Consider the following 57,671-nt stretch of genomic DNA (forward strand, 5'->3'; position numbering starts at 1 on the left):
ACATACAACGTTTGACGCGCCTTGGCGGATAGAGGTACGAACACAGTCCATCGCGGTATCACCACCACCGAGTACCACTACGCGTTGCTTTGCCATGTCGATAAATGGTTTGTCGTGCTCCAAGCCCATGACCTTGTACGTATTTGAAATCAAGAATGGCAGAGCATCGTAAACGCCCGGCGCACCCTCATTTTCTAGTCCCGCTCGCATGTACTTGTAAGTACCAACACCCAAAAAGACAGCATCGTACTCATTAAGCAGCTCTTGCATTTGTACATCTTTGCCTACTTCCACATTCATCTGGAACTCAACGCCCATCTCGGTGAAGACGCGACGACGATTTTCCATCACGCCTTTTTCAAGCTTGAATGAAGGGATACCGAAGGTCAGTAGACCTCCAATTTCAGGATAGCGGTCAAATACGACAGGTTTCACGCCATTGCGGACTAGGATATCAGCGGCAGCCAAGCCTGCTGGTCCTGCACCAATGATGGCAACCCTTTTATCGGTCCACTCCACCTTGGACATGTCAGGCTTCCAGCCCATTTCGAAGGCTTTGTCGGTAATGTATTTTTCAACGTTACCTATGGTGACAGCGCCAAAGTCCTCATTGAGAGTACAAGAGCCCTCACACAGACGATCTTGCGGACACACTCGACCACAAACTTCAGGTAGGCTGTTGGTTTGGTGCGACAGTTCAACGGCTTCAAGGATACGACCTTCATTGGCTAACTTTAGCCATTGCGGGATGTAGTTGTGGACAGGGCACTTCCATTCACAATATGGGTTACCACAATCCAAGCAGCGATCCGCCTGCGCAGTCGCTTGTTGTTTGGTAAATGGTTCATATATTTCAACGAACTCGATCTTACGAACTTTGATAGGCTTCTTCGCAGGATCTACGCGTTGAACATCGATAAATTGATAAACGTTCTGACTCATGATTCAAACATCCTCCATGATTACTGGGCTTGAACGCGCAGTTCTGCGGCACTGCGACTCTGGTGACCAAGTAGCGTGCGTAAGTCCGCCGCTTGTGGTTTCACCAAGTAGAACTTTGGAATCCATTCATCAAAGTTCGCCAAGATATCTTCTGCGTGGCTAGAGCCGGTTTCTTCAAGATGTTCGGCAATCAGACCACGTAAGTGCTCTTGATGGATGTAGAGATCCGACAGAGAAATCGCTTCAACCGATTCGTTGTTCACGCGACCTTGGAAGTCTTGGTTCTCATCTAATACGTAAGCAAAACCGCCAGTCATGCCTGCGCCAAAGTTCACGCCTGTCGCGCCAAGAATGGCAACAATACCGCCGGTCATGTACTCACAAGCGTTATCGCCAGCGCCTTCAATGACGGCAATCGTACCTGAGTTACGTACGCCGAAACGCTCACCTGCTTTACCTGCCGCAAACAGTTTACCGCCGGTTGCGCCGTACAGGCAGGTGTTACCAATGATGGTCGCCTCATTACACTTAAATGCAGTGCCAAGGTGAGGTTTGATCACCACCTTACCGCCAGCCATGCCTTTACCTACGTAGTCGTTGGCATCCCCAGTCAGGTAAAGCTCTACGCCACCTGCGTTCCAAACGCCAAATGACTGACCAGCAGTGCCATCCAAGTGCAGTTTGATTGGCGTTGCCGCCATGCCTTGGTTGCCGTAACGCTGAGCGATTTCACCAGATAGGCGAGCACCCACAGAACGGTCGGTGTTGATCACGTTGTAGAAGAAGCTGGCAGATTGACGTTTCTCAACCGCTTGCAGCGCGTCTTCAATGATCTTGTTGTTTAGCTCTGCTTTATCAAATGGTGTATTTGGCTGTGTCCAGTAAAGAGGGTGTCCTTCTGGAGAGACTGGCGCCTCAAGGATATTTGACAGATCTAGCTTAGTTTGTTTCGCTGTCAGACCTTCAACGGTTTCCAACAAATCCGTGCGACCAATCAAGTCAGTCAGTTTTTCAACACCAAGTTCAGCGAGCAATCCGCGCACTTCGTCCGCCAGACCGATGAAGTAGTTCATCACCATTTCCGGCAGGCCTTTGAAGTACTCTTTACGTAGTGTCTCGTCTTGAGTTGCAACCCCTGTGGCACAGTTGTTGAGGTGACAAATACGTAGGAACTTACAACCCATTGCTACCATTGGCGCAGTACCAAAACCGAAGCTTTCTGCACCGAGAATCGCCGCTTTCACCACGTCTAGACCAGTTTTTAGACCACCATCTACTTGTAGTCGGATCTTGTGGCGCAGACCATTAGCAACCAGTGCTTGTTGTGTCTCTGCTAATCCTAACTCCCAAGGGCTACCTGCGTATTTCACTGAAGTTAAAGGGCTTGCTGCGGTACCGCCGTCGTAACCCGAAATGGTAATGAGATCTGCGTAAGCTTTCGCTACACCTGTTGCGATGGTGCCGACGCCTGGTTCAGATACTAATTTCACTGAAACTAGCGCATTTGGATTGACCTGCTTTAGGTCGAAGATCAGCTGGGCCAAATCTTCAATCGAATAAATATCGTGGTGCGGAGGAGGGGAGATCAGAGTTACCCCCTGTACCGAATAACGCAGTTTTGCGATTTCTGCGGTGACTTTGTGTCCCGGTAACTGGCCACCTTCACCCGGCTTCGCACCTTGTGCCACCTTGATTTGCAGTACGTCTGCATTGGTGAGGTAGTGAGGCGTGACACCAAATCGTCCCGATGCGATTTGCTTGATGCGTGAGTTACGCTCTGTGCCGAAGCGGCGTGGATCTTCACCACCTTCACCCGAGTTTGAGTGGCCGCCGAGACGGTTCATCGCCATCGCTAGTGCTTCGTGTGCTTCGGGGCTGAGTGCGCCAATGGACATCGCTGCAGAATCAAAGCGTTTGAAGAGTTCTGTATTAGGCTCAATTTGCTCTAAAGGTAGCGGTGAATCTGATTTCTTCAGTGACATAAGGTCACGAAGCATAGCAACAGGGCGTTGGTTCACCTGCTTAGCAAAGCTCTGGTAATCGTTGCTTTCTCCCGATTTCACAGCTGTTTGCAGTGTGCTTACTACGTCAGGGTTGTAGGCATGATATTCACCATCATGGACATATTTTAATAGTCCACCATGGTCGATGGCTTTGCGCTTCGCCCACGCTTTGCGAGACAGGTTATACAAGTCTTGTTGGAAGTCTTCGAAGCTTGCCCCTTCAATACGAGTCGTCACGCCTTTAAAACACAAATCGACTAATTCTTGGCTTAAACCAACCGCTTCAAATAGTTGTGAACAACGGTACGATGCAATGGTGGAAATCCCCATCTTCGACATGATCTTGTACAGACCTTTATTGATGCCGTATTGGTAGTTTTGCATCACATCGCGATAGTCTTTATCAAGCGCACCATCGTCAATCAGTTTACCCAACGCCTCATAGGCTAGATATGGATAAACGGCCGTTGCACCAAAGCCAAGCAAGACAGCAAATTGATGCGGGTCGCGCGCTGTGGCAGTTTCAACCACAATATTGGCGTCACAACGCAAATTTGCATCAATCAAGCGAGTTTGTATCGCACCGACGGCCATAGCCGCAGGGATAGGCAGTTTGCCTTTGACTAAAGCTCGATCGGAAAGCACAACCAAAACGGTGCCTTCACGGACAACGTGTTCGGCTTGATCACACAATTCATTGATGGCTTGCTTTAGATCTTTCTGCTGTGGATCGTAGTTGATATCGAGAATGGTATTACGGTAATGATCGTCACCAAGCTCGAGTAATTGTTGCATGTCTGAATAAAGTAATACTGGCGAATCGAAGGTGACTCGGTATGCGTGGCCATCGGTTTCACAGAAGACGTTCATCTCCTGACCAATACTGGTTGCCAGTGACATCACGTGCTTTTCACGCAGTGGATCGATTGGCGGGTTAGTTACCTGAGCAAACTTCTGACGGAAATAATCCGTTACCAAACGCTCTTTGGAAGAAAGGACGGCCATCGGGGTGTCATCACCCATAGAGCCAACCGCTTCTTGGCCCATATCGCCGAGCACTCGAAGTACTTGATCGACTTCTTCATTGCTCATGGCGAATTGCTTTTGATAAGTCCTAAGTACGTCTTCATCAAAGCTGCGTTCACCGACTTGATCTTCAGGTAGCTGAGAAAATGGCGTCAGTTTGCGAACGTTATTATCCATCCATTCACGATAAGGATGGCGAGATTTCAGGTCATTATCGATTTCACTTGATTGCCACAACTTGCCTTTGCGTGTGTCGACAACTAATAGCTCACCCGGACCAACTCGGCCTTTTTCGGCGACTTCATCTGGTGCGTAATTCCAAATCCCCACTTCAGAAGCCAAGGTAATGAATTTGTCTTTAGTAATCACGTAGCGCGCAGGACGTAGACCGTTGCGGTCTAGGTTACATGCTGCGTAACGACCATCTGATAGTACGATCCCTGCAGGGCCATCCCATGGCTCCATATGCTTTGAGTTGAAATCATAAAAAGCACGCAGGTCTGGGTCCATGTCTGGGTGGTTTTGCCATGCTGGTGGCACAAGCATGCGCATTGCACGGAAGATATCCATCCCGCCAGAAAGGAACAGATCCAACATATTATCTAGGCTGGAAGAGTCTGAGCCTGTCTCGTTGACAAAAGGTGCGGCCGTTTGTAAATCGGGCAGCAGTGGGGAAGAGAACTTATAAGCTCGTGCTCTAGCCCATTGGCGATTCCCTTCGATGGTGTTGATCTCACCGTTATGTGCAAGATAGCGGAATGGCTGAGCCAGTGGCCAACGCGGTTGAGTATTGGTAGAAAAACGCTGGTGGAACAGGCAGATAGCGGATTCCATGCGTAGATCAGCAAGATCAAGGTAGAAGCGCGGTAAGTCCGCAGGCATGCACAAGCCTTTGTACACCAGAACTTGTGTCGACAAGCTACAGATGTAGAAATCTGGATCTTCAGTGATTTGTTTCTCGATACGACGGCGTGCAATGTAAAGGCGGCGTTCAATATCACGCTCGCGCCAGCCTGCCGGTGCAGAAATAAAGACTTGCTGAATATTCGGAAGTGAGTCGGCAGCAATTGGGCCGAGAACCTCTGAATTGGTTGGGACGTCGCGCCAACCTGCAATCGTTAAAGTTTCTTGGGCGAGTTCTTTGTTTACGATGTCTTTTGCTTGTTGAGCTTTAACAGGGTCTTGATTGAAAAAAATCATGCCCACGGCATATTGTTTGCCTAGATTAAAGCCGTTTTCTTCAGCGATCAGGCGTAAGTAGGAATCGGGTTTTTGTAGTAAAAGACCACAACCATCACCAGTTTTGCCGTCAGCGGCGATACCACCACGGTGGGTCATGCGGTCAAGTGCAGAAATTGCTGTTCGAACCAGCTTGTGACTTTGCTCCCCTTCCATGTGAGCGATTAAGCCAAATCCACAGTTGTCTTTCTCAAGACTTGGATCATAAAGAGCCATTGCAATTCTCCCTTTGCTTATCTGTCGTCCGACAGATATATCAACACTGCTCAAGTTGATAATGATGACTAACTATGCGTCACTTTTATGGTTTTATGTATATTTATTCAATAAAAATCGTCAATTATCTTAACAAAAAATGGTTGTTTTATTTTCATCGACTTCACAACCTATAGCTTATTGTAAAAAAGGTCAAGTTATTAGTGAATCATCACGTGAATATGCGATTTACCATTTAATTGGCTAAAATATTTCAATAAATTCAGCTAGATAGGAATTTGATTGTTACAAAAAAGTAACATTTGATTCTGTGAGGCATAAAAAAGACCAGCACAAAATGCTGGTCAAAATAAAAAGATTGGAAGGAACTGTTTTCTTTTCTTATCACCAGCCATCGATACTACTGATGGCTGGATTTATGACTTAAAAAGAGGAAGCGAGAGCACTCCCTTTAAGCTGAAAGCATTAATGAATCTGCTTTCGCTTCTAGGTTTGTGCCACCCATCAAATAATCATCGATGGCACGAGCTGATTCACGGCCTTCATTGATACAACGAACAACCAGAGATTGGCCTGTACGCATATCACCAGCAGCAAATACGCCTTCTTGGTTAGTAGCAAAACCTTGGGTTGCTACGTTACCGCGATCATCTAGTGCTATGTCCAGTTGAGCAAGAACACCAGTTGGTTCCGGATGCAGGAAGCCCATAGCAAGGAATGCCATATCACATGGGATCACACGCTCACTGCCTTCGGCCTCTTTAAAGTTTGGACGCTCGCCTGGCTTCGCTTCTTCCCAAACAATATCGGCAATACGCAGACCAGTCACTTCACCTTGCTCATTGCCGATGAACTCTTTGGTTAGGATATTCCAGTGACGATCAACGCCTTCTTCATGGGAAGTCGATGTACGCATGATCATTGGATACTGTGGCCACGGCATGTTTGCTGGGCGTTTTTCTGGCGGAATCGGCATGATCTCAACCTGAGTAATGCTTGCTGCACCGTGACGGTTTGATGTACCTACACAGTCAGAACCTGTATCACCACCACCGATGACAACCACATGTTTACCTTTTGCGTGAATTTCTTCCGTTTTTAGGTCCATGTTATTTGCACGACGGTTGTTTTGACCAAGGAACTGCATGGCAAAGTAAACACCATTTAGCTCGCGCCCAGGAACTGGAAGATCACGTGGAACGGTTGAGCCACCAGTAAGAAGCACAACATCGTATTCTTGACGAAGCTGTTGAGCGTTTACGTCGACACCGATATGTTGGTTTACTTTGAATTCAATACCCGCTTCTGCCATCAGGTTGATCTTACGATCAATGACATCCATGCCCAGCTTGAAATCAGGGATACCAAAACGTAGTAGGCCACCCACTTTCTCGTCTCGTTCGAATACCGTCACAGTATGACCAGCGCTGTTTAGCTGCTCAGCAGCCGCAAGGCCAGCAGGACCCGAACCAATGATCGCGACTGTTTTACCAGTGCGAGAACGCGGTATTTTTGGTTTGGCGTATCCTTCACGATACGCTGTTTCTACGATGGTTTTCTCGATATTACAGATAGTAATTGGGTCTTGGTTGATGCCAAGAACACAAGCACTTTCACATGGAGCAGGACAAACACGACCAGTAAATTCTGGGAAGTTATTGGTTGAGCTTAGAATGTTCCATGCTTCTTCCCAGCTATCACGATAAACCGCATCGTTAAACTCTGGAATGATGTTACCGATAGGGCAGCCGTTATGACAAAACGGCACACCACAGTCCATACAACGAGAAGCTTGAGTATTGATCTTGTCACCAAACTCCTCGTTCAGAACGAACTCTTTGTTGTTCTTGATGCGTTCAGCTGGATCGATCTTTTGTGGTAGTTCACGACCATGCTCTAAAAATCCAGTAGGCTTACCCATTATACGGCCTCCACTTGAGTTTCGTTTCCTTGAGACTGTGCTTCAGCTTTACGCTTTTGAAGAACCGCTTTGTAATCACGCGGCATTACCTTAACCATAGAGGCTAGGCTTGCTTCAAAGTTGTCTAGGAAAGACTGAGCGACTTCACTTCCTGTGAATTGAACATGCTTAGTTAGCATGTCGAGTAATAGATCTCTGTCTTCTTGCTCGATTGGATCTAGGTCTACTAGCTCTGGGTTCAGTTTTGACTCAAAGTCGTCTGATTTATCCCACACATAAGCCACGCCACCACTCATACCTGCGGCAAAGTTACGACCTGTTGAACCGAGGATGATGGCTGCACCGCCAGTCATGTATTCACAACCGTGGTCACCGACGCCTTCTACTACGACTTTCGCACCTGAGTTACGAACACAGAAACGTTCACCAGCCATACCGCGGATGAAAGACTCACCCGAAGTTGCACCGTAGAAACACACGTTACCAACCACGATGTTGTCTTCCGCGACAATGCTTGATTTCGCATCTGGGTAAAGTACTAACGTACCTCCAGATAAGCCTTTACCCCAGTAGTCGTTCGCGTCGCCTTCCACTTCGAACTTCACGCCCTTAGCGAGGAATGCACCGAATGACTGACCCGCAGAACCTTTGAACTTCACGTTCATTGGTTGAGGTAGACCGGCATCTTTGTACACTTTCGAGATTTCGTTCGACAGCATGGTACCTGCAGAGCGGTCTGTGTTGACGATAGGGAACTCGGCATTCACCGCTTCGCCTTTCTCGAGTGCAGGAATCGCTGCTTGAATTAGCTTGCGGTCTAGTACTTCTTCTAGGTTGTGGTTCTGCTGAGCTTGGTTGAATACACCATCAGCTTCACGTGGTTGCTCAACGTGAAGAACAGGAGACAGATCTAGGTTCTTGTATTTCCAGTGAGAAACGTCTTGGCGAATCTTCAGCTTCTGACCTTGACCGACCATCTCATCGATAGTGCGGAAGCCAAGTTCAGCCATGATTTCACGCAGACCTTGTGCCATGTATTGGAAGAAGGTTACGACGTCTTCAACGCGACCATCAAAGCGCTCGCGAAGTGTCTTGTTTTGAGTCGCGATACCAACAGGACAGGTATTCTTATGACACTTACGCATCATGATACAACCTTCAACCACCAAGGCTGCGGTTGCCACGCCCCATTCTTCTGCACCAAGTAGTGTTGCCACTGCAAGGTCACGAGGTGTCTTCATCTGACCATCTGCTTGAACCACGATACGGTTACGTAGGCCGTTCTTCAGTAGCGTTTGGTGCGTTTCTGCCAAACCAAGTTCCCAAGGAAGACCGGTATGACGGATTGAAGACATTGGTGAGGCACCAGTACCGCCGTCGAAACCTGCGATTAGTACAACGTCCGCTTTCGCTTTTGCTACACCAGAAGCGATCGTACCTACACCGGCTTCTGATACCAGCTTCACGTTTACACGGCCCGCACGGTTCGCGTTCTTCAAGTCGTAGATCAGCTGAGCCAAATCTTCGATTGAGTAGATATCGTGGTGTGGTGGTGGCGAGATAAGGCCAACGCCCGGAGTCGAGTGACGTGTTGCACCGATCCAGTCGTCTACTTTATCGCCTGGTAGCTGACCACCTTCACCTGGTTTCGCACCTTGAGCCATTTTGATTTGCAGCTCTTCAGCGTTAGTTAGGTAGTAAGAGGTTACGCCGAAACGACCAGAAGCCACCTGCTTGATTGCAGAGCGTTCCCAATCGCCGTTTTCTTTACGCTCGAAACGCATTGGGTCTTCACCACCTTCACCAGAGTTCGATTTCGCGCCAAGACGGTTCATCGCAACAGCCAGTGTGGAGTGTGCTTCGTAAGAAATAGAACCGAATGACATTGCACCCGTCGCGAAGCGTTTCACGATGCTTTCAATTGGCTCGACTTCGTCGATAGAGATAGAGCCTGCTGGATTCTTAATAAACTCAAGTTGGCTACGCAGGGTTACCGCGTTGTCACCTTGCTTATCTACTGCTGTCGCGTACTGCTTGAACTGATCGTAGTTCTTGTTGCGTGTAGACTCTTGCAGTAGAGAAATAGTCTCTGGGTTGAATAGGTGCTTCTCACCACGCTGTTTCCATTGGTAAACACCACCAACATCCAGCATTTGAATTGGGATTTCGCGTTGTGGGTAACCGATACGATGACGGATCAGCACTTCTTTGGCGATATCATCAAGGGTGAGACCTTGGATACGAGAAACTGTACCTGTGAAGTATTTGTCGACCACTGATTTGTGGATGCCCAACGCTTCGAAGATTTGTGCACCGTGGTACGACTGTAGCGTCGAGATACCCATCTTCGAGAAGATCTTCAGAAGACCGCCATTGATCGCTTTACGGTAGTTGTTGAACAGATCGCGCGGGTTCGCTTCTGGATCCAACTTCTTCGTACGTTGAAGCTCAATAATGGTTTCAATCACTAGGTATGGGTTAACCGCATTCGCACCGTAACCAAGTAGTGTTGCAAAGTGGTGCGTTTCACGCGCGTCACCGGTTTCAACCACGATGTCACACTTCGCACGTAGACCTTTACGGATCAAGTGGTGGTGCACTGCGCCAACTGCCAGCATTGCTGGGATCGCCGCGTGGTTTGAGTTCACTGCACGGTCAGTTAGTAGGATGATTGAGTAACCATCGATAACCGCGTCTTCTGCGTATTGGCAGATACGTTTTAGTGCACGCTCAAGCTTGCCTTGATCTTCATTGGCTTGGAACACGATATCCAGCGTCTTCGCTTGAAGGTGCTCGTTATCGATCGCACGCAGTTTTTCAAGCTCAGAGTTAGCCAGAACAGGTGATTCCAATTCTACTTTCTGACAGTGAAGTGGTGTTTCAGTCAGAAGGTTTTGGTCTTTACCCAAGTAAGTGTTCAGCGACATAACCATACGCTCACGGATCGGGTCGATCGGTGGGTTGGTTACCTGTGCAAACAGCTGCTTGAAGTAGTTTGAAAGATGTTGAGACTGATGAGATAGAACCGCAAGAGGCCAGTCGGCACCCATTGCTGATAATGGCTCTTTCGCGTCATTCGACATTGGAACGATGATTTCGTTCACTTCTTCAGTGCTCACACCGAAAGCTTGTTGACGGTGTAGCAAACGTTCTGGAGAAGGTTGGCTGAACTGGTTGCTCGCATCTGGCAGCTTCTTCAAGCTCAGTAGGTTTTCTTCTACCCACTTCTCGTAAGGCTGCGCCGTTGCGATGGTGTCTTTCACTTCTTCATCAGAGATGATGCGACCTTGCTCTAGGTCTGCAACGAAGATACGACCTGGTTGCAGACGACCGCGGAACTCTACGTTCTCTGGTTCAATATCCACAACACCAGATTCAGATGCCATCACTAGGAAGTTGTCTTTGGTCACTGTGTAGCGAGAAGGGCGCAAACCGTTACGGTCTAGTGTCGCACCAACTTGAACACCATCAGTAAAACATACTGAAGCAGGACCATCCCATGGTTCCATGATGTTCGCGTGGTACTGATAGAACGCGCGACGTTTAGGATCCATGTTTTTGTTTTCTTGCCATGCTTCCGGGATCATCATCATCAATGCGTGTGGCAGGCTGCGACCAGAAAGAACTAGGAGCTCAAGTGCCATGTCAAAGTTAGATGAATCCGAGCTGCCTTCCTGACAGATTGGAAGAAGCATGTCGATTTCAGCCTGAGTAAACAGGTCTGATTCTAGAATGGCTTCACGGGCTTTCATCCAGTTCAAGTTACCGCGAACTGTATTGATTTCACCGTTGTGGGCAATGTAACGGAAAGGCTGTGCAAGACGCCATTTCGGGAAGGTGTTGGTAGAGAAACGAGAGTGTACCAGTGCCAGTGCGGTCACCATGGTCGGGTTTTGCAGATCAAGGAAGTACTGAGGTACTTGCTCGGTTGTTAACTGACCTTTGTACACCAATGTCTTGTAAGACATTGAGTTAATGTAGAAGTCGTCACCAATGTTCGAAACGCTTTCTAGGCAAACACGTACAGTGTAGTTACGAAGTACGTACAGTTTGCGCTCTAGCTCTTCAGGTGTGATGCCAGGGCCACCAGAGATAAACACATGCTCAAACTGAGGCTCTGTACTTAGTGGGTCTGCACCGATCATTGAGTTGTCGGTTGGCAGTACTCGGTAGCCGATAACTTCAAGATCTAGACGCTGTGCGTTACGTTCTAGAATGTCACGGCATTGTTCGCGTTTGTATTCGTCTTTCGGGAAAAGAACGACACCAACACCATACTTTTCAAACGAAGGCAGTTTAATGCCTAGCTTAACGGCTTCTTCTAATAGGAATTCATGAGGTTTCTGTAGCAAGATACCTGCGCCATCACCGCTACATGGGTCACAGCCTTGACCACCACGGTGTTCCATGCGAGCCAGCATATCTAGTGCTTGAGTCACTACTTCATGAGATTTACGGTTTTTAAGGTGAGCAACAAAACCGATACCACAAGCGTCATGCTCCAGCTCCGGAGTGTACAGACCCTGTGAATTTTGCTCTCTATCTACCATAGATACATCCTTCCAGTTCAATGTCGACGCAAGAATCCCAGACAGATCTTGGCTGTCTTAGGTACGCTCTGTGCGTCTTGTCCTTTATATTTATGATTCGAAACCGACCTAGGTTGGTCAGTTTTGATTCCTTTCCGTATCTCGCAGGAAAAATTTTGCGAGAAAAACAATCCTTGGTGATATCCCTTTATTTATTATCACTATCTAGTGATTTATATCGGTGGGAGCGGGGTATCGCCGACAATTCCCGCAGTTGTCATTGTAATAAAAGTCACAAAAACAGCGGGGTTGTGTAAGTATCCTACAATTTTGTGACTTCGTAATGCAATGAAAAGTCGCTTTTGTGACCCAATTTTTTCGTTTAAATATGCACTTTTTGTTTAACAATTGCGCAACATGGCAGCTTTTAGGTTGGTTTTATGCAGTTTTATTGATTTCAAACCATTATGCTCTTGTTTGAATTGACTAGAATTATTTGTTTTTTCTTGCAGGGATGTAATTTATTTACATAGATCGTAGTGAGATTTATTACGGTTTACGATTGGTGAGAATCTATGCAGTTACATGAGTTGGTCAACACACTAGGTCAAGACCTTCAGCGTCGTTACGGCGAAAAAGTCCATAAGCTGACTTTACATGGTGGCTTTAGCTGCCCAAACCGCGACGGCACCATTGGTCGAGGTGGTTGCACGTTTTGTAATGTCGCGTCCTTTGCGGATGAAGAAGTCCAGATCAAAAGCATTCATGATCAATTGAAAGATCGTGCGGGAGAGATCCATCGTGCGAAAAAGTACCTTGCTTACTTCCAAGCCTATACCAGCACATACGCGGAAGTGCAGGTATTGAAAAATATGTATGAAGAAGCTCTCAAGGCCGCTGACATCGTGGGGTTGTGTGTAGGCACTCGTCCAGATTGTGTTCCTGATGCCGTATTGGATCTGTTGTCGGATTATGTCAATCAAGGTTATGAGATCTGGTTGGAATTGGGCCTTCAAACTGCCAAGAACGACACACTTAAGCGAATCAACCGAGGTCACGATTTTGAATGCTATGCTGATATCACCAAGCGCGCTCGTGCGCTAGGCATCAAAGTATGTACTCATCTTATTGTTGGCTTACCAAAAGAAACACGCAGCGATAACATTGAAACACTGCGTAAAGTCCTTGAAGTAGGCACTGATGGCATCAAGTTGCATGGCTTGCATATTGTTGATGGTAGCACGATGGCAAAGGCATGGCGTGCTGGAAAACTAGAAGCTCCAGAATTGGAAGAGTATGTAGCGATTGCCAGTGAAATGATCCGTATGACCCCTAAAGAGGTGATTTATCATCGTGTCTCTTCGGCTGCACGTCGCCCAACATTGCTCTCCCCGTTGTGGTGTGAAAACCGTTGGCTAGCGATGACAGAGATAGGAAGAGCTTTGGATCGCGAGGGGGCTCAGGGCAGTTTGAATGGTGACCCTTTCATCTATAGTAAGCCAGAATTAAAGGCAGATTGATCGATTAATAACTGGTATATTTTTCCCGATTTGCATTAAAGGTCGGAAAAATGGATCAGTTACTCGATTGGTTATGGGATGGGTGGGGCAACTACGAATTTGTAGTCCTGCTCTTTTTCGTGTTTGCCGTTGCCGTTACATTAATTTATTTACGTTTTCAAACCGCTTTAAAGTACGTTGTTACTGATTCTCCTTATCCTGTGCTTGTGGTTGATGCTAACCATGGGCAGCTTCTGTTATCCAACCATCCCGCGATGCAACTATTGGGTATTCGTCCTTTAGGTTCTGGTTTCCTTTATCCGGCTTCATTTAATTTAGATGAACTTGTCGTATTGCTTGATAGCTTTTCAAGCCGACAATTTCGCCAGCAAATTTTTGACTGGCGTTTATCCGATGGTGAAAGCATCAAAGTTGAGTTATCTGGTCGAAAGAGCTTACTGCGTAGGCAAAGAGTATGGATTCTGTATGCTCAAAGTCATCAAATGACCCAGAAAGATCAGCAACAAGAACTGGCCCAACTAAACATTGCTCGTTCTGCCTTGGACTCGTTGTCTGAATTGATTTGTTTGCAAGATCAAAAAGGTAAAGTACTGACCACTAACCGCGCGTTTGATCAATTTTGGCAAGGTCGAGAAAACGAAGCATGCACTTCAAAATCCAGTTCGATGTCTGCTAGAAAAAGTGACCGTCGTTGGACAACGGATCCTCAAGGACGCAGTTGTTTGCTAGAAGTGAATCAGAATTCACTAGTGTCTCAAACTGGGGAAATGATAGGGACGCTGTCAATTAGCCATGATGTAACTGAATGGCATAAGATGCAGCAAAACTTACGTGATGAAATGGAGCGTCGTAAAGATACGGAAGTGGCTCTGGCTCAACGTGACACCATTCTTCAGACCATTTTGGACGCCAGTCCAGATTCGATCGGTATCTTCAATGAAAACATGGTGTATCAAGCGTGTAATAAGCCGTTTGTGAATGCTTTAGGGATTCCAGATGTTTCAGACCTAATTGGAAAGCGTCTACAAGATGTGATCCCTGAAGATATTTACATCCGCCTAGAAGCCAGTGATCTTCAGGCTTTACAGCAAACTCACCCCGTGCGTTATATCGACAAAGTGACCAGTACCGACGGTTATTACACATGGTTTGATGTGGTGAAGTCACCCTTTAAAGATAGAGCTTCTGGTACCAATGGTGTGCTGATCATGGCTCGCGATATTTCTGAACGTTATCTTGCGGAGCAGAAACTGGAAGAAGCCAACTTGGAGTTGGAGAAACTCAGTTTCTTAGACAGCCTAACTCAAGTCGCAAACCGACGCCGATTTGACGAGCAACTCGATACGCTTTGGTACCATCATGTTCGAGAGAAGCTACCTCTGTGTATCATGCTATGTGATATCGACTTCTTTAAGCGCTATAACGACTGCTACGGCCATCAACAAGGTGATGAGGCGCTAATTAAAGTGGCATCGGTATTCCAGCAGGTGGTCAGTCGCTCTTCTGATTGTGTCGCTCGTTATGGTGGTGAGGAGTTCGCTTTCATCTTGCCAAATACCACGACGGAAGGGGCTCAAAAAGTCGCTCTGCGGATACATGAACGCATTCATGACCTCGGCATCGAACATTGCTGTTCAGAAGCTTTTGCTCAATTGACAGTCAGTATCGGCTTTGTCTCTTACATTCCTCAGCACGGCGATGAACCTGAAATGGGGGTCGCGATGGCAGATAGTGCACTCTACCAAGCGAAGGCCGATGGTCGTGATCGAACCAGTGTTCATCCAAGTTCTTGCTAACGCTTTGTGACCGCTTGCTCTAAGTTGAGAGTAGGCGGTTTTAATCACCGTATTAAACACGTTAAACTGCCCATACATGGTGTGAGGTGTCTGCTAGCCCTGAAGCTTCGCTGGTTCGCCAATGTGTATTGCCAAACTTAAAACAGCTCGAAATATCTTCACTGTTTTAACTTCTCTAACTGTCAGGGTTCGATATCTAGCTTGTTCCATGGAGTAGTGAATGAAGCCCATGAAAAACCTCGCCCAGTACTATGTTGACCTATTGGTTAAGCTGGGGATTGTCCGTTTCTCTATATTGCTGGCCTTAGCGCTGGTGGCACTGGCTGTTGTGGTGCAAGTTGGTATTACGCTCGCCTTGAAAGGGAACGTCGACGATATTGATATTGTTCGTTCTGTTTTCTTTGGCCTGCTTATTACCCCTTGGGCGGTGTATTTTCTTTCCGTTGTTGTTGATCAGCTAGAAGAATCTCGTCAACGATTGACCAAACTAGTCTCTAAGCTGAAAGACATGCGCTCGCGTGACCAAGAACTGAACTTCCAATTGCAGCAGAACATTGAAAAGCTCAATCAAGAAATTGAAGAGCGCATTAAAGCGGAAGAAGCGCGCGAAGAAGCCATGCAAGATTTGGAGAACGAAGTATTCCAACGTGAACGCACTCAGTTAGAGCTTGCCGAGCGTACCGCACTTTTACGCTCTTTCATTGATGCATCTCCAGACTTGATTTACTACCGTAACGCCGATGGTGTCTTCTCTGGTTGTAACCGAGCAATGGAAGAACTCACTGGTAAGAAAGAGCATCAATTGGTGGGCCTAAGCCCATGGGATGTTTACAGCAAAGAAGTGGCCGAGCACATCGTTGATACCGACCAAAAGGTCTTTGCAGACAATCAGGCCATCACTTACGAGCAATGGCTTGAATATCCAGATGGTCGCAAACACTACTTCGAATTGCGCAAAGTACCTTTCTACAGTAAAGATGGCCGTCACCTTGGTCTAGTTGGCTTTGGACGAGATATTACCGAACGTAAACGCCATGAAGAATCGTTAGAAAAAGCCAGCCGTGACAAGACCACCTTTATTTCCACCATCAGTCATGAACTGCGCACGCCATTGAATGGCATCGTTGGTTTGAGCCGAATGTTGCTCGATAGTCAGTTAACGCAAGAGCAGCGTAAGCACATGCAAACCATTAACGTCAGTGCCATTACATTGGGCAACATCTTCAACGACATTATCGATATGGATAAATTCGACCGTCGTAAATTGGAACTGCTGCCCGCACCATTGAACTTTGAGGATTTTGTAGCAGAGATTGAAAGCATCTCTGCTCTGATGGCGGAGCAGAAAGGGTTGCGTTTCGACCTTGAACGCTTGAGCGCATTACCAAAAGCGATTGAAGTGGATGCGACCCGCCTGCGTCAGGTTATCTGGAACTTGGTTAGCAACGCAATGAAGTTCACCAAAGAAGGTGGCGTCGTCATGACAGTCAGCGCAGATGTCGAAGACGACTACGCGACCATCATCATGGAAGTAGAAGACACGGGCATTGGTATTCCTGAAGAAGAGCTGGATAAGATTTTTGCGATGTACTACCAAGTGAAGTCAGGCAAAGACAACCTTCATGCGGTAGGTACTGGCATTGGTTTGGCGGTTTCTAAGCAGCTTATCAACATGATGGATGGCGATATTACTGTTGCGAGTGAAGAGGGCTTCGGTAGTACCTTTACCGTTTCAATTCACGTTCCGATTGTTGAATTGGAAGAGCCTGTTATCGATGCTCAGCGAGATAAAGTGCATCTAAATATCTTTATGGTAGAAGATATCGAACTGAACATTACTGTTGCTAAGTCACTGCTTGAAAGCTTGGGACATACCGTCACTGTAGCCATGACAGGTGAAGAAGCGCTGGTGAACTTTGTACCAGACGAATATGACTTAGCGTTGCTGGATATACAACTACCAGACATGACAGGTTTTGATGTGGCTAAGTACTACCGTGAGCATTACGACAACTTGCCGCCATTAGTAGCACTAACGGCGAATGTGATGAAAGATCGTCGTGAATACTTAGACAATGGTATGGACGATGCAATCAGCAAACCACTTGCGGTACAAGCGATGCAATCAGTGATTGATAAGTTCTTCGTTAATCGTATTGAGAACCAAAAAGAAGAGGTTGTTGAGCCTGAGCTCGTTGAGGATGTTACACCGACCCCATCGCCCGTCATCAATACCCATTTACTTGATTTGGATATGCTAGAGTCATACGTGGATATCGTGGGTGTGAAACCTGTTTATGACAGTATCAAGATGTTCGAAGACATGATGCCAGACTACATTCAGATTTTAGACTCGAACATGATGGCGAAAGACCAAGATGGTATTGTTTCAGAGGCGCATAAGATCAAAGGCGCAGCGGGTTCTATTGGTCTTAAACACATCCAAAGTGTTGCACAGAAGGCACAATCTCCGGATATGCCTGCTTGGTGGGAAAATATCTCGGACTGGGTCGAAGAAATAAAAAATGAATATCAAAATGACATTCAAGTCTTAAAAAGTTGGTTGGAACAGAGGAAATAACATGAAGAAGTTTGCATCGGCAGCACTGGCAATCGCATTACTTGCTGGTTGTAGTTCTGCTCCTCAAGTGGGTTGGCAAGAAGACAGCCAAATCACCATGAATAAAGTGAATGTTGAGCTGAAAAGCAACTTGTGGGTAAACCTAATGCCAACCATTGGTGAGGTTCAAGAGCAAAACGTACATGGTGCGTTGTACTTGAAATCAGACAAGGAACTACCAGCCAACTTGACCGTGGATTCATTGATCATCAAACAAGGCGATTCTGAATGGCAAATTGATGGTGACTTGCTTGAGTTACGTACTCATAGTGAGAACCAGTGGGAAGTCGCCTTTGTTTGGCAAATTGAAGCGGATATGGAAAAGTCAGTCGACTTAGCTTTGTTATTAGATGATGCTGGTAAGAAAGGCTGGTTGGTTGAGAAACACATTAAGATCGATAAAGTATACTGATATTGCGTTTTCTCAGATAAAAAAAGGGCTTGCTCATGGAGCAAGCCCTTATTGTTTGTGTTGAAGCGATTAGTCTTCTAGATCGCCACAGAAGCGGTAACCTTCACCGTGAATCGTCGCGATGATTTCAGGAGTACCTGATACAGATTCAAAGTGCTTACGAATGCGACGGATAGTCACGTCAACAGTACGGTCGTGTGGCTTAAGCTCACGGCCCGTCATCTTCTTAAGAAGATCAGCACGAGTTTGAATCTTGCCTGGGTTCTCACAGAAATGCAGAAGTGCACGGAACTCAGAACGAGGCAGTTTGTAGCCATCGCCAGCTGGGCTCACAAGAGAGCGGCTGTTGATGTCTAGCACCCAACCGTTGAACTCATATTTTTCTACCGAGCGCTTCTCTTCTTGTACTGCGTTAGTGCTCATTGAGCGGCTTAGCAGGTTACGTGCGCGGATAGTCAGTTCACGTGGGTTGAATGGTTTAGTGATGTAGTCATCAGCACCGATTTCAAGACCTAGGATCTTGTCTACTTCATTGTCACGACCAGTTAGGAACATCAGTGCGATGTTCGCTTGCTCGCGAAGTTCACGTGCTAAAAGGAGACCATTCTTGCCTGGAAGATTAATGTCCATGATAACCAAGTTGATTGAATTTTCAGACAACACTTGGTGCATCTCTTCACCGTCACTGGCTTCAAAAACAGCGTATCCCTCTGCTTCAAAAATACTCTTAAGAGTGTTACGAGTTACTTGCTCATCTTCTACGATAAGAATCTGCGGGGTTTGCATTGGCGGTACCTAAATTTGTGACAAAATTGTGCTAATAGAATAAATTCTAGGCAAAAATATAACATACAGGTAATGTGATTTTGATAATAAATCAAGTTGATCAAAAAAACACTTCTTTCAGTTATCCGCCTTCCTTGGAATTTTGCCAACTCACCAGTATCCGATGGCGACGTTTATTCTATAGGGCTTGTTTACCTTTCATTTCCTAGCCTTCGCGGGGCCTGAAACGTAAACACCCTAAGATATGGAGCGGATTTTATATTGTTAACAGCATGCTAACAATGCTCAAATGTTAATTCCATTCAGTTTGTTGATTTACATCAATTGATGAAATGTAACCGTTATTAATCGTTTAAGAGTTATGATAGAAAAAAGTAATACGAACATAGACGCATCGTTATGGAATGCTTATTCAGAATCTTTCTTTCGTTTTCATACTGATTGGTGCTCTTCAAGCTACGCAGTGATAACCGCTTGGAACCCTTACAGTAATTTGCGGTCAAAAGAGATGAATTGCATAAGTAATCATGAACTCGAAAAGCAATTAAACCACGTTAAACACGTGCCTGTCACGGTTGGTGATCAGGCATTCGAATGGTTTGAAGAAAGTTACGCAGCAGAACTCACGCCAGAAGCGGCGATAGTGCTGGCAAAAGATTTCCAACAGAACGCGATTTACTACGTCATTGATGACGAGCTTTACCTGATAGCGTGTTCAGAACCAGAGATTTTGCACAAGCTTGGTTCGATGAAATCTAGACTGGTATAGAAGGATACTACTCACTGGAGTTTTGCTTGGGTGAGACATTTCACGGAGGAACTATGAGAGACATAACACCAGATATTTGTGACCAATTTGAAGAACAAGTTACGTTACTGAGTCTGCCATTGCAGAATTTTGGTCAACGTACCGCGTTTCATGGAGAGATAGTCACAGTGCGTTGCTACCATGATAATTCAAAAGTTCGCGAGGTACTGAGCGATAATGGTACTGGCAAAGTACTAATTGTTGACGGACACGGCTCTTGTCAAAAAGCCTTGCTAGGCGATCAATTAGCGATTCTTGGGATCGAAAATGGTTGGGAAGGCATCATAGTGTACGGAGCGATTCGCGATGTAGCTCAGATTTCTCAAATGGACATTGGTGTTCAAGCCCTAGGCACATGTCCATTTAAAACAGAAAAGCGTGATGTCGGAGAAGTGAATGTTACGCTGACAATGCAGAACCAAATTGTTCAACCTAAGCATTACGTGTATGCGGATTGGAATGGCGTGTTGATCTCTAAAGAGGCGTTGGATTTTTAAAAGCGGAAGCCAAGTCCGACTTCAAAGCCTTGTTGCCAATCTTGATAATCTAAAGTGGCGTGAAGATCTAAGTTTTCGGTGATTTTTACGCGGCTTGAAACTTCGGCAGCGAGGCTACTGTCTTCTTCACGAATACCTTCGGTCGTTTCCGCTTTATAAGAGCGAACCGTACTTTTAACGGTGACGCGATCATTTAAGTGATAACTGATCCCACTCAAAAAGCCACTTTGGTTTTGCGTTGGTGAATTATTTACACGCGCACCCACGTAAAGATCAACCGAGTCAAACAGCTCATACGCGTAACCGCCATCAATATTCCAGACGTCAAAGCTCTCGGTATGGTAGTTTTCACTAGAAATGAAAAGCTTGTGTGGGGAAGCTGTGGTTTTTCCTGGGAGAGGTGGCAGTTCATTTGCAGCACAAATGCTAGGCACAACAAACAGTAACAGAAAAATCCATTTTTTCATGTTGACCACTCCTTGTGTCGAACTTTGTTATTAGTATGTGCTTAAAGCTTCTCAATATTAAAGCATAGAATATGAAAGTCAGCTCACTTATTTTCTACTTAATTCAATCCTATGAACCTTGATCACAGTTAACTTGTTGTTAATTAGTATTCATGAGGATCGATGTTTTGATCATATGTAGATAGAAGAGGAACAGGTGTCATCACCGCTATTTGCTTCTATATCAAACAGACCGTTGTAGAGAGAGAAAAAGTTCAATTGACTTTGATAATTCGCAACCCTTTGTAATTACATTGAAATATCAAAGACATTGCGTAGCAGAAATCACTACAAGACCGGAAAATAGACAATTTTTTGTTGACTCTGTACCGGAAACTCGGTAAACGTAGAGTTAAGCAAACACACAATTATCGTTGAATATTTATTTATGCCATCAAACAGCCTAGTAGTAATGACCACAACCATTATTATTACCAACACGACCAATGTTGGGGCAGGCTGCTGAGCGAAAGAAATTCACAAAAAAGGCCTGTATCCAACAAGATACAGGCCTTTTTTTATGCTTTTTTAAATGAAATTTAGACAGAATTAAGAAGATACATCGGAGGAAGGGATGCGAGTATTGAAGTTTGGCGGCTCATCATTAGCAGATGCAGATCGCTTTTTAAGAGCAGCGGATATCATTGCCAATAACGCTCAACAGGAAGACGTTGCCGTTGTGCTTTCTGCACCGGGTAAAACGACCAATAAGCTTGTTGCGGTGATCGAAGGCGCACTTCGAAACGGTGAAGCAGAGCTTCAAATCAATGAGCTAGAAGCGTCGTTTAAAACGCTATTTTCCGAAATCCAAGCGGTTGTTCCAAATGTGGATGGCACGGCTTTCGATAACCAAGTTAAAACCTCACTTTCTCAATTACGTCAATTTGTTCACGGCATTAATCTTCTTGGTATGTGTCCAAACAACGTCAACGCACGCATTATCAGCAAAGGCGAGCGTGTGTCGATTCAACTGATGAAAGCGGTACTAGAAGCAAAAGGCCAACCTGCGCATCTTATCGATCCGGTTGAGTACCTATACGCGAAAGGCGATCATCTAGAAGCGATGGTTGATGTTGAAGTCTCTACGCAGAACTTCCGCCAAAGCCCGCTTCCAGAAGGCCATGTCAGCATCATGCCGGGCTTTACAGCTGGTAATGAAAAAGGTGAATTGGTAACTCTAGGTCGTAATGGTTCTGATTACTCCGCAGCGGTACTGGCCGCATGTTTGCGTGCAGACTGCTGTGAAATTTGGACCGATGTAGATGGCGTTTACAACTGTGACCCTCGCCTAGTTGAAGATGCACGCCTACTCAAGTCGCTCAGCTACCAAGAAGCGATGGAGCTTTCTTACTTCGGTGCTTCCGTTCTGCATCCAAAAACCATCGCACCAATTGCACAATTTCATATCCCATGCCTGATCAAAAACAGCTTTAATCCACAAGGTGCGGGTACATTGATTGGCCAAGATACTGGCGAAGATAATCTAGATATCAAAGGCATCACGACGCTAAATGATCTAACGATGGTTAACGTGTCTGGCCCAGGTATGAAGGGCATGGTAGGCATGGCAAGCCGTGTCTTTGGTGCGATGTCATCAGCGGGCGTGTCTATCGTCCTTATCACACAATCTTCTTCTGAGTACAGCATCAGCTTCTGTATTGAAGCGCAAGATAAAGCCAAAGCACAGCAAGTGTTGGCTGACGCATTTGAGTTGGAACTAAAAGACGGTTTACTTGAACCAGTCGAGTTCATCGACGATGTGTCTATTGTGACGTTGGTTGGTGATGGTATGCGTACTTCTCGCGGTGTCGCTTCTCGCTTCTTCTCATCTCTTGCTGAAGTGAACGTAAACATCGTGGCAATCGCACAGGGCTCATCTGAGCGTGCTATCTCTGCCGTGATTCCTGAAGACAAAATCTCTGAAGCAATCAAAGCGTGTCACGAGAACCTATTCAACTCTAAGCACTTCCTAGACGTCTTCGTTGTTGGTATTGGCGGCGTTGGTGGTGAGCTGGTGGATCAGATCGAACGTCAACAGGCGAAGCTTGCAGAGAAAGGCATCGTGATTCGCGTGTGTGGTTTGGCAAACAGCAAAGGTCTTCTACTTGATAGTGAAGGTCTTCCTCTAGAGCATTGGCGTGACCGTATGTCTGCTTCAACTGAAGAATTCAGCCTAGCGCGTCTGATTTCATTGGTTCAACGTAATCACATCATCAACCCTGTGTTAGTTGACTGTACGTCCAGCGAAGCCATTGCGAATCAGTATGCAGACTTCTTAGCCGCAGGTTTCCACGTCGTAACACCAAACAAAAAAGCTAACACGGCAAGCATGGCGTACTACCATCAACTTCGCGATGTAGCGCGCAGCTCTCGTCGTAAATTGATGTACGAAACAACCGTAGGCGCAGGTCTACCGGTTATCGAAAACCTTCAAAACCTAATTTCAGCCGGTGATGAGCTAGAGCGCTTTAGCGGCATCCTTTCTGGCTCTCTGTCATACATCTTCGGCAAGTTAGATGAAGGCATGAGCCTAAGTGAAGCCACAAACATTGCGAAACAAAACGGCTTTACGGAACCGGATCCTCGTGACGATCTATCGGGTATGGATGTGGCACGTAAGCTACTTATCCTTGCTCGTGAAGCTGGCATGTCTTTAGAACTGGAAGATGTCGTTGTTGACCAAGCGTTACCACCGGGCTTTGATGATTCTGGCAGTGTTGATGAATTCATGGAGCGTCTGCCAGAGGCGGATGCGTACTTTAAAGAGCAGTCAGCAAAAGCGGCAGAAGAAGGCAAAGTACTGCGCTACGTCGGTGAAATTGTCGATGGTAAATGCACAGTAAGCATTGCTGCCGTCGATGAAAACGACCCGATGTTTAAGATTAAAGATGGTGAAAATGCACTGGCATTCTACAGCCGCTACTACCAACCAATTCCACTGGTATTACGTGGTTACGGTGCGGGTACCGAGGTAACGGCAGCGGGCGTATTCTCGGATGTGATGCGTACTTTAGGTTGGAAGCTAGGGGTATAACGGCAATGAGTTCAAGTGATATGGATGTTGTGGTTTATGCCCCAGCATCAATTGGTAATGTAAGCGTTGGTTTCGACGTTCTGGGGGCGGCGGTGTCGCCAGTTGATGGCACTCTTTTGGGCGACCGAGTATTGGTAAAGTCAGGAGCTGAGCCATTCAGCCTAAAAACCTCCGGTGACTTCGTTGAAAAGTTGCCTACCGAGCCAAAAGAGAACATTGTTTACGATTGTTGGGTGGTGTTTGCTCGTGAGCTAGACAAAAAAGGCGTCGAGCTAAAACCACTTGAGATGACGCTAGAAAAGAACATGCCAATTGGCTCTGGTTTAGGCTCAAGTGCATGCTCTATCGTTGCGGCATTAGATGCATTGAACCGATTCCATGGACAGCCACTTAACGAGACAGAGTTACTGGCACTGATGGGAGAAATGGAAGGCAAGATCTCTGGTGGTATTCACTACGATAACGTCGCACCATGTTACCTTGGCGGCGTACAGTTGATGCTTGAAGAGTTGGGTATCATTAGTCAAGAAGTGCCTTGCTTTGATGATTGGTATTGGGTGATGGCATATCCGGGCATCAAAGTGTCCACTGCAGAAGCGCGTGAGATCCTGCCATCTCAATACCGTCGACAAGATATCATTGCCCATGGTCGCCACCTTGCAGGCTTTATCCATGCGTGTCATTCTGGTCAGCCAGAACTTGCTGCAAAAATGATCAAAGACGTGATCGCAGAACCGTATCGTGAGAAACTGCTTCTGGGTTTTGCGAATGCACGTCAATACGCAGCGTCTGCGGGTGCATTAGCTACCGGTATTTCTGGCAGTGGGCCGACACTGTTCAGTATTTGCAAAGAGAAAGATGTCGCTGAGCGAGTTGCTCGCTGGTTAGAACAGAACTACGTACAAAACGAAGAAGGATTCGTCCACGTTTGTCGTCTAGATAAGCAGGGTTCGAAAGTAACAGGAAGTGAGCTATGAAGCTTTACAATATAAAAGAAAATGATGAACAAGTTTCCTTTGGCCAAGCCGTTCGCCAAGGGTTAGGTCGTAATCAAGGCCTATTTTTTCCATCGGAATTACCAAAATTTGAAGATATCGATGCGCTGCTTGCAGAAGACTTTGTCTCTCGTAGCACTAAGATTCTATCAGCGTTAATTGGCGATGAACTTGCAGAAGAGCAAGTGAATGCTCTTGTTGATGCTGCGTTCCAATTCCCTGCGCCTATCAATCAAGTAAAAGACGGTGTTTATGCACTGGAGCTGTTCCATGGTCCAACGCTTGCGTTTAAAGACTTTGGTGGTCGCTTTATGGCGCAATCTCTTGCTGCGGTTTCGGATGGCGGCAAGATCACTATTCTGACTGCAACTTCTGGCGATACTGGCGCAGCCGTTGCGCATGCTTTCTACGGTATGGAAGACATCAACGTTGTGATTCTTTACCCGAAAGGCAAGATCAGCCCACTGCAAGAGAAGCTATTCTGTACGCTTGGTAAGAACATTCACACTGTTGCGATCGATGGTGACTTCGATGCCTGTCAGGCTCTGGTTAAGCAAGCTTTTGATGATTCTGCGCTGCGAGAAGAGATCGGTCTGAACTCTGCAAACTCAATCAACATCAGCCGTTTGATGGCGCAAATCTGTTACTACTTTGAAGCCGCTGCGCAAATGAGCAAGCAAGAACGTGAAAACCTAGTTGTGTCTGTACCAAGCGGTAACTTTGGTAACCTAACTGCTGGTCTATTGGCAAAAGCGCTGGGTCTGCCTATCAAACGCTTTATCGCTGCAACTAACGCTAATGACACTGTTCCTCGCTACCTAGAAACAGGTAAGTGGGATCCAAAACCAACAGTAGCAACAACATCGAACGCGATGGACGTGAGCCAACCAAACAACTGGCCTCGTATCGAAGAGCTATGCCGCGTGAAAGAGTGGGGCTTGGAGACGCTAGGTAAAGGTGCAGTAACGGATGAGCAAAGCGCGCAGTCAGTAAAAGATTTATACGCCATGGGTTACTTGTGTGAGCCGCACGGTGCGATTGCTTACCGCGTGCTTGAAGAACAACTGCAAGACGGTGAAACAGGTCTGTTCCTATGTACTGCACACCCTGCGAAGTTCAAAGAAGTGGTAGATGACATTCTGCAATCTGACATTGATCTTCCTGCGCCACTAGCGAAGCATGCGGTGATGGAGCTGCTATCGGAAGATCTCGACGCGGACTTTGACGCATTGAAACAAGTACTGCGCCGCGTGCAGTAAGCTTCAAAAATACAGTCAGTATCAAAAACACAAATAACGAGAGGTGAATGAGCAATCATTCACCTTTTTTATTGCCGGTAAGTTTTAACTCTCTTTATTATTGAGAAACGAACTTAACTAAATGAGATGGAAAGAGAAGCATGCATTTTTTGATTTTTCTTGGCTCAGTGAGAGACAGCACGCCACCACGACCAGCCCGTTTAGGAATGCGAGTCAGTAGAGCGTGTGAAAAACTCATCGTGAGTCAGCATTCTCAACATACTGTCGAAATCATTGACCCATTGGACTATGACTTTGGCGATGTATTTAAGCCCGAGTTTGCTTATCACCGTTCTAAAGTGCCAGAGCACCTAAGTGAGCTGGCAGACAAAATCAAACAGGCCGATGGGTATGTGATGGTTAGCCCGGAATATAACCATTCGATGAGTCCAGCTTTGGCAAACATGCTTAATCATTTTGGCAGTTCGCTGTTTTCCTATAAGCCAAGTGCGATCGTGACCTACTCTGCTGGGCAATGGGGTGGTGCGAGAGCTGCGGTGTCGATGCGTACTTTCTTATCAGAGCTGGGGTGCTTGCCTGTGTCGGCAATGATCCACATCCCGAAAGCACAAGAGGTGTTTGATGAACAGGGTGTGGTTGCGGATGAATCGGATCAGGCGCAATGGGACAGTTATATGAATCGTACTATGCATCAATTGATTTGGTGGGCAGAAGGGGCATTACAGCAAAGAGAGAAGCTTGAACCAACCTCGTTGGCACAAGCGTTTCAGAAAGATCCTTCGCAAAGAAATGCACCTTAGAGGCGAGTTGCTTTCTACTATCAGAAGGGGTTAGAAGGATCCAGAAACAAAAAAAGCTTGGTCATTGCTGACCAAGCTTTTTAAATTCTAACAAGCTAGTTTACTGAGAGATTATAGAGACTCAGTAAAAGTACGAGCGATTACGTCACGTTGCTGTTCTGGAGTTAGCGAGTTGAAACGTACTGCGTAACCAGAAACACGGATAGTTAGCTGTGGGTAGTTCTCTGGGTGTGCTACTGCATCTTCTAGAGTTTCACGCTTAAGAACGTTTACGTTTAGGTGCTGACCGCCTTCGATGCGAGGAGCTGTTTCGATTGCTACTTCACGGCTTTCGTATTCACCTAGGTCGCTAATTGCGATAACTTGGTCTGCTTCGTAAGTTGATGCTGCAGCAACACAACGCGCTTCGTTCTTCTCGCTATCTAGTAGCCAGATTGAGTTTAGTAGTTCGTCGTTAGCTGCTTTAGTAATTTGGATACCTTGGATCATCACTATCTCCTAGACCACTTACGTGGTGATTATTGGTGTTAATTTTCGAATTTTTGTCGAGCTAAGTATTATATAGCCAATATCCATTATTTTAATATTGATTTAAGTCAAAAAACAACCAAAAACCTTAATTTTTTGAAGGTGATTTTCTTGAGTTAAATCAATAAAACGTTTGAAAACATACTATTTACAATTTATTTGATAATATAAAAAATATTTAAAAGTTAATTTTGTTGTAAATTTACTACAAAATAAGCTCAAAACTTAACCTTGTTTACGCAACTGCCTGTATTTAGGTAGCCATACTGAAAGTCTAAAGTGATTAAATGACAAACATGAAAAACAAGTTTGGAAACAAATTTATTGGTGCTCACGTATCTGCGGCTGGAGGGGTTGATCAAGCGCCTCTTCGTGCTCGTGAAATTGGTGCGAATGCGTTTGCTCTGTTTACTAAGAACCAACGCCAATGGGTTGCAAAACCACTCGAAGAAAAAACCATTAGTGCGTTCAAAGCAAACTGCAAAATGCTTGGTTTCGGCGCCGAACACATTCTTCCCCATGACTCTTATCTGATTAACTTGGGCGCTCCAGAAGAAGAAAAGCTGAATAAATCCCGCGCGGCATTTATTGATGAGATGGAGCGTTGTAATCAACTTGGGTTAACGCTGCTGAATTTCCATCCTGGTAGTCATCTAAATAAAGTGTCGGAACAAGAGTGTTTGGCGACGATCGCCGAGTCGATCAACCTCGCGCACAAAGCAGTGCCAAATGTGATCGCTGTGATTGAGAATACGGCAGGTCAGGGTACTAACTTAGGTTGGAAGTTTGAGCATTTGGCTGAAATCATCGAGCAAGTAGAAGATAAAGAACGTGTTGGTGTGTGTCTTGATACTTGCCACACGTTTACCGCGGGTTACGATCTGCGTACTAAAGAGGATTGTGAGCATACCTTTGCTGAGTTCGATCGTATCGTAGGCATGCACTATTTAAGAGCAATGCATCTAAATGATTCAAAAGTCGAATTCGCTAGCAAGGTTGACCGTCACCACTCATTAGGCAAAGGCGAGATCGGCTGGAGCTGTTTTGAGTACATTGCTAAAGATCCACGTTTTGATGGTATCCCTCTGATTTTAGAAACAATTGACCCAGATATTTGGCAGCAAGAAATCAACACCTTACGCCAATTCCACATGGAAGAAATGGTTAATTCCTAACGGGATGGCAAAGTTGGCATCCTTCTTTCTTAGCTAAAACCATTGAGCGGTTATGCGCTTGTTTTAAACGCCTGAACTCAACGTGGCAGTTAGGCGAAGCTAGTTAGGAGGATGACAATATGTCTCGACCAGTTTCTTTTATCCCAGCGACACACTCTCGACGAGTATTACGTTTACCTACTCCAAACCGCCATATCTCAGGACAAGGGCACTTTCGAACGCCGCAGCGTAATTAGCGTCATCATTATTAGTATTGGTTATTTTGGGTTTAGCCAAACCACCAAGGTCAATACGGATTGTCTGTTCATCAGTTTTTGAGAAGCCGTCTCAAGCTGGTGGTAAGTTTTTGTTTGTTTGAGTTTCGCTCGTTAGAATAGAGGGAAACATTAGGACAGGAACTTTCCATGAATCAGTTACCCACGTGGCACGATGTGATCGGCGAAGAGAAAGAGCAGAGCTACTTTGTCGATACTTTGAATTTTGTTGAAGCAGAACGAGCGGCAGGCAAAGCCATTTATCCGCCAGCGAAAGACGTATTTAATGCGTTTCGTTTTACCGAGTTCAAAGACGTTAAAGTAGTGATTCTGGGGCAAGACCCTTACCACGGTCCTAATCAAGCACATGGTTTGTGTTTCTCTGTGCTGCCTGGCATTAAAACGCCACCATCTTTGGTGAATATGTACAAAGAACTAGCGCAAGATATTGAGGGTTTCCAAATTCCTCAACATGGCTTTCTACAAAGCTGGGCTGAACAAGGGGTGTTGCTACTCAATACAGTGTTAACAGTAGAGCAGGGCAAAGCACACTCACATTCGAAAACTGGTTGGGAAACCTTTACTGACCGCGTTATTGAAGCTATTAACCAGCATCAAGAAGGTGTGGTGTTCCTGCTGTGGGGGGCACATGCGCAGAAGAAAGGTCGTTTTATCGATCGCAATAAACACCACGTCTTGGCTGCGCCGCATCCATCGCCGTTATCGGCGCATCGTGGATTCTTTGGTAGTAAGCCATTCTCGCAAGCGAACCAGATTCTTCTTCAGCAAGGTAAAGAAGCCATCAATTGGCATTTACCTATGACGGTGTAAATCTCAATTTCCTTCTTATATATAGAGAAATAAATCAGTACAGCGATCGTGGGAAGACGATCGCTGTTTTTTTGAACACCGTCGAGTCAGGTATTGGGTTTCTCATATACACTTATAAAAAGTAGGTGTTAAGGAGAGACGCTATGATGATCGAAAGAATTCGACGCGAACACGGCTATATGGTCCGTCTGCTGGCGATATTGCGCCACAAATTAAATGAGATTAAACAAGAACGCGCCATCAACTATGCGTTGGTGAGTGAGATCGTGGATTACCTCTCTAACCATTCTGAAAAAATTCACCACCCTAAAGAAGATATCCTCTATCACTATTTCCTCGAACACTATGGTCAGCAAAAGACCATGGAAGACTTGGAGTTAGAACACCAAGTGCTGGCGAGCAAAACCAAAGAGTTCTCGCTGTTGATAGAGATGATCTTGCAGGATGCGGTTGTCCCTCAAGAGATGTTCATAAACCAGCTAGAAGACTTTATTGTGACGCAAAAACGCCACCTTGAGTTGGAAGAGCGCCAGATTTTACCTTTGATTGAAGAGTTATTTACTTCCCAAGATTGGCAATACGTAGAAAGCTTGTGGCATGAGAATGAAGATGACCCAGTCTTTGGTAACACCATCGCGGATCGATATAAACAACTTGCCGCTCGAGTGCATCAAAACGATGTTGAGTTCGTCTAAACCAGAAAAATGGCAAAGTAAACGATTGCGTTTGTGTGGTTTATTTTGCCGCTTTCTTATTTGGTGAGAATTGTTTGGAAATTACTTCGTTACAAATATGAGTGAAAACAGAGGGAAATTCTCAATAGGTAAGAACGGGTGACATGCTTATGAAACTCGCATAAAAGTCACCCAATTTTGCTGTATCTATAAAAGACAAAAGGCACCATTGAGGTGCCTTTTGCGCAAATTATAGTTTGATGTCATCCAGAGTGATGTCGTGACAGACGTCCAGTTCACGCAGCTCCTTGAGCAAGTTGCGTCTATCGTTCATTTCTTCAATTTCTCGCCACTTACGCTTCACTGGTTTCGCGCGAGATTTGCTTGTTGAGGTAGTATCCAGACCAAACAGGTCGTCGAGTTGAAAGCCTTCCATAAGCCACCTTTACCTTTTTCTATCTAAACTGTTGTAACCAGTCCTTGTGGAGCTTTTTTAGTACCACAATAGGCGTGAGGATAACCATGATATATTTCGCATTTGTGTCGGTAACATGACATTTTCGTGCAAAAATACTTACAGAATCACATTTTGCATGCGCTGAAAATGCACAAAAAATAAGCGAACGATCTCACGAAAACGATTAAATGAAGAGATTTGGTATGTTAATTCGAACGGCTTATTTTACTCAATTTTTGAATACTAAGGTTGCATAGCATCGCTTTGATGAAAATGTATCCAATGGTAACAAACCAACACAGGAAATTTTTATCAGATACCTTGTGATTACTAGCCTCATCAAAAATAAATGGTATGTCATTTCGTTAACGGTGTTAGTGCTTTTTATGTTGAGTTTTGATAAACAAGATGTTGCTGTTTGTGAGCGTTAAGTTTTCCTTTTATGTTAACTTTTGGTGACTTTATAGTGAAAAATAACAAGGTTATTTTACTGGTTGCATATTGATTTTTGCTTGTCGAGGCTGCATTATCCGCCCGTCAAAAAATACGCTGGTACGTAAAATGGATGCATGAAGCGACGTTTACGATTCTAGATTGCGCAATAAACATTATTCAAAAAGCTAAGCAGACTTTGACACTTAGCATGCAATCTGGTGGATGGCTCGGAAGCAAAGACTGGCGCAACTCACTTTGAGGTACACATGACAGACTTAATCAATTTGATGAACGACCTCCTTTGGGGCTCGATTCTTGTTTATCTTCTTGTTGGTGTAGGAATCTACTTCACCGTTCGATTGGGATTCATTCAATTCCGCCATTTTGGCCACATGTTCTCTGTTCTAAAGAACAGCCGTAAAGCAGACAAAGCTGGTATCTCTTCTTTCCAAGCGCTTTGTACTAGTCTTGCTGCACGTGTTGGTACGGGTAACATGGCGGGTGTTGCAGTTGCACTGACTGCGGGTGGCCCTGGTGCAATCTTCTGGATGTGGTTGATTGCGATGCTTGGTATGGCGACGTCGTTTGCAGAAAGCACACTGGCGCAGCTATACAAAACCAAAGATGATGATGGCAACTACCGCGGTGGTCCTGCTTACTACATGGAAAAAGGCTTGGGCATGCGCTGGATGGGCGTGTTGTTCTCAATTTTCCTAATCATCGCTTTTGGTTTGGTATTTAACGCCGTTCAAGCAAACTCTATCGCGAATGCAATGAGCAACGCATTTGGTTGGGATGACCTTTACGTAGGTATCGCAGTTGTTGCTTTGTCCGCTGTCGTTATTTTTGGTGGTATTAAGCGTATCGCGAAAGTTGCTGAGTTGGTTGTTCCTGTAATGGCTCTGGCTTACCTCGTTCTTGCGATGTTCGTGATGCTTTCTAACTTAGAGAAACTACCAGACGTTCTAATGCTTATCTTCAAGAGCGCATTCGGCCTGCAAGAAGCAGCTGCTGGTGGTCTTGGTTATGCCATCGCACAAGCGATGATCAACGGTATCAAACGTGGTCTATTCTCGAACGAAGCGGGTATGGGTTCTGCGCCAAACGCGGCAGCATCAGCAACGCCTTACCCACCACACCCAGCATCTCAAGGTTACGTACAGATGCTAGGCGTGTTCATGGATACGATCGTTATCTGTTCGGCGACAGTTGCTATTATCCTGATGTCAGGTGAGTACGTAGGCCAAGCAACAGAAGTGACCGGTATTGAGCTAACTCAGCGTGCATTGAGCTCGCAAGTGGGTGATTGGGGCGGCATCTTTGTTGCGGTTGCGATCTTCTTCTTCGCATTCACCTCAATCATTGCTAACTACTCATACGCTGAAACAAACCTTATCTTCCTAGAGCACAACCATAAAGCGGGTCTAGGCATCTTCCGTATCGTTGTACTAGGTATGGTTATGTTTGGTGCGTTAGCTTCTCTGCCTGTGGTTTGGTCGCTTGCTGACGTCTCTATGGGTCTGATGGCGATTGTGAACTTGGTTGCGATCATCTTGCTATCTGGCATCGTGATTAAACTGGCGAAAGACTACAACCGCCAGTTGAGTGAAGGTAAAGTGCCAACGTTTGATCCGAATGACTTCCCTGAGCTGAAATCTCAGCTAGAGGAAGGTATTTGGGACAACAACAAGAAGGCAGACTAAGTCGCTTAATCATTGTTGAAAGCTATCAACACGATTCAAAAAGCCATGCAGACAATGCATGGCTTTTTTTGTACCCTAATGGAAAACAAAATTAGGGAAGTTAAAGTCATGCTTATCGTCGTTTCTCCAGCTAAAACGCTTGATTACGAGTCTCCACTTGCAACCGAGAAGTTTACTCAACCAGACTTGGTTAGCTATTCAAAAGAGCTGATCGAGGTATGCCGTAAATTAACACCTGCCGATGTTTCGTCACTGATGAAAGTGAGCGACAAAATCGCTGACTTGAACGTCGGTCGTTTCCAAGAGTGGAGTGAAACCTTCACGACAGATAACGCTCGCCAAGCGATTTTAGCGTTTAAGGGCGATGTGTATACAGGTCTTGAAGCGGAAACTCTTTCAGATACCGATTTCGATTACGCTCAAGGTCATCTACGTATGCTGTCTGGCCTTTACGGTCTGCTTAAGCCGCTTGATTTGATGCAGCCATACCGTCTTGAAATGGGCACTAAGCTAGCAAACGAAAAGGGCACTAACCTCTACCAGTTCTGGGGTAATGTCATTACCGATAAGCTGAATGAAGCGATTGCTGAGCAAGACGACAACGTGCTGATCAATCTTGCATCGAACGAATACTTCAAAGCGGTGAAGCCAAAGAACTTGGATGCTCAAGTGATCACACCAATCTTCAAAGATTGTAAGAATGGTCAATACAAGGTGATCAGTTTCTACGCGAAGAAAGCGCGCGGTATGATGGCTCGCTACATCATCGAAAACCGTATCGAAAGCGTTGCTGACCTCACTAAGTTTGATGTTGCGGGTTACTACTTCGTTGAAGAAGAGTCGACGCCAACTGACTTGGTGTTTAAGCGCGAAGAGCAAAACTGATTGAAGTAAGTGAATCGCGAGTTGATGACTCAACGAAATAAAGTACGCCAAAAAGCCGGATAGTTATCCGGCTTTTTTTATGTCTGTTAAACCTGATCTAAATCGGACTTTATTGCATAAAAATTTTATTAATTAAAAAATAGTTGAGTGCGAAGGTTTGAAGTTGCATTTTAAATGCAACTTTAAAATAAAGGAGTTCTCCTATGTCAGACTTCAAGCTCACACACAAAAAAGCCTCTAAGTTATCGGAGTACATTGCACTACGTATTACCAAGTTGCTGAAATTCACTCTGAACATCTTTTATGGCAAGAAATACGCGAAGCGCGCTGTGATTCTCGAAACAATCGCCGCTGTGCCAGGTATGGTGGCTGGGATGTTCAATCACCTTAAAGCGCTGCGTCGAATGAAAGACGATGAAGGATGGATCCGAGAACTCCTTGATGAGGCCGAAAACGAGCGCATGCACCTAATGATTTTCCTCGACATTGCCAAACCAAGTTTGGTTGAGCGTTTATTGGTGTTGCTGGGACAAGGTGTTTTCATTGTTGTGTACAGTTTCATCTATCTGCTTTCTTCTAAAATTGCTCACCGTGTTGTGGGTTACTTCGAAGAAGAAGCGTGTAATAGCTACACTGAGTACCTAGAGAAAATTGATAGCGGGGAAGTGGAGAATGTACCAGCTCCGACTCTGGCGATTGACTACTACAAGCTGCCTGCTGATGCGATGCTAAGAGACGTGATTTTGCGTATTCGAGAAGATGAAGCGGGGCACCGTGATCGCAACCATGGCTTCGCTGATGCCTATGAAGATAAAACTCTTCCAGCTCATCAATTATAGATGAAAAACAAAAAGAGCCGCGATTGCGGCTCTTTTAGATTTGGAATCAATCAGACGTGATTACTTCTTCTTAGCGTTTTTCTTTTTCGCTACTTTCTTCTTGTCGTCTTTTTTCTTTTTCTTCTTAAACACTGGTTTTTTGTGTTTAGGGCGCATCTCTTTGATGAAACGCTCTTTGATGTCTTCTTTTACGTAACGTGCAACACGATCCATCATTGGCTGGTCGTGCGCTTCTACGATAGAAATAGCGTTACCTTTTTTACCTGCACGCGCGGTACGGCCAATACGGTGAAGGTATACATCAGCTGTGCGAGGCATGTCGTAGTTGACAACGTGTGATACGTCTGGAAGGTCGATACCACGAGCAGCAACGTCAGTGGCAAGTAGTACGTTCACAGCACCTTCACGAAAGCGTGCAATGGCATTGTTACGACGATCTTGCGGCATTTCACCTTGGATCCATGAACAAGGAATTTGCGCACTTTCTAATTGGCCACGCAACTCAGCTAGACGCTCACGAGTCTTCAAGAACACAATTGTGCGTTCTGCTTGCTCTGTGATGATGTGTTTTAACAGTTCTAGCTTGTGTTCTGCTGTGTCGGCACGGTGATACCACTGAGCAATTTTTTTGCGCTCACGCAATGGTGATTTTGCATCGATCTCTGCTGGCTCGTTAAGTAGGTCTGCTGTGAAGCCTTCTACGCCTTTACCTTCTAGTGTTGCGGAGAACAGAAGGGTTTGCTTACGCCAGCGACATTCGTTTGATAGACGGTCTACCGTTGGTGCGAAGCCCATGTCTAGCATGCGGTCTGCTTCATCCAGCACTAACCATTCAATGGCACGACAGTCAAAGCGCTCTGCATCAATGTACTCACGTAGACGACCCGGTGTAGCTACGACGATGTCTTGCGTTGTTGCAAGAATATCGGCGTGCTCTTGGTACTGAACACCACCAGTGATGGTGAAGATATTCAATTTTGTGTTCTTTGCAAGCGCACGCGCTTGATCTGCAATTTGCATAGCAAGTTCACGTGTTGGCGTCAGGATCAGGATACGAGCAGGTCCAGGCTTGCGACGAGGGAAGTCTTGCAGGTATTGCAACGCAGGCAGTACGAATGCTGCCGTTTTACCTGTGCCAGTTGGTGCTGACGCTAGAATGTCACGACCATCCAACGCTTGTGGAATCGCCTCAGCCTGAATTTTAGTTGGGCGTTCGTAGCCCATCTCTTCGATGGCTTCAAGTAGGTTTGGGTCTAGATCAAGTTCAGCAAAGGTTCTGATCACAATGAGTTCTCCACAAGCAAAGCTTGGTTAATGGTTCGCCGCAGCAGCATAGAATATAAAAAGGTCGCACATTATAAAGTGATTGGTGACAAGGATCACATGTTATTTCACATCTTAAGATAAAACTCGTGAGTTAGACGGATAAATTCTTCGTCATAACCCTGATTTGAGTGGATGGTCAATTGTGATTCTTCGGTGTCGCAGACCTTTTTCGATAACTCAAATAGTACACGATGTACCGCTTTTTTCTGTGATGGTTGCACGTAGCATAGACGTGATACATACCAGCTTTGTGTTTTCGCCATGACAATAAACTGCTCACCTTCGGTGATTGGCAGAACAAAACTGGCTTTGCCGTCTTCTTCAAGTAAGTCATAGCAACACGCTAATAACGCGCGATGTTGCAATGTGTCGGTATGTCGGGCGGTGGCGCGCTGAGCCTGCTTTGATTGCTCACCATTATTGAAGTAGGGCGGATTACAAATGATGTGCTGAAAACGTTGCGTTGGTTCAAACGTTAATACATCGGTGTGCAAAACGGTTAATCGGTCAGCCCAAGGTGAATGCGTAAAGTTGGTCTGGGCGGCTTCTACTGCGGTTGATTCGATGTCCACCGCGGTGATCATCGCGCCTGAAAAGCGTTGTGCGCACATTAGAGCCAACAGACCCGTACCAGTACCAATGTCCAGAATATTGCACTGCGATGGACACTTTGTCCAAGCGCCCAGCATCACGCCATCGGTACTGACAGGCATGCCACTTTCACCACCATCGATGGAAAATTGCTTAAACTTGAAGCCTTTAGTCTTGAATGTATCGCTCTTCATGATTGTTTTATATTTACTCAACAATAGAGTTAAATGCTCTATTGTTTCTAAATTGTATGGTTTGTTATCTTGTTGGTTATTAATTTGTATTGCTTTTTGAACGAGATAAAGAACTGGTCATAAATGTCAGTGTAGTGATATCCACTACTTTTGAGTTTGCAAACTAAATTAATATGGTGTTTTTTTCTTAAAGGTTGCCAAATGATGGGTCTTTCGTCATTATGCGGCGGAAAATTTATAGATTGAACCACAGATACTCATTTTATTTGGGTATACAAAAAGTGGTCGATGCATACACAACATTCATCAATTCAGAAAAAGGGTTATCTGTGAAGCAGACGTTAAAACTAACAGATATTATCGCAGTAGGCTTTATGCTATTTGCGTTCTTTTTGGGTGCTGGCAACATCATCTTTCCACCTCTAGCGGGTCAGCTAGCCGGTGATCATTTGATGCCAGCAATGTTTGGTTTCTTGCTAACAGCGGTAGGTCTACCTCTTATTACTATCGTTGCTATTGCTGTTGCAGGTGGTTCTTGGGATCATCTAACGCAAGACCTTCCTAAGAAAGCAGCAGTACTTATGGCTGCGCTTATCTTCATCATTATCGGTCCTGCATTTGCAGCGCCGCGTACTGGTCTCGTGGCTTACGAAATGGCAATCAAGCCTTTCTTCGTTGACGCGACACAAGCACACCTTACGTCATTCTCTATCCTGTTCTTTGCAGTAGCGATGCTATTTGCTTGGTTCCAAGGTCGTCTGATTGACTTGATCGGTAAAGTGTTAACGCCAGTTTTGTTCCTTGGCCTTATCGTACTTGCTATTGCGGTATTCGTTGATCCGCAAGGTGAGATGATGGGTGCGCATGGTGAGTACCTAACTCAGCCACTAACCAAAGGTTTCCTTGAAGGTTACAACACCATGGATACGTTCGCATCGCTGATGTTCGGTATGCTAATGGTGGATGCACTGCGCAGTAAAGGCATCACTGAGCGTGCTGCAACGACGAAATACCTAATTTGCGCAGGTTGTATTGCAGCAGCAGGTCTGGCGTTCGTATACATCTCATTGTTCTACCTAGGTGCGACGAGTGCAACTATCGCAGCTGGTGCAGACAACGGTGGTGCAGTACTAAGCCAATACGTTCAGGCACTATTTGGTCCTTACGGTCAGATTGTTCTTTCAATCATTGTATTATTGGCGTGTTTGACGACGGCGATCGGCCTTATCTCTGCATGTTCAGACTTCTTCAGCTCTAAGACGAAACTGACTTACAAGCAATGGGTTATCATTAACGGTGCCGCTTGTGCACTGATTGCGAACGTAGGTCTATCACAGCTTATTTCGTTGTCAGTTCCTGTATTGTTTGCGCTGTACCCAGTAGCAGTCGCATTGGTTGCGCTGACGTTTGTACGTAGCAAGCTACCAAACCCGCGTGTGGCATACCGCTCAGTGTTGCTAGTATCATTATTGTTTGCATTGATTGATGCAGCGAAAGTAGCAGGTCTAGACGTTTCAGCATTCAACATGCTACCACTGTTCGAAGTGGGCATGGGTTGGGTTCTACCAACGTTTGCAGCAATTGTTTGCATGTTCTTTGTTGCTAAATCTTCTCAACCTGAGTTGACTGAAGAAGCGGCATAACTGCTGACTCGCAAGATTAAAAAAGCCCGGTGAAGTGATTCACCGGGCTTTTTATTTGTCTATCGTTTTATCAGGGTTTATGCGGACTTATAGCGTGTCGTGAAACTCAACCAACACTTGCTCACACCATTTCTCGATGCGTTCGTCACTCAATTCGTACTGGGAATCTTCATCTAATGCCAAGCCAACAAATTGACTACCATCTTCTGTTAAAGCTTTTGATGCCTCGAACTCATAACCTTCATTTGGCCAGTAACCGATAAACTGCGTCCCCGTTGCTTTGAGCTCGTCATGAAGTAGGCCCATCGCATCAAGGTACCATTCGCCGTAGCCTTCTTGGTCACCCAAGCCAAACAGTGCAACGACTTTGTCTTTTAGAGGTGTGGTTGCAATATCTTCCCAAATAGCACTCCAATCTTCTTGGATTTCACCGAAGTCCCAAGTAGAGATACCAATCAGCAATAAATCGTAGTCTGCCATCAGTGACAACGGTGTCTCTTTCACGTTGTGAATATCGACAAGGTCTGCGCCAATGATGTTGCGAATTTTCTCTGCTGCCATTTCGGTGTAGCAGGTTGTTGAGCCGTAAAAGAGTCCGATTTTCATTATATTCGTCGTTTTTTGTGTTGCTGTTGTGGCAGATTCTAACCATAAATTGAAGAAGATTGCAGCGAATATCCCGAGGGAGATGATTTTTTTATGGTATTGGCTTGGCTGTTGCCTTACTCTCAATACTGTAAATATAAACAGATAAGGACGCGTTCATGACGGCACAACAGCCTGTCAATCAACAAGATTTTGGTCTTGTTGAACAATTCTTAGATGCAATGTGGATGGAGCGTGGTTTATCAGAGAACACACTAGCTTCTTACCGAAATGACTTAATGAAGCTGCTCGTGTGGATGGAGCAACATCGCTACCGCCTCGATTTTATCAGCTTGTCAGGTTTGCAAGAGTACCAGAGTTACCTTGTTGATTTGGATTACAAGCAAACGTCCCGCGCGCGTATGTTGTCGGCGATTCGTCGTTTATTTCAATACATTCATCGTGAAAAAGTACGCGCGGATGATCCAAGTGCGTTACTGGTGAGTCCAAAGCTGCCTCAACGCCTACCAAAAGACATCAGTGAAGAACAAGTGGATGCTTTGCTTGAAGCGCCAGACCCGAATGACCCAGTAGAACTGCGTGATAAAGCCATGCTAGAGCTGCTCTATGCGACGGGGTTGCGTGTGACAGAGTTGGTCAGTCTGACAATGGAAAACGTCAGTTTGCGCCAAGGAGTAGTGCGTGTGACGGGTAAAGGTGGTAAAGAACGTCTTGTACCTATGGGGGAGAACGCCGTCGATTGGATTGAAACTTTTATCCAGCAAGGTCGATCTGCTCTATTGGGAGAGACTACGTCAGATGTGGTATTCCCAAGTAAACGTGCCAGACAAATGACCCGTCAAACCTTCTGGCATCGTATCAAGTACTATGCTGTGATTGCAGGTATTGATACTGACCAATTGTCGCCACACGTTTTACGTCATGCATTTGCAACGCATTTATTGAACTATGGCGCAGATCTCAGGGTCGTACAGATGCTGTTGGGGCATAGTGACTTATCGACCACGCAAATTTATACTCACGTGGCGACTGAGCGATTGAAACAAATCCACAGTCAACACCACCCAAGAGCATAATGATGGTTTGTTTCATCCATTGTCTCATTGGATGAAAGGATTTTATTTTAAGGTGAATTTAATGAGCGTATTACGCCGACTAACTCTGCTGACTTTACCGTTTTTCGTTACCGCTTGTGGTGCTGAAGAAAGTCAGGCAAAAACGGAAACTCCTGCACAACAAGTCGCACCAGCGGCAAAACAGAACTTTGATGAGGCAGCGCTAAAAGCGAAGTTCTCTAAATTGGGCGTATCTATTCTTGATATCAAACCATCAGACGTTGCTGGATTATTAGAAATTCAAACTAATGGTGGTGTGCTGTTCGCATCAAACGATGGTAATCACTTTATTGCCGGTACGCTTTACGCCATCGATGATAACGGTGGTTACAAAGACGTAATTGCTGAGCGTCAAGCACCTCTAAACGCAGAGAAAATTGCCAAGTTTTCAGATAGCGTGATCGAGTACAAAGCGGACAATGAAAAGTACGTAGTGACGGTCTTTACTGACATCACTTGTGGTTACTGCGTGCGTCTGCACAGTCAAATGCAAGGTTACAACGATCTGGGTATTACCGTGCGTTACATGGCTTACCCTCGCCAAGGTGCAACAGGTCCTGTCGCTGAGCAAATGGCAACCGTTTGGTGTGCTGAAGATCCTAAAGCAGCAATGCACAACGCAAAAGTTGATCGTTCATTTGGTAACCCAGCGAAAGATCTTAAGCAGTGTAAAGAAACGATTAAAGCGCATTACGATCTAGGTCGTGAGCTTGGTATTTCTGGTACGCCAGCTATTTTCCTACCAAACGGTGAGCTAGTTGGTGGTTACTTACCACCAGCAGAACTGCTAAAACGTTTAGAGCAACAATAATCCTTTAAGGAGCAGAGTCAGCGGTATTCGCTGGCTCTTTTCAAACATGATAGAAATTCAACGACGTCCCGAACCGGACCTTTCTCTTCTTCCTGATTCTATTCCTGCGATTCTCAAACGTATCTACATTAACCGTGGTATCACGGATGTGGCGCAGTTAGAGACATCTGCTCGTGGGTTGCATTCTTACCAACAACTTGGCGGTATCGATAAAGCGGTCGAGCTTTTATTCAAAGCGATCGAAGAGAAAAAACGCATTATTGTCGTAGGTGACTTTGACGCTGATGGCGCTACTAGCTCGGCTCTTTCGGTACTTGCATTGCGTATGCTTGGTAGCAACAACGTCGACTACTTAGTGCCGAACCGCTTTGAAGATGGTTATGGCCTGAGCCCTGAAGTCGTGGACCAAGCCTTAGAACTCGGCGCTGAAATGATCATGACGGTCGACAATGGTGTGTCGTCGATTGAAGGTGTTCGCTACGCCAAAGAAAATGGCATAACGGTACTGGTCACCGATCACCACTTACCGGGGCAAGTGCTACCGAATGTCGATGCAATGGTTAACCCGAACCTCGACAGCTGTGCTTTTCCATCGAAAGCGTTAGCAGGGGTTGGTGTTGCTTTCTATCTGATGATGGCACTTTGCGTGTACATGCGTAAACAGAATTGGTTTGCACTACAAGGTATGCAAGAACCAAAGCTTATGGAGCTGATTGACCTTGTTGCGCTTGGCACCGTCGCTGACGTTGTTCCACTCGACGAGAACAACCGCATTCTTGTACACCAAGGCTTGCAGCGCATCCGTGCAGGTAAAGCACGTCCTGGTATTCAAGCGTTGATCGAAGTGGCGAAGCGCGATGCGCGTCGTTTGGTTGCGTCTGATTTTGGTTTCGCTTTGGGGCCACGTATTAACGCCGCCGGCCGTCTTGATGACATGTCATTCGGTGTTGAACTACTGATGAGCAATAACATCCACGCTGCGCGCCGCATGGCAAGTGAATTGGATGGGCTTAACCAAACTCGTAAAGAGATTGAAGAGGGCATGAAACAAGAAGCGATGGCTTTCTGTGAGCGTCTTCAGTTTGGTGAAAACAGTGAACTGCCATACGGCTTGGCACTTTTCCAACGTGATTGGCACCAAGGTGTGATTGGTATTCTGGCTTCACGTATTAAAGAGAAGTTCCACCGTCCTGTTATTGCTTTTGCTGATGGTGGAGAAGGGACGATCAAAGGTTCTTGTCGTTCGATTCCAGGCTTACACATGCGTGATGCATTGGACTTTATTGATACGCAAAACCCAGGTTTGATCATCAAATTTGGTGGTCACGCAATGGCGGCAGGTTTAACCATCAAAGAGCAAGACTTTGAGCGTTTTTGTCGTCTATTCGATGATGTTGTGAAAAAAGAACTTGATGAAGCGGCGCTAAAAGGCGTGATCATGTCTGATGGTGAGCTCAAGCCAGAAGAATTTTCTATGCACATTGCGGAGCAACTGCGCTCAGGTGGTCCATTTGGTCAGGCTTTCCCAGAACCTATCTTTGATGGCGAGTTTAAAGTATTACATCAAAAGCTGGTGGGAGAAAAACACCTTAAGCTAATGTTAGAGCCACTGCATAAAGGTCACCCAACGAATGTGATGATCGATGGTATTGCCTTCAATGTTGATTTGCGTCGTTGGCCAGATGCCTCGGTCAAAACGGTACGTCTCGCGTATAAGTTGGATGTGAATGAGTTTCGTGGTAATCAATCATTGCAATTGATGATTGACTACATCGAAGCCAAGTAAAGTCAGGTTTTACACTTTATATAGAGTACGGTTGCCTTTAAGTGGGGCAAAAATTTTATGACCGTGCTCTCTCTAATTGCAATCTGATTTCCCAGCCGAAATTTTCCTGTATCTCCGTCACATTTTTGAGTAGAATTTCTCGGTTAAATTCTATTCTAAAATGTTGAGCAAACATGTTTGAAATCAATCCAATTAAAAACCGTCTTCAGGACGTGTCTGAGCGCACGAATGTCCTGAGGGGGTATCTTTGACTATGACGCAAAGAAAGAGCGTCTAGAAGAAGTCAACGCAGAACTTGAACAACCAGATGTATGGAACGAGCCAGAGCGTGCGCAAGCACTAGGTAAAGAACGTGCATCTCTAGAAGCGGTTGTTGAAACTATCGTTCAACTAGAACAAGGTGTAGAAGACGTTGATGGTCTTCTAGAGCTTGCGGTTGAAGAAGAAGATCAAGAAACGTTTGACGAAATCGAACCAGAACTTGCTGAGTTGGAACAGAAGCTAGAACAGCTTGAATTCCGTCGTATGTTCTCTGGCGACCACGACAGCTCTGATTGCTACATTGACTTGCAAGCAGGCTCAGGTGGTACCGAGGCACAAGACTGGACCAACATGATGCTACGCATGTACCTGCGTTGGGCTGAAGCAAAAGGCTTCAAGGCAGAGGTTATCGAAGTATCTGAAGGTGAAGTCGCCGGCCTTAAAGGCGCGACAGTTAAGATTTCTGGTGAGTACGCTTACGGTTGGCTACGTACGGAAACAGGTGTTCACCGCCTAGTACGTAAATCGCCATTCGATTCAGGCGGCCGTCGTCATACGTCATTTGCTTCTGCGTTCATCTACCCTGAGATTGATGAAAACATTGCTATCGACATTAACCCTTCTGACCTACGTATCGATGTTTACCGAGCGTCAGGTGCAGGTGGTCAGCACGTCAACACGACTGAATCTGCGGTACGTATTACACACGTTCCAACGAACACCGTTGTGCAATGTCAGAATGACCGTTCTCAACATAAGAACAAAGATCAGGCAATGAAACAGCTTCGAGCGAAGCTATTTGAGCTTGAATTGCAAAAGCAAAACGCGGAAAAACAAGCTAATGAAGACGCTAAGTCTGACATTGGCTGGGGTAGCCAGATCCGTTCTTACGTATTGGATGACTCACGCATTAAAGACCTCCGTACGGGCGTTGAAAACCGTAATACACAAGCGGTTCTTGATGGCGATCTGGACAAATTTATTGAAGCTAGCCTGAAATCAGGTCTATAAAGCTTTTCACCGACAAAAAACAGGATACATCGAAAATGACTGATGCTGTTCAAAACGAAACTGTACAAGAAGCCTCTGCACAAGAAGAGAACAAGCTAATTGCTGAACGCCGCGCTAAACTGGATGCAATCCGAAAGAGCTGCAAAGCGAACGGCCATCCAAACGACTTCCGTCGTGACGCACTAGCGGGCGACCTTCAGAAAGAGTTCGGTGAAAAGACGAAGGAAGAGCTAGAAGAGCTTAACCACGTAGTAGCAATTGCTGGCCGTATCATGGCTAAACGTGGTCCATTCTTGGTAATTCAAGAAACTTCTGGCCGTATCCAAGCTTACGCTGACAAAGCGGTACAAAAAGTACTGAAAGACCAATACCAAGGCCTAGATATCGGTGACATCATCGGTGTGAAAGGTGCACTTCACAAGTCTGGTAAAGGCGACCTATACGTGAACATGGAAGAGTACGAGTTGCTAACCAAAGCACTACGTCCACTTCCAGAGAAGTTTCACGGTCTAACTGACCAAGAGATGCGTTACCGTCAACGTTACGTTGATCTAATCGTTAACGAAGATTCTCGTCAAGCGTTCGTAGTACGTTCTAAAGTAATGTCTGCAATCCGTAACTTCATGATCTCTAAACAGTTCATGGAAGTTGAAACGCCAATGATGCACGTTATCCCTGGCGGTGCGAGTGCGCGTCCATTCATCACGCACCACAACGCACTAGACATGCCAATGTACCTACGTATTGCGCCAGAGCTATACCTGAAGCGTCTAGTCGTTGGTGGTTTCGATCGCGTATTTGAAATCAACCGTAACTTCCGTAACGAAGGTCTTTCTCCACGTCACAACCCTGAATTCACAATGATGGAATTCTACATGGCGTACGCTGACTACAAAGATCTGATGGACCTAACTGAAGAACTACTAAGCTCTATCGCACTAGAAGTTCTAGGTTCAACATCAATGCCTTACGGTGAAGATACAGTAGAGTTCGGTGGCACTTACACTCGCATGAGCATGTTCGAAGCAATCAAGCACTACAACCCAGACCACGCGCAAATCCAAGCGCTAACAGAAGAAGACATTCAAAACCGTGACCTAATGGTTTCTATCGCGAAATCTGTTCACGTTGAAGTGGAATCTTTCTGGACATGTGGTCAGCTTCTAGAAGAGATCTTCGGCGAAACTGCAGAACCTAAGCTAATGCAGCCAACGTTCATCACTGGTTACCCAGCGGATATCTCTCCACTGGCTCGTCGTAGCGATGACAACCCATTCTTCACAGACCGCTTTGAATTCTTCATCGGTGGCCGTGAAGTTGCGAACGGCTTCTCAGAGCTTAACGATGCAGAAGACCAAGATGCGCGCTTTAAAGCACAGGTTGAAGCGAAAGAATCTGGTGATGATGAAGCAATGTTCTACGATGCAGACTACATTACTGCTCTAGAGCACGGCCTACCACCAACAGCAGGTCAAGGTATCGGTATCGACCGTCTAGTTATGCTATTGACTAACACGCACACAATCCGTGACGTGATCCTATTCCCAGCGATGCGCCCACAAGCGTAATCTCCTCGCTGAGCCATAAAAAACCACCTTCGGGTGGTTTTTTTGTATCTTTAATTTGAACAAATTCAACTATTTGCATTTGAGGTCGGATAGGAGTAGTAAATAAGTATTCGCGAAATCTCAATCTGTTGCATAGTCTTAATATTGAGACAGACTTCGTCAGGCGTAGTCTCGATAATGTTACCCGTTCGCAAAGTTGGGTTTGTGGCGCGAAATTTCAATCAACAATCAATAAGGGTTAGAGAATGGCTGGGCAGTTTAAGATGGATTCCATTCCGGGATCGCTAGTCGTAGTTGGCGGTACTTATGAACCTTGGTTATCAGTACTAGAACAAGTGGGATGGAAGTGTCACCAAGTGGGTGACTTACGTAAAGCCAACACATTGTTAGAAGATATTGGACCATGCATCGGTATAGTTGACCTCAGCCATGATGAGTTCAGTCTTAATGGTTTAGCGAACTTAGTGAGTTCTCATAAACACGTGCGTTGGTTGGCGTTCATCCGCGAATCTCAACTTGGTACTGACACCATCTGCCAGTTCATCGTGAACTTCTGTATCGACTTCTTTACTGCACCAATCCCAGATGCGCAGCTATTGAGCACGATTGGTCACCAATTGGGTATGCTTAAGCTTGAAAAGAAAGTTTGGCCAAGTTTTGGTAACAGTTTAGATATGGGGTTGATTGGTGAGTCAATTCCAATGAAGCGCCTGCGTGACCAAGTTAAGCGTATCGGTCCAACAGACGTGAGTATTCTTATTTACGGTGAAAGCGGCACGGGTAAAGAGGCTGTCGCTCGTGCAATTCACAAAGTGTCGTCACGTTCACATAAGCCGTTCCTATCGATTAACTGTCGTGCACTGAACGAGCAACGTTTCCAAGCCGAAGTATTTGGGATTGAGGCGGAAGAAGAGATGGGACCAAGCCTGCTAGAGCAAGCTGATGGCGGCACCGTTTTATTCAATGACATTCTAACCATCTCAAAAGAGCAACAGATGAACCTGCTACGCTTCCTGCAAGAAGGGACGATTGAAACACGTGATGGCGCGAAGAACGTCAATGTACGGGTTCTTGCCGCTAACTCGTCTGATGTAGAGAAAGCACTCATTGACGGAGACTTCAATGAAGAGCTTTACCACTACATTAATGTACTGCGTATCAACGTACCAAGCTTGAAAGAGCGCGCAAGTGACATCGCTTTGTTGGCGCGTTTCTACCTGCAGGAGTTCTCTAAAGAGTACAACTCACAGGCGAAGAGCTTTTCTGAAGATGCTTTGAAGGCTCTGACACGTTATTTCTGGCCAGGTAATGTCCGTGAGTTGATGAACCAAGTGAAACGCGCTGTACTGATGTCTGACAGCGTCATGATTGAAGAGCATCACCTAGACCTACCTCAACGCAATGACTCAAAGCGCAGCTTGAAATCGATTCGTGAGAAGAGTGAACGAGATGCGTTGCTGGTGGTATTAGAGTCGCATTCTGGTCAAGTATCGAATGCCGCAAAAGAGCTTGGTGTGTCACGTGCGACCATGTATCGATTACTGAACAAACACAACTTGATTACAGAGCAGACGGTATAAACCCTCTACTGACAGCAAGATAAAAGGAGCGCAATGACGCTCCTTTTTTGTGCGCAAATTCTAAATATTTATAAAACTCGAGTTTTTATATATTCCTTAGTTGAATATGTTATCCAAAAAACCATATGCAACCTTATTTTAGGCTAATGGTTTGTTTTTAAGCAAAAACACAAAAATGGTTTGATAAATATCCTCTGTTGCTTACAATTCAACCGTAACTCAATGAGTTATACCACATCAATCACGGATTAATTTTTAGCTAGGAGGCGCAAGATGAAACATTACGTTGTTAACACCACTGCTTGCGCTGATCGTATGTCTGATGTTCGCTCAACCTTTGAAGCGATCAAACAAGATACTACTGGCTCATTAGATTAAATTAATCCGTAACCTACCTCTTATTACTAGGCTGCGGAAAAGTAGCGGCTTAGTCTCAACAGAGTCTTTCTGTTTAATTAGTCCACTATTTTTCCCTGTCGATTATTTATCGCTATTTGGAGAAAAATTATGCGTCACTCTATCTATTTGAAACTGGCCACTGTGCTTTTAAAAGCCGATCTCAAACGTGAAGAAAAGCAATGGCAACGTATGGTCCGCCGTAATGCTCATCAAATCCCTTGGACAAATGAGCACTTGTTAAAAGACATTGGCTTAGATAAAGAAGGTCGTTCAAACCATGTCAGTGTGCCTGATGCTGTCAAAGTTGAACGCCGAGTTCGTCATCTACGTCGTGTTTTAACTGCGCGAATACCAACGTAATCAATAACCCAAGTGGAGCTCTCAATCATATCTATTCGGTTCAACTTGGGTTTAATTCGCCAATGCAAAGAGGCTGACCATTGTGGTCAGCCTCTTTGTTTTTAGTCTATTGGGAAGTGAAATACTATGGGCATGGGTTCGAGTAAGTCGTACCAATCGCTTGGATATCATTTAGCAACGCTTCACTTAGGTGAACATCGATACTGTCGATATTGGATTTGAGCTGTTCTAGGTTAGTAGCGCCAATGATATTTGAACCCACAAACGGGCGCTGATTGACGAAGGCAAGCGCCATTTGCGCAGGATCTAATCCATGGTCTCTCGCTAGGTTGACGTATGCTTCTGTCGCTTTAACACCTTGTGGTGTGAAGTAGCGAGCGAAGCGTTCCCAAACCGTGCAACGCGCACCTTCTGGTTTTGCTCCGTTGAGGTATTTACCGCTCAAACAACCAAATGCTAGTGGTGAATAAGCCAGTAGCTGAACGCCTTCGTAGTGGCTGATTTCAGACAAACCAACTTCGAAACTGCGATTAAGTAAGTTATATGGATTTTGGATTGAAACGATTCTTGGTAAGTCATGCTTTTCTGCCAAACGCAGCAGTGACATCACCCCCCACGGCGTTTCATTCGATACGCCGATATAACGCACTTTCCCAGCCTTAACTAGTTCAGTGAGCGCTTCCAACGTTTCAATCAGCGTGACTTCTTCTTGTTTGTCTGGGTAAGGATAGTTGAGTTGACCAAAGCAATTGGTTTGACGTTGCGGCCAGTGCAGCTGGTACAGATCAACATAATCGGTTTGTAGGCGTTTAAGGCTGTCATCAATCGCAGTATGAATATGGCGACGGTTAAGGCTCATGTTTTCACGAATGTATGGGACGTTGCGCGGACCAGCTACTTTAGTTGCTAAAACCACTTTCTCACGTTTACCACTTTTCGCTAACCAATTGCCAATGTACTGCTCGGTGAGTCCTTGTGTCTCTGCTTTCGGTGGTACGGGATACATCTCGGCAGTATCGATGAAGTTCACCCCATGATCGAGGGCAAAGTCGAGCTGTTGAAAAGCTTCTTGTTCGGTATTTTGCTCACCAAACGTCATAGTGCCAAGGCAGATCTTACTGATCTCGAGTGATGAGTGCGGTAGTTTTGTATATTGCATTTCACATCCTTGAAGAGTTACCGACTGAATAAGTCATTCCAATATAGGGGATTTTTAGTTGCTGTCGCAAATGATTTAAGTTTCGTTATGTAGTTAACTCGAAAGTTATCAATACGGTAACTAGACTTAAAGGATCTTGTAAAGGAGGTGCAATATGCAGAAGCATCAACTCGACATGTGGTTGCATGGCTATCACAAAGACTCCTATAAAACGCCTAAGGTCTTTGTGATTGGTTGTTCTGATGTCTCTGATTACCTATTAGCAGTGGAGTACAAACACCAACTTGAACCGATCAAAGACGGTGAAGATCCGATTCATTTCGGCTCATTGGATCTGGTGAAAGAAGAACTGCTGAGGTTGGGGATAGATAAAGCTTATTTGAGGCTGCACAATGCTTACGATGAGTTTGGCAGTGAAGGTACAGCCTCGTACTGTGATATTGAGTTGTCACTCGTGACGCACTGATCATTCTGATTGGGCGTTGATGTAGTGCTTCAATAATATCTGTTCGGTGAATTGTGTCCTAAGGTAGAAACCACGGGGCAGGGTTTTTATCGGTTTACCATTTGAGCTGTAAGCTTCAGTTAGTGCTTTTGCGTTTGCTGCTTTAGGTCGCAAGTGAAGCGCTTCTCCATGTCTGGCGGAAATTTGATCAAACTTACCCAACACGATCAATTCCATCAGTTCTTCCCAATCATTTTTTAGAATTAACTCTTCTTCTTGATCGGGTGACCATATCAATGGGCTACCAACTCTTCGCTCTGCCAAAGGAATCTCGCGCTCGCCCTCTACAGGTACCCACAGTACTCGTGACAGTTTGTTGCGAACGTGACTGGTTTCCCACGTGAGTCCCTGAACCCCAGTCAATGGAGCGACAGAGACAAACGTTGTCTCTAATGGTCGACCTGAATAACTGATCGGAATGCTTTTTAGTTCGATCCCAAGCTTGGCAAAGTCTTGTTGCGGTTTGCTTCCTGCTGGCGCACCTAAATGCCATTCCAGTAATTGCCCAACCCAGCCTTTATCGCGTTTTAAGTTTTCAGGAACAGTCATTCCAGCCTCTTCGGCAAGCTCTGTAAAGCTTAAGCCCGCAATATCATGTGCGCGCTCCATCAGTTCAGCTTCGGATTGTGGTTCTGGTTTCATAACGGCAATGTGATGAGGGAAAACGTTAGTCTACCAAATTTCATTAAAATCGACTGTCCAAGATTTCACCGAGCTGGATTAAGAATGATCAATTCATAACTTATCCACAGATTAGAAAGCCACCAATAGGATCTCTATGTGGGCTGGATGAATAAACAGGGGTTTAAAGGTGGATTGAGACTTGATTTTATTGAGATGTCATGAAGTCCTACCTGTTCAATGTGGATAAATAACCGATTGAGCGATCTTTGACCGATCTGTATTTGGTGAAAAGATCATCAGGAAAATAAAGATCGTTAAATCGTCATTTTTGGGTTTTATGTTTTTATAATCAATATCTTATGTTTATTTTGTTTGTGGTTGGAAAATATTGCTTGTAATGGTTTTGAACAAAAATCTTTATTGATAATGATTTCTTCACAAAGTTATTCACAGAAAAGGTGAATAAATGTGGGCTATATCTCAATCTTGTGTTGATAAAATAATGTCTGTCTAAAAGATATCCAAAAAAGGCCAAAAGGTAATAAATCTTGCTCATATCACATCAGTAAGTTTGCTAGTAATGGGGATATGTGGAAAAATCACGGTAATAAAAAATTATTCATAGAGGTTAGCCGGTGATAGATGGCGATGGTTACCGACTTAATGTTGGTATTGTGATCTGTAATAACCATGGTCAGGTCTTCTGGGCTAAACGATACGGGCAACACTCATGGCAATTTCCACAAGGTGGGATTGACGAAGGTGAAACACCTGAACAAGCCATGTTCAGGGAGTTATATGAAGAAGTCGGTCTGACGAAAAAAGACGTTAAGATCATCGCAACAAGTCGTCATTGGTTAAGATATAAGCTACCAAAGCGATTGGTGCGTTGGGACTCCAAGCCTGTTTGTATCGGCCAAAAACAGAAATGGTTTCTGCTGCGATTAGAATGCGATGAATCCCGCATCAATATGCAGCGTGGGAAATCCCCTGAATTTGATGGTTGGCGCTGGGTAAGCTACTGGTATCCAGTTAGGCAAGTTGTTTCTTTCAAGCGAGACGTTTATCGTCGTGCGATGAAAGAGTTTGCATCTTTAGCCATGCCTTTTCGAGAGCGTAAGACGAAAGGGAAAAGAAAAAAGCAACGTAGATAGAGGATCAACATGCTCAGTCAGCTAAGGGAAATAGTTGAGAAAGTCTCCAGAGTCGATGATGTGCATCTGGCACTGGATATATTGGTTAAAGAGACTTGCGCAGCCCTATGCACTGAGTGTTGTACTATTTATCTAGCTAATGATGAAATGCAGCGCCTTGAGTTAATGGCAACTCAAGGCCTTATTTTTGAAGGCGATAGTATTCATATCAACTTCAACGAAGGCTTGGTCGGTTTAGTCAAACGCAGTGCGGAACCCCTAAACTTAGCTGAGGCTTCAACCCATCCTGATTTTAAATTCTTCCCTCAACTCGGTGAGCAGGTTTACCACTCCTTTCTAGGTACGCCGATCATTCATCGTAAACAAGTGCTCGGTGTTCTGGTTATCCAGCAGAAAACCCCACGCTTGTTTAGTGAAATGGAAGAGTCTTTCCTTGTGACCTTATCTGCGCAGCTTGCTGTGTTGATTGCGCATGCGCAAAACTTAGGTCACTGGCAACTCGCTTCCAAGCCGACTGTTATCAAGGGGCTTCCAGCTTCGACTGGTGTCGCTATCGGTGAGTTCTGGTTTGATAATACTCAACCTAATTTAAGTGATGTTTTCCCTGCCTCTGCCTTAGATAAAGAAAGGGAACATGAACTTTTGGCGGTTGCTGTGGAAAGAGCGTTGAATGATTTTCGCCGTATGCGTAAGAAGTTTGACAGCGAAATCAATAAAGACGCGTTAGCTATTTTTGACCTCTTTACCCACTTACTCAACGATCCAATGTTGCGTGGTGATCTTAAGAAGCAGATCGAAAAAGGCGACCGAGCGGATTGGGCATTGCGACAAGTCGTCGAAACCTACTCAAACCGCTTCGCGCGTATGTCAGACGTTTATCTACGTGAACGTGCTCAAGACATTCGCGAGCTTGGGCAACGCTTGCTTTACTTTTTACATAATAGTGAGCAAGAGCATGCCTCGATTGATCGCCCAGTGATTTTAGTTGCCAATGAACTCACGGCGACGCTACTTGCTTCAATACCAAAACAGCACTTACTTGCCGTTGTTTCGCTGGAAGGTGCGGCGAACTCCCATGCTGCGATTCTATCTCGTGCGCTGGGTGTACCTGCCATTATGGGCGCAAACATTAATACTCGCGCGGTAAACGGCAAGAAGGGCATTGTCGATGGCTACACTGGCGAGATCTATTTAGAACCGAACCGTCAATTGCTGCGTGAATATCGCAGCTTAGTGAGTGAAGAATCTGAATTGTTCGCGATGGTGAACAAAGATCTTGCACTGCCTGCGATCACACAAGATGACCATCCGATTGAAGTCATGCTCAACGCGGGCTTGAGTGCGGATAGCAATATCGCCATCAACTCTGGTGTGGATGGCGTGGGTTTGTACCGTACTGAAATCGCTTTTTTACTTAAGCATCACTTTCCATCGGAAGATGAGCAGTATCATCAGTATCAAGCAATCCTCAATAGCTATCCAAATCAACGAGTCGTAATGCGTACGCTGGATATCGGTGGTGATAAACCGTTACCGTATCTTCCGATTGAAGAAGATAATCCGTTTTTGGGTTGGCGAGGTATTCGTTTTACGTTGGATCACCCTGATATCTTTTTGATCCAGTTGCGTGCGATGCTTAGGGCGAGTGCGGAAAGTGGTAATCTAAGCATCTTACTACCGATGGTTTCTGGTATTAAAGAGCTGGATGATGCTATTACGCTGATTAACCAAGCTTACAGCGAAGTCGTGTTATTGGATGACCGCATTCAAGCGCCGAAGGTTGGGGTAATGATTGAAGTGCCATCAATGGTGTACTTATTGCCTGCGATAGCCCATCGTGTTGACTTCGTTTCTGTTGGTACTAACGATTTAACTCAATATTTGTTGGCGGTCGATCGGAACAATTCTCGTGTTGCGGATGTCTATGAATCCATGCATCCGGCAGTACTGCTGGCGTTGAAGCAAATTCATGATGTTTGCCATCAATATCAGGTTCCGGTCTGTATCTGTGGTGAGCTCGCAGGCGACCCATTTGGTGCCCTTTTACTGTTGGGCTTAGGTTACGACAGTTTGAGTATGAACACCTCTAACGTGGCTAAGGTGAAGTATTTGATTCGCCATAGCCAGCAAAAAGAATTAGAAAAACTCGTCGAAAAAGCCATGTCATGCTCTTATGGGCAAGAAATCCATCAAATGATGCATGATTTCTTTATTCAACAAGGTTTTGCCGGCTTTATTCGTGCAGGTAAGAAGTAGGTAATTGTGACCATCTCTTTATTTATATTATTGCTCGCGCTAGGCGCTTTCGTTGGCGTGATGGCAGGACTCTTAGGCATCGGAGGCGGGCTAATAGTTGTACCGGCATTACTGTATCTTCTTCCTTTAGCTGGCATTTCTCCTGAAATGAGTATGCGTATGGCACTTGCTACTTCCTTGGCGAGTATCATCGTGACCTCCGGTTCGTCGGCGATGAATCACCTTAAACTGGGTAACGTCGATATGTTCGTCGTGAAATGGCTGATGCCTGGTGTGGTTATCGGTGGTTTTGTTGGTGCCAATATCGCCGAATGGATCCCTACACACTATTTACCGAAAGTCTTTGGTGTGATTGTGTTGTGTCTAGCGGTGCAGATGTTTCGTTCAATTAAAACGAAAAGCGAGAAGCCCATGCCGAGTAGTCCGGTCACTATGATGTACGGAACGGGAATTGGTGTGGTATCAAGTCTTGCAGGTATTGGCGGTGGTTCACTGTCGGTCCCTTTCTTGAACAAACATGGTATTGAAATGCGTAAAGCGGTTGGCTCCTCTTCGGTGTGCGGCTGCGTGATCGCCATCTCAGGCATGATTGGATTCATCTTACATGGCTACAAAGTAGAAGGATTACCTGACTACAGTGTAGGTTATGTGTACCTTCCAGCTTTGTTAGCAATCGCCATGACGTCGATGCTCACGACTAAAGTTGGCGCAAAACTGGCTTCTACCCTTCCAACTGCGGTATTGAAGAAAATATTTGCCGTATTCTTGATGTTTGTTGCAGCGACCATGCTGCTGTAAAGTCCACCTGTTTTATTAGTAATAAGAAGAGAATGAGTTATGTCTCAGGGATACTTTGAATTTCCCAATATTGATCCGGTTTTAGTCTCTATTGGTCCTGTTTCTGTTCGTTGGTACGGTTTGATGTACCTTGTCGGCTTCATGTTCGCACTTTGGCTGGCAAACCGCCGCGCAGATAAGCCGGGTAGTGGTTGGACACGTGAGCAAGTTTCTGACTTGCTGTTTGCGGGTTTCCTTGGGGTAGTGATTGGTGGTCGTGTTGGCTACGTGATTTTCTACAACTTCGATTTATTCTTAGCGGACCCTTTGTACCTATTTAAAGTTTGGACCGGCGGCATGTCGTTCCACGGTGGTTTAATGGGCGTGATTACTGCCATGTTCTGGTACGCGCACAAGAATGGTCGAACTTTCTTTGGCGTGGCAGACTTTGTGGCACCGCTTGTGCCATTTGGCCTTGGTATGGGCCGTATGGGTAACTTTATGAACAGTGAGCTTTGGGGCCGCGTGACAGACGTACCATGGGCGATTATCTTCCCGAATGGTGGACCACTCCCACGTCATCCATCTCAGCTTTATGAGATGTTCCTAGAGGGTATCGTACTGTTCTTAATCTTGAACTGGTTTATTAAAAAGCCTCGTCCTTTGGGTGCGGTATCAGGGCTATTTTTAGCTGGATATGGTACATTCCGTTTCCTAGTTGAGTTTGTCCGTGAACCGGATGCACAGCTTGGTTTATTTGGTGGCTATATTTCGATGGGGCAAATCCTATCTTCACCAATGATCATTCTAGGTGTGCTTATGATGGTTTGGGCGTACAAACGTGGTCTTTACCAAGACAAAGTCCAAGCAGAAACGAAGTAAGGAATTGGTGTGAAACAGTATTTAGATTTGTGTCAGCGTATCGTTGACCAAGGCACTTGGGTTGAAAACGAACGCACAGGCAAACGCTGCCTAACGGTGATCAACGCAGACTTGACCTACGATGTTGCCAACAACCAATTCCCATTAGTAACGACACGTAAGAGCTTTTGGAAAGCGGCAGTTGCTGAGCTACTTGGTTATATCCGTGGCTACGACAACGCTGAAGACTTCCGCAAGTTAGGTACGAAAACATGGGATGCGAACGCAAACCTAAATGAAGCATGGCTGAACAACCCATTCCGCAAGGGTGAAGATGACATGGGACGTGTATACGGCGTTCAAGGTCGTTCATGGGCGAAACCAGATGGCGGTCATATCGACCAGCTGCGTAAGATTGTGGATGATTTAACGCGCGGTGTTGATGACCGTGGTGAAATCCTAAACTTTTACAACCCTGGTGAGTTCCATATGGGGTGTTTGCGCCCATGTATGTACAGCCACCACTTCTCACTGTTAGGTGACACGCTGTACCTAAACAGCACGCAGCGCTCTTGTGATGTTCCGCTGGGTCTGAACTTCAATATGGTTCAAGTATATGTGTTCTTGGCAATCGTGGCGCAAATTACAAGTAAGAAACCTGGTCAGGCTTATCATAAGATTGTTAATGCACACATCTACGAAGATCAGCTTGCGCCAATGCGTGACATCCAGTTGAAGCGTGAACCTCTGAAAGCTGCAACCTTCCACATCAATCCAGAAATCAAATCTCTAGAAGATTTGGAAACATGGGTAACTCTAGATGACTTCTGGGTAGAAGGTTACGAGCACCACGATCCAATTCAGTACCCGTTCTCAGTTTAACGAGTATATTGAGTTTCTAAGCCGCCTTTATGGGCGGCTTTTTTATATCCGAAGGGTGGGGACAGGCTTCGCCCTACAGAACGCTGCGCTTCGAAATGTGAGAGGGAATAAAAGATCCTCCAACTCACTCGAGCCTCGCTCTTGAAGATGATGCTCACTCACTCTGAAATCAAACGGTCGTCGGGAATCTCTTTTACCATAGTTTACTGCGTGATCAAGAAATGAGATCGCTCCGCTGTAGGTATCGAGAGTGGGGGACTAGAAAAGAATTTTGGCAGGACTTGATGTCTTAGGTGGATATCATCGAGCCTTATCCCTCTCGAAGCTTAGCGTTCCTAGGGCGAGCCCGTTTTTACTTCTCTAAAACGAAAAAAGGCCCCACCGAAGTGGAGCCTAACATAAGCGATGGTAATCTTATTATTATGCTGTCAGAGCAAGGATAGAGCCTGGTAGCACTATGAATACTGCTAGTAGGTAACCTGCTACAACCGCTTTGTTCTTAATAGCCATTTCTGAAATCACTTCTGCACATTTTACTGGAATCTCACGTAGGAACGGGATACCGAAGATGAACAGTGTCGCCAGAATGTTGAACGTTAGGTGTACTAATGCAATCTGTAGTGCGAATACCGCGAACTCACCAGATACTGCTGTTGCTGCTAGTAGAGCCGTGATACATGTACCGATATTAGCACCTAGAGTGAACGGGTAGATATCACGTACTTTTAGAACACCTGAGCCTACTAGTGGAACCATTAGACTTGTTGTCGTAGAAGAAGATTGAACAAGAACCGTTACTACAGAGCCCGATACGATACCGTGGATAGGACCACGACCGATTGCGTTCTTAAGGATGTCACGAGCACGACCAACCATCAGGCTCTTCATTAGCTTACCCATAACAGTGATAGCGACGAAGATAGTACCGATACCTAGAGCGATTAGTGCTACACCACCCATGGTGTCACCAAATGTAGATAGAGGCTCTTTAATCGCGCTTACTACAGGTTTAGTGATTGGTTTGATGAAGTCAAAACCACCCATGCTCATATCGCCAGTTTTTAGTAGAGGCGATACTAACCAGTGTGAAGTCTTTTCTAGAATGCCGAACATCATTTCCAATGGTAGGAAGATCAGTACTGCAAGTAAGTTAAAGAAATCGTGGATTGTTGCACTTGCGAATGCACGTTTAAATTCTTCTTTACAACGTACGTGGCCAAGTGAAACAAGAGTATTCGTTACGGTAGTACCGATGTTAGCACCCATTACCATAGGAATAGCGGTTTCTACAGGTAAACCACCTGCAACCAAACCTACAATAATAGAAGTTACGGTACTTGAAGATTGGATTAGGGCCGTAGCCACCAAACCGATCATTAGACCTGCGACTGGGTGAGACGCAAATTCAAAGAGTACTTTAGCTTGATCGCCAGTCGCCCATTTGAAGCCGCTACCAACCATAGATACTGCTAGAAGAAGCAGATATAACATGAATGCCAAGTTAGCCCAGCG

44 protein-coding genes and 1 other annotated feature (2 of these 45 running past the window's edge) are annotated in these 57,671 nt (G+C 45.4%); of the genes, 30 read left to right on the forward strand and 14 right to left on the reverse strand.

Annotated features, from left to right (window positions below):
• The 4 genes from OQJ86_RS02065 to gltB (OQJ86_RS02080) all read right to left on the reverse strand — a co-directional run.
• A protein-coding gene (locus OQJ86_RS02065) for an FAD-dependent oxidoreductase (protein WP_039974748.1) crosses the window boundary here: on the reverse strand, positions 1-942 show its 5' portion. The gene continues 471 nt to the left of window position 1, outside the view; 942 of the gene's 1,413 nt are visible here — the first part of the coding sequence; its start codon is at positions 940-942; its stop codon lies off the left edge, out of view.
• Positions 943-962: 20 nt separating this feature from the next.
• The gene (gene gltB / locus OQJ86_RS02070) at positions 963-5,426 is read right to left on the reverse strand and encodes a glutamate synthase large subunit (RefSeq protein WP_265985714.1); all 4,464 of its coding nucleotides are present in this window, start codon (positions 5,424-5,426) and stop codon (positions 963-965) included.
• Between the two features lie 451 nt (positions 5,427-5,877).
• Positions 5,878-7,347 (reverse strand): glutamate synthase subunit beta, encoded by a 1,470-nt coding sequence (locus tag OQJ86_RS02075; RefSeq protein ID WP_061035007.1) that lies wholly within the window; start codon positions 7,345-7,347, stop codon positions 5,878-5,880.
• Positions 7,347-11,897: a glutamate synthase large subunit gene (gene gltB / locus OQJ86_RS02080; protein WP_265985717.1), complete on the reverse strand. Its 4,551-nt coding sequence runs from the start codon at positions 11,895-11,897 to the stop codon at positions 7,347-7,349. The genes OQJ86_RS02075 and gltB (OQJ86_RS02080) overlap by 1 nt, the downstream gene beginning before the upstream one ends.
• Positions 11,898-12,451: 554 nt before the next feature.
• Between gltB (OQJ86_RS02080) and OQJ86_RS02085 the strand changes: the two genes are divergently transcribed.
• The 4 genes from OQJ86_RS02085 to OQJ86_RS02100 all read left to right on the forward strand — a co-directional run bounded on the left by OQJ86_RS02085 (position 12,452) and on the right by OQJ86_RS02100 (position 18,224).
• Entirely contained in the window at positions 12,452-13,396 is a 945-nt protein-coding gene (locus OQJ86_RS02085; protein ID WP_038878188.1) for a TIGR01212 family radical SAM protein, read from the forward strand.
• 50 nt (positions 13,397-13,446) lie between these two features.
• Complete coding sequence (locus OQJ86_RS02090; RefSeq protein WP_063344027.1) at positions 13,447-15,192, forward strand: diguanylate cyclase; 1,746 nt, start codon at positions 13,447-13,449, stop codon at positions 15,190-15,192.
• 220 nt (positions 15,193-15,412) lie between these two features.
• Positions 15,413-17,773 (forward strand): aerobic respiration two-component sensor histidine kinase ArcB, encoded by a 2,361-nt coding sequence (arcB, locus tag OQJ86_RS02095; RefSeq protein ID WP_038866324.1) that lies wholly within the window; start codon positions 15,413-15,415, stop codon positions 17,771-17,773.
• Position 17,774: 1 nt separating this feature from the next.
• Entirely contained in the window at positions 17,775-18,224 is a 450-nt protein-coding gene (locus OQJ86_RS02100) for a hypothetical protein (protein ID WP_038866326.1), read from the forward strand.
• A gap of 69 nt (positions 18,225-18,293) precedes the next feature.
• Here OQJ86_RS02100 and arcA read toward each other — a convergent pair whose 3' ends face one another.
• Positions 18,294-19,010 (reverse strand): two-component system response regulator ArcA, encoded by a 717-nt coding sequence (gene arcA, locus OQJ86_RS02105; RefSeq protein WP_038866329.1) that lies wholly within the window; start codon positions 19,008-19,010, stop codon positions 18,294-18,296.
• Positions 19,011-19,371: 361 nt separating this feature from the next.
• On the opposite strand from arcA, the gene OQJ86_RS02110 reads away from it, so the two are divergent.
• On the forward strand, positions 19,372-19,779 hold the full coding sequence (locus OQJ86_RS02110; RefSeq protein ID WP_038866331.1) for a DUF3293 domain-containing protein: 408 nt from the start codon (positions 19,372-19,374) through the stop codon (positions 19,777-19,779).
• A gap of 53 nt (positions 19,780-19,832) precedes the next feature.
• Complete coding sequence (locus tag OQJ86_RS02115; protein WP_038866333.1) at positions 19,833-20,315, forward strand: putative 4-hydroxy-4-methyl-2-oxoglutarate aldolase; 483 nt, start codon at positions 19,833-19,835, stop codon at positions 20,313-20,315.
• On the opposite strand, the gene OQJ86_RS02120 is transcribed toward OQJ86_RS02115, so the two are convergent.
• On the reverse strand, positions 20,312-20,782 hold the full coding sequence (locus OQJ86_RS02120) for a hypothetical protein (RefSeq protein WP_038866336.1): 471 nt from the start codon (positions 20,780-20,782) through the stop codon (positions 20,312-20,314). The two genes, OQJ86_RS02115 and OQJ86_RS02120, sit on opposite strands and share 4 nt — an antisense overlap.
• Before the next feature lie 440 nt (positions 20,783-21,222).
• Positions 21,223-21,342 (forward strand) — a sequence feature (Thr leader region).
• A gap of 53 nt (positions 21,343-21,395) precedes the next feature.
• Between OQJ86_RS02120 and thrA the strand changes: the two genes are divergently transcribed.
• The 4 genes from thrA to OQJ86_RS02140 all read left to right on the forward strand — a co-directional run bounded on the left by thrA (position 21,396) and on the right by OQJ86_RS02140 (position 26,909).
• Positions 21,396-23,855, forward strand: a complete 2,460-nt coding sequence (thrA, locus tag OQJ86_RS02125; RefSeq protein WP_265985729.1) for a bifunctional aspartate kinase/homoserine dehydrogenase I — start codon at positions 21,396-21,398, stop codon at positions 23,853-23,855.
• Between the two features lie 20 nt (positions 23,856-23,875).
• Positions 23,876-24,832 carry a homoserine kinase gene (gene thrB / locus OQJ86_RS02130; RefSeq protein WP_265985796.1) on the forward strand — a complete coding sequence of 319 codons (957 nt, stop codon included), beginning with the start codon at positions 23,876-23,878 and terminating at the stop codon, positions 24,830-24,832.
• Complete coding sequence (gene thrC, locus OQJ86_RS02135; protein ID WP_045422044.1) at positions 24,829-26,109, forward strand: threonine synthase; 1,281 nt, start codon at positions 24,829-24,831, stop codon at positions 26,107-26,109. The genes thrB and thrC overlap by 4 nt, the downstream gene beginning before the upstream one ends.
• A 140-nt stretch (positions 26,110-26,249) precedes the next feature.
• On the forward strand, positions 26,250-26,909 hold the full coding sequence (locus tag OQJ86_RS02140; protein WP_063344023.1) for an NADPH-dependent FMN reductase: 660 nt from the start codon (positions 26,250-26,252) through the stop codon (positions 26,907-26,909).
• Between the two features lie 111 nt (positions 26,910-27,020).
• Here OQJ86_RS02140 and grcA read toward each other — a convergent pair whose 3' ends face one another.
• The gene (grcA, locus tag OQJ86_RS02145) at positions 27,021-27,398 is read right to left on the reverse strand and encodes an autonomous glycyl radical cofactor GrcA (RefSeq protein ID WP_005434930.1); all 378 of its coding nucleotides are present in this window, start codon (positions 27,396-27,398) and stop codon (positions 27,021-27,023) included.
• A gap of 326 nt (positions 27,399-27,724) precedes the next feature.
• On the opposite strand from grcA, the gene nfo reads away from it, so the two are divergent.
• From nfo to OQJ86_RS02160, 3 genes are all read left to right on the forward strand, one after another.
• Positions 27,725-28,612: a deoxyribonuclease IV gene (nfo, locus tag OQJ86_RS02150; RefSeq protein ID WP_265985735.1), complete on the forward strand. Its 888-nt coding sequence runs from the start codon at positions 27,725-27,727 to the stop codon at positions 28,610-28,612.
• Positions 28,613-29,016: 404 nt separating this feature from the next.
• A complete protein-coding gene (gene ung / locus OQJ86_RS02155; RefSeq protein WP_132698641.1) occupies positions 29,017-29,697 on the forward strand; it encodes a uracil-DNA glycosylase in 681 nt (226 codons plus the stop codon).
• A 143-nt stretch (positions 29,698-29,840) separates the two neighbouring features.
• A complete protein-coding gene (locus OQJ86_RS02160; RefSeq protein WP_009707707.1) occupies positions 29,841-30,392 on the forward strand; it encodes a hemerythrin domain-containing protein in 552 nt (183 codons plus the stop codon).
• A gap of 229 nt (positions 30,393-30,621) precedes the next feature.
• Here the strand turns inward: OQJ86_RS02160 and OQJ86_RS02165 are convergent, their stop codons facing one another.
• Positions 30,622-30,807, reverse strand: coding sequence for a DUF3545 family protein (locus tag OQJ86_RS02165; protein ID WP_009707706.1), 186 nt, complete (start codon positions 30,805-30,807; stop codon positions 30,622-30,624).
• A gap of 722 nt (positions 30,808-31,529) precedes the next feature.
• On the opposite strand from OQJ86_RS02165, the gene OQJ86_RS02170 reads away from it, so the two are divergent.
• The 3 genes from OQJ86_RS02170 to OQJ86_RS02180 all read left to right on the forward strand — a co-directional run bounded on the left by OQJ86_RS02170 (position 31,530) and on the right by OQJ86_RS02180 (position 34,690).
• The gene (locus tag OQJ86_RS02170; protein WP_038866355.1) at positions 31,530-32,966 is read left to right on the forward strand and encodes an alanine/glycine:cation symporter family protein; all 1,437 of its coding nucleotides are present in this window, start codon (positions 31,530-31,532) and stop codon (positions 32,964-32,966) included.
• A 108-nt stretch (positions 32,967-33,074) separates the two neighbouring features.
• Positions 33,075-33,851: a peroxide stress protein YaaA gene (gene yaaA / locus OQJ86_RS02175; protein ID WP_265985743.1), complete on the forward strand. Its 777-nt coding sequence runs from the start codon at positions 33,075-33,077 to the stop codon at positions 33,849-33,851.
• Positions 33,852-34,054: 203 nt separating this feature from the next.
• Positions 34,055-34,690, forward strand: a complete 636-nt coding sequence (locus OQJ86_RS02180) for an alternative oxidase (RefSeq protein WP_005434918.1) — start codon at positions 34,055-34,057, stop codon at positions 34,688-34,690.
• A 60-nt stretch (positions 34,691-34,750) separates the two neighbouring features.
• Here the strand turns inward: OQJ86_RS02180 and srmB are convergent, their stop codons facing one another.
• Together srmB and OQJ86_RS02190 are read right to left on the reverse strand one after the other, a co-directional pair.
• Positions 34,751-35,974, reverse strand: coding sequence for an ATP-dependent RNA helicase SrmB (gene srmB, locus OQJ86_RS02185; protein ID WP_265985746.1), 1,224 nt, complete (start codon positions 35,972-35,974; stop codon positions 34,751-34,753).
• Positions 35,975-36,081: 107 nt separating this feature from the next.
• Positions 36,082-36,801 (reverse strand): tRNA1(Val) (adenine(37)-N6)-methyltransferase, encoded by a 720-nt coding sequence (locus OQJ86_RS02190; protein WP_104048862.1) that lies wholly within the window; start codon positions 36,799-36,801, stop codon positions 36,082-36,084.
• A gap of 329 nt (positions 36,802-37,130) precedes the next feature.
• Between OQJ86_RS02190 and brnQ the strand changes: the two genes are divergently transcribed.
• Positions 37,131-38,444 (forward strand): branched-chain amino acid transport system II carrier protein, encoded by a 1,314-nt coding sequence (gene brnQ, locus OQJ86_RS02195; protein WP_038866441.1) that lies wholly within the window; start codon positions 37,131-37,133, stop codon positions 38,442-38,444.
• An 87-nt stretch (positions 38,445-38,531) separates the two neighbouring features.
• Here brnQ and fldB read toward each other — a convergent pair whose 3' ends face one another.
• The gene (fldB, locus tag OQJ86_RS02200) at positions 38,532-39,050 is read right to left on the reverse strand and encodes a flavodoxin FldB (RefSeq protein ID WP_039977400.1); all 519 of its coding nucleotides are present in this window, start codon (positions 39,048-39,050) and stop codon (positions 38,532-38,534) included.
• A 158-nt stretch (positions 39,051-39,208) separates the two neighbouring features.
• Between fldB and xerD the strand changes: the two genes are divergently transcribed.
• From xerD to OQJ86_RS02235, 7 genes are all read left to right on the forward strand, one after another.
• Entirely contained in the window at positions 39,209-40,126 is a 918-nt protein-coding gene (gene xerD / locus OQJ86_RS02205; RefSeq protein WP_038876233.1) for a site-specific tyrosine recombinase XerD, read from the forward strand.
• Positions 40,127-40,187: 61 nt separating this feature from the next.
• Positions 40,188-40,976 carry a bifunctional protein-disulfide isomerase/oxidoreductase DsbC gene (gene dsbC, locus OQJ86_RS02210; RefSeq protein WP_038876235.1) on the forward strand — a complete coding sequence of 263 codons (789 nt, stop codon included), beginning with the start codon at positions 40,188-40,190 and terminating at the stop codon, positions 40,974-40,976.
• Positions 40,977-41,022: 46 nt separating this feature from the next.
• Entirely contained in the window at positions 41,023-42,762 is a 1,740-nt protein-coding gene (recJ, locus tag OQJ86_RS02215) for a single-stranded-DNA-specific exonuclease RecJ (RefSeq protein ID WP_045422040.1), read from the forward strand.
• Positions 42,763-42,935: 173 nt separating this feature from the next.
• A protein-coding gene (prfB, locus tag OQJ86_RS02220) for a peptide chain release factor 2 (protein ID WP_096030938.1) occupies positions 42,936-44,034 on the forward strand; the annotation gives its coding sequence in 2 pieces (ribosomal slippage) (positions 42,936-43,010 and positions 43,012-44,034; 1,098 coding nt in all).
• A 35-nt stretch (positions 44,035-44,069) separates the two neighbouring features.
• A complete protein-coding gene (lysS, locus tag OQJ86_RS02225; protein ID WP_038866372.1) occupies positions 44,070-45,602 on the forward strand; it encodes a lysine--tRNA ligase in 1,533 nt (510 codons plus the stop codon).
• A gap of 245 nt (positions 45,603-45,847) precedes the next feature.
• The gene (gene vpsR, locus OQJ86_RS02230; protein ID WP_038866373.1) at positions 45,848-47,182 is read left to right on the forward strand and encodes a cyclic-di-GMP-binding transcriptional regulator VpsR; all 1,335 of its coding nucleotides are present in this window, start codon (positions 45,848-45,850) and stop codon (positions 47,180-47,182) included.
• A 507-nt stretch (positions 47,183-47,689) separates the two neighbouring features.
• Positions 47,690-47,941: a hypothetical protein gene (locus tag OQJ86_RS02235; RefSeq protein WP_038866374.1), complete on the forward strand. Its 252-nt coding sequence runs from the start codon at positions 47,690-47,692 to the stop codon at positions 47,939-47,941.
• Positions 47,942-48,065: 124 nt separating this feature from the next.
• On the opposite strand, the gene OQJ86_RS02240 is transcribed toward OQJ86_RS02235, so the two are convergent.
• Positions 48,066-49,100 carry an NADP(H)-dependent aldo-keto reductase gene (locus OQJ86_RS02240; protein WP_038876239.1) on the reverse strand — a complete coding sequence of 345 codons (1,035 nt, stop codon included), beginning with the start codon at positions 49,098-49,100 and terminating at the stop codon, positions 48,066-48,068.
• A gap of 154 nt (positions 49,101-49,254) precedes the next feature.
• Here OQJ86_RS02240 and OQJ86_RS02245 point away from each other — a divergent pair, with 154 nt between their 5' ends.
• Positions 49,255-49,566 carry a DUF6482 family protein gene (locus OQJ86_RS02245; RefSeq protein WP_038866376.1) on the forward strand — a complete coding sequence of 104 codons (312 nt, stop codon included), beginning with the start codon at positions 49,255-49,257 and terminating at the stop codon, positions 49,564-49,566.
• On the opposite strand, the gene mutH is transcribed toward OQJ86_RS02245, so the two are convergent.
• Entirely contained in the window at positions 49,567-50,247 is a 681-nt protein-coding gene (gene mutH, locus OQJ86_RS02250; protein ID WP_039977395.1) for a DNA mismatch repair endonuclease MutH, read from the reverse strand. It abuts the gene before it with no gap.
• Between the two features lie 617 nt (positions 50,248-50,864).
• Between mutH and rppH the strand changes: the two genes are divergently transcribed.
• The 5 genes from rppH to OQJ86_RS02275 are packed head-to-tail and all read left to right on the forward strand — an operon-like array spanning position 50,865 to position 56,159.
• Positions 50,865-51,383: an RNA pyrophosphohydrolase gene (rppH, locus tag OQJ86_RS02255; RefSeq protein ID WP_005434895.1), complete on the forward strand. Its 519-nt coding sequence runs from the start codon at positions 50,865-50,867 to the stop codon at positions 51,381-51,383.
• Positions 51,384-51,392: 9 nt separating this feature from the next.
• Positions 51,393-53,639 carry a phosphoenolpyruvate--protein phosphotransferase gene (gene ptsP, locus OQJ86_RS02260; RefSeq protein ID WP_038866380.1) on the forward strand — a complete coding sequence of 749 codons (2,247 nt, stop codon included), beginning with the start codon at positions 51,393-51,395 and terminating at the stop codon, positions 53,637-53,639.
• 6 nt (positions 53,640-53,645) lie between these two features.
• Entirely contained in the window at positions 53,646-54,437 is a 792-nt protein-coding gene (locus OQJ86_RS02265; protein WP_265985770.1) for a sulfite exporter TauE/SafE family protein, read from the forward strand.
• Positions 54,438-54,476: 39 nt separating this feature from the next.
• Positions 54,477-55,298 (forward strand): prolipoprotein diacylglyceryl transferase, encoded by an 822-nt coding sequence (gene lgt, locus OQJ86_RS02270; protein WP_038866385.1) that lies wholly within the window; start codon positions 54,477-54,479, stop codon positions 55,296-55,298.
• Between the two features lie 9 nt (positions 55,299-55,307).
• Complete coding sequence (locus tag OQJ86_RS02275; RefSeq protein WP_265985773.1) at positions 55,308-56,159, forward strand: thymidylate synthase; 852 nt, start codon at positions 55,308-55,310, stop codon at positions 56,157-56,159.
• 420 nt (positions 56,160-56,579) lie between these two features.
• On the opposite strand, the gene OQJ86_RS02280 is transcribed toward OQJ86_RS02275, so the two are convergent.
• A protein-coding gene (locus OQJ86_RS02280; protein ID WP_265985798.1) for a Na/Pi symporter crosses the window boundary here: on the reverse strand, positions 56,580-57,671 show its 3' portion. 54 nt of this gene lie beyond the right edge of the window; the window shows 1,092 of its 1,146 coding nt (coding positions 55-1,146); its start codon lies beyond the right edge, outside the window; the stop codon is at positions 56,580-56,582.

The sequence above is a fragment of the Vibrio sp. Sgm 5 genome (assembly GCF_026241575.1).
In the GTDB taxonomy this organism is placed as follows: domain Bacteria; phylum Pseudomonadota; class Gammaproteobacteria; order Enterobacterales; family Vibrionaceae; genus Vibrio; species Vibrio jasicida.

Excerpts from the sequence above, each read along its gene's own strand:
- OQJ86_RS02075 (WP_061035007.1), bottom strand. The coding sequence starts at position 7,347 with ATGGGTAAGCCTACTGGATTTTTAGAGCATGGTCGTGAACTACCACAA.
- OQJ86_RS02240 (WP_038876239.1), bottom strand. The coding sequence starts at position 49,100 with ATGCAATATACAAAACTACCGCACTCATCACTCGAGATCAGTAAGATC.
- lysS (WP_038866372.1), top strand. The coding sequence starts at position 44,070 with ATGACTGATGCTGTTCAAAACGAAACTGTACAAGAAGCCTCTGCACAA.
- thrA (WP_265985729.1), top strand. The coding sequence starts at position 21,396 with ATGCGAGTATTGAAGTTTGGCGGCTCATCATTAGCAGATGCAGATCGC.
- arcB (WP_038866324.1), top strand. The coding sequence starts at position 15,413 with ATGAAGCCCATGAAAAACCTCGCCCAGTACTATGTTGACCTATTGGTT.
- OQJ86_RS02245 (WP_038866376.1), top strand. The coding sequence starts at position 49,255 with ATGCAGAAGCATCAACTCGACATGTGGTTGCATGGCTATCACAAAGAC.
- ptsP (WP_038866380.1), top strand. The coding sequence starts at position 51,393 with ATGCTCAGTCAGCTAAGGGAAATAGTTGAGAAAGTCTCCAGAGTCGAT.
- OQJ86_RS02085 (WP_038878188.1), top strand. The coding sequence starts at position 12,452 with ATGCAGTTACATGAGTTGGTCAACACACTAGGTCAAGACCTTCAGCGT.
- OQJ86_RS02190 (WP_104048862.1), bottom strand. The coding sequence starts at position 36,801 with ATGAAGAGCGATACATTCAAGACTAAAGGCTTCAAGTTTAAGCAATTT.
- OQJ86_RS02170 (WP_038866355.1), top strand. The coding sequence starts at position 31,530 with ATGACAGACTTAATCAATTTGATGAACGACCTCCTTTGGGGCTCGATT.
- ung (WP_132698641.1), top strand. The coding sequence starts at position 29,017 with ATGAATCAGTTACCCACGTGGCACGATGTGATCGGCGAAGAGAAAGAG.
- OQJ86_RS02120 (WP_038866336.1), bottom strand. The coding sequence starts at position 20,782 with ATGAAAAAATGGATTTTTCTGTTACTGTTTGTTGTGCCTAGCATTTGT.
- yaaA (WP_265985743.1), top strand. The coding sequence starts at position 33,075 with ATGCTTATCGTCGTTTCTCCAGCTAAAACGCTTGATTACGAGTCTCCA.
- OQJ86_RS02100 (WP_038866326.1), top strand. The coding sequence starts at position 17,775 with ATGAAGAAGTTTGCATCGGCAGCACTGGCAATCGCATTACTTGCTGGT.
- gltB (WP_265985714.1), bottom strand. The coding sequence starts at position 5,426 with ATGGCTCTTTATGATCCAAGTCTTGAGAAAGACAACTGTGGATTTGGC.
- OQJ86_RS02115 (WP_038866333.1), top strand. The coding sequence starts at position 19,833 with ATGAGAGACATAACACCAGATATTTGTGACCAATTTGAAGAACAAGTT.
- arcA (WP_038866329.1), bottom strand. The coding sequence starts at position 19,010 with ATGCAAACCCCGCAGATTCTTATCGTAGAAGATGAGCAAGTAACTCGT.
- OQJ86_RS02140 (WP_063344023.1), top strand. The coding sequence starts at position 26,250 with ATGCATTTTTTGATTTTTCTTGGCTCAGTGAGAGACAGCACGCCACCA.
- vpsR (WP_038866373.1), top strand. The coding sequence starts at position 45,848 with ATGGCTGGGCAGTTTAAGATGGATTCCATTCCGGGATCGCTAGTCGTA.
- grcA (WP_005434930.1), bottom strand. The coding sequence starts at position 27,398 with ATGATCCAAGGTATCCAAATTACTAAAGCAGCTAACGACGAACTACTA.
- xerD (WP_038876233.1), top strand. The coding sequence starts at position 39,209 with ATGACGGCACAACAGCCTGTCAATCAACAAGATTTTGGTCTTGTTGAA.
- OQJ86_RS02180 (WP_005434918.1), top strand. The coding sequence starts at position 34,055 with ATGTCAGACTTCAAGCTCACACACAAAAAAGCCTCTAAGTTATCGGAG.
- dsbC (WP_038876235.1), top strand. The coding sequence starts at position 40,188 with ATGAGCGTATTACGCCGACTAACTCTGCTGACTTTACCGTTTTTCGTT.
- mutH (WP_039977395.1), bottom strand. The coding sequence starts at position 50,247 with ATGAAACCAGAACCACAATCCGAAGCTGAACTGATGGAGCGCGCACAT.
- OQJ86_RS02090 (WP_063344027.1), top strand. The coding sequence starts at position 13,447 with ATGGATCAGTTACTCGATTGGTTATGGGATGGGTGGGGCAACTACGAA.
- fldB (WP_039977400.1), bottom strand. The coding sequence starts at position 39,050 with ATGAAAATCGGACTCTTTTACGGCTCAACAACCTGCTACACCGAAATG.
- lgt (WP_038866385.1), top strand. The coding sequence starts at position 54,477 with ATGTCTCAGGGATACTTTGAATTTCCCAATATTGATCCGGTTTTAGTC.
- gltB (WP_265985717.1), bottom strand. The coding sequence starts at position 11,897 with ATGGTAGATAGAGAGCAAAATTCACAGGGTCTGTACACTCCGGAGCTG.
- OQJ86_RS02160 (WP_009707707.1), top strand. The coding sequence starts at position 29,841 with ATGATGATCGAAAGAATTCGACGCGAACACGGCTATATGGTCCGTCTG.
- nfo (WP_265985735.1), top strand. The coding sequence starts at position 27,725 with ATGACAAACATGAAAAACAAGTTTGGAAACAAATTTATTGGTGCTCAC.
- recJ (WP_045422040.1), top strand. The coding sequence starts at position 41,023 with ATGATAGAAATTCAACGACGTCCCGAACCGGACCTTTCTCTTCTTCCT.
- OQJ86_RS02110 (WP_038866331.1), top strand. The coding sequence starts at position 19,372 with ATGATAGAAAAAAGTAATACGAACATAGACGCATCGTTATGGAATGCT.
- thrB (WP_265985796.1), top strand. The coding sequence starts at position 23,876 with ATGGATGTTGTGGTTTATGCCCCAGCATCAATTGGTAATGTAAGCGTT.
- thrC (WP_045422044.1), top strand. The coding sequence starts at position 24,829 with ATGAAGCTTTACAATATAAAAGAAAATGATGAACAAGTTTCCTTTGGC.
- OQJ86_RS02235 (WP_038866374.1), top strand. The coding sequence starts at position 47,690 with ATGCGTCACTCTATCTATTTGAAACTGGCCACTGTGCTTTTAAAAGCC.
- OQJ86_RS02165 (WP_009707706.1), bottom strand. The coding sequence starts at position 30,807 with ATGGAAGGCTTTCAACTCGACGACCTGTTTGGTCTGGATACTACCTCA.